Here is a 49787-nt window from a genome sequence, read left to right as displayed (position 1 = left end):
GGGGCGGGGGGGGGGGGGGGGGGGGGGGGGGGGGGGGGGGGCGGGGGGGGGGGGGGGGGGGGGGGCCTGCGGGGCCCGGGGGGGCGGGGGCCGCCCCGGGGGGGCGCCCGCCCCGCCTCGCCAGTGTGGATCAGAGGCCGCAGGCCGCGCCGCTGTTCGCCGCGATTTCTCGCGCGGCCTTTGCGCCCTCGACCTGCAGGATCGTCGGCAGCGACACGTTGTTCTTCGCGGCGGTGATCTCGGCGAGGATCGAGATCGCGATTTCCGGCGGCGTCCGGCTGCCGATGTAGATGCCGGCCGGCCCGTGCAGCCGGCCCAGTTCCGCTTCGTTCAGGTCGAACTCGCGCAGCCGCTCGCGCCGCGCCGCGTTGTTGCGCCGCGAGCCGAGCGCACCCACGTAGAACGCGGGTGTCTTCAGCGCCTCCATCAGCGCGAGATCGTCGAGCTTCGGATCGTGCGTGAGCGCGATCACGGCCGAACGCGCATCGAGTTTCATGTCGAGCACCGTATCGTCGGGCATCGTGCGCACGACGCGCGTGCCCGGCACGTCCCACGCATCCGTGTATTCCTCGCGCGGATCGCACACCGTCACCTGGTAGTCGAGCCCGACCGCGATCTGGCACAGATAGCGCGACAACTGGCCGGCGCCGATCACGAGCATCCGGTAGCGCGGCCCGTGGATCGTCACGAGCCGTTCGCCGTCGAACGCGAGCCCGTCGGCCGCCTGCGCGGGCGACAGCGACGCGCGGCCGGTCGCGAGCGTCATCGTGCGCGTGACGAGGCGGCCGGCCTCGACTTCAGCGCACAGCGCGGCAATCCCGCTGTCGCGCGTGAGCGGCTCCAGCACGAGCTGGATCGTGCCGCCGCACGGCAGCCCGAAGCGGTGCGCTTCCTCGGCCGTCACGCCGTACTTGAGCGCTTCCGGGCGCGCATCGGCCGCGATCCCGCTCGCGTGCACACGGGCGATCAGGTCGTCCTCGATGCAGCCGCCGGACACGGAGCCGACCACGAGCCCGTCCTCGCGCACCGCGAGCATCGCGCCTTCGGGGCGCGGCGACGAGCCCCACGTCTTCACGACCGTCACGAGCAGCACGCGGCGCCCTTCTTCGAGCCAGCGCGCGCTGGATTTCAGTACATCGAGATCGACGCTTTCCATCATCTTTTTCCTGTTGCCGGGCAGCCCGCCGGTCCGGGCCGTCGTTCGATGGCGGGATTATGAACCGCCCGGCGTGCGCGTGCAGGCAGCGTGCGATTCATGCGGGCAAATCCGGAGGATCGGGCAAGAGATCGCGACGATCGGACACGATCGCGCGCGGGAACGGCGCGGCGGCGCGTGTCCGGCGGCGGCTGATTCGGCGGGGAAGGGGCGTGCCGCACGAGGCCGGTTACGGCCCGGCGCGGTGTCGCACCGCTGCGCGCGGCGTGCGCGCGCAGCGGCGGAGGTCAGTGCGCGTCGTGGTGACCGTGCGCGAGCTTCGAGTGGTGACGCGAGTACAGGAAGTAGATCACGAGGCCGATCACGAGCCAGATGCCGAACGCGGCCCACGTGACGGGCTGCAGGTTCAGCATCAGGAACAGGCACGATGCGACCGCGAGGATCGGCACCACGGGCACGCCCGGGCAGCGGAACGCGCGCGGCAGGTCGGGGTGCGTGCGGCGCAGCACGAGCACCGCGATCGACACCATCGAGAACGCCGCGAGCGTGCCGATGTTGATCAGCTCGGCGAGCACGTTGAGCGGCACGAGCGCGGCGATCAGCCCGAAGAACAGGCCGACGAGCCAGGTCGTCAGGAACGGCGTCGCGTAGCGCGGATGCACGCGCGACAGCGTCGCCGGCAGCAGCCCGTCGCGCGACATCGCGAAGATCACGCGGGTCTGGCCGTAGCTCATCACGAGGATCACGGTCAGCATGCCGAGCACGGCGCCGAGATCGATGAAGCCCGCGACCCAGTTCTCGCCGGCGGCCTGCAGCGCGTACGAGATCGGGTGCGAGATGTTCGCGTACTGCGCCGACGGCACGATGCCGGTCGCGACCGCGGCGACCGTCACGTACAGCACCGCGCACACCGCGAGCGACGCGATGATGCCGATCGGCAGGTCGCGTTTCGGGTTCTTCACTTCCTCGGCCGCCGACGACACCGCGTCGAAGCCGATGAACGCGAAGAACATCACGGCAGCAGCGCCGAACACGCCGTTCCAGCCGTGCGGCATGAACGGCTTCCAGTTCGCGGGCGTCACGTGGAACAGGCCGACCGCGATCACGAGCAGCACGACCGACACCTTGATGAACACCATGATGTTGTTGATGCGGGTCGACTCGCGGATGCCGATCGACAGCAGCGTCGTGATCACGAGCATCACGAGGAACGCGGGCAGGTTGAACCACGTGACGACGCCCGGCACCGCGCCGGGTGCCGCCGTCAGCACGGTCGGCAGCGACAGCCCGAAGCCCTGCAGCAGCGACTGCAGGTAGCCCGACCAGCCGACCGACACGGCCGATGCCGCGAGGCCGTACTCGAGCATCAGGTCCCAGCCGATGATCCATGCGGCGAGTTCGCCGAGCGTCGCGTACGAATACGTGTAGATCGAGCCGGCGACGGGGATCGTCGACGCGAATTCCGCGTACGACAGCGCCGCGAGGCCGCATGCGATCGCGGCGATCACGAACGACAGCATCAGTGCCGGGCCGGCCTGCACGGCGCCGGTGCCGGTCAGCACGAAGATGCCGGTGCCGATGATCGCGCCGATGCCGAGGAAGGTGAGGTCGATCGCGCCGAGCGCTTTCTTGAGCCCGGCGGCGTGCGCGCCGGCGATCATGCGATCGACGTTTTTCTTGCGGAAGAGGGACATTGCGGATGAATTGCCAGCGCGCGCGAGCGCGGCGGCGCTGACTGAGTGAAAACCCGCAATTTTAGCCGATTTGGCGGACAAGGCCCGCTGCGGCGCAGCGGCGCGCCGCGGAATCGCCCGATAAAACAAGCGCTTGCGCTTGATGCGGGCGGCGGTTGAGAGCGACGCGGCGTGCGCCGCGCCGTTGAATCGTACGAATCCGATGTATCGGGCGAATCCGTTGAATCAGGCGCCGGCCGTGGGCGCCATGTCGACGAGCCGGTTGCTCATCACGTAGAACGTGAGCTCCGCGTTGTTCGACAGCCGCATCTTCTCGAGCAGCCGCGACCGGTACACGCTCACCGTCTTCACGGACAGCGACAGCGTGTTCGCGATGTCGGTGAGCCGCTTGCCCGACGCGAGCATGCAGAGCGTCTGGTATTCGCGGTCGGACAGCTTCTCGTGCGGCAGCGGCTCGTTCTCGAACGACACGTATTCGGCGAGCGCCTCGGCCATCGCGGGGCTCACGTACTTGCGGCCGGCCGCGACCTGCTGGATCGCGCCGATCATCTGCGCGGCGTTGACCGTCTTCGACAGGTAGCCGGCGGCGCCGGCCTTCAGCGCGCGTACCGCGTACTGATCCTCGCGGTACATCGAGAACATCAGCACCGGCGTGCGCGACAGCTTGCGCTTGAGGCGCTTGAGCACCTCGATGCCGTTCGTGTCCGGCAGCGAGATGTCGAGCAGGATCACGTCGAATTCCTGCCGGTCGACGGCCGCCATCGCGTCGCCGCCGGTCTCGGCCTCGGTGACGTCGCGCGCGATGCCGCGGTCGATCAGCAACTGGCGGACCCCTTGCCGGACGATCGCGTGATCGTCCACGAGCAGGATGTTCAGGCTCATGACGACCTCACGAACGCGACGCGCGGCGTGCCGCGACGGGCATCGCGAGCAGCGAATCCCACGCGAAGCGCGCGGTGACGCGCGTGCCGTGGCCGGTTTCCGGCGTGGCCGTGTCGAAGCTGCCGCCGAACGCTTCGCAGCGTGCGCGCATGCCGGCGAGGCCGTAGCCGGTGCGGCGGCGTCGGGCGAAACCGGTGCCATCGTCGGCGACGATCAGCGACAGATGCGTGCCGTCGGTGACGATCCGCACGTCGACCGACGTCGCCCGTGCGTGCTTCGCGACGTTCGACAGCGCTTCCTGCGCGACGCGGAACACCGCGAGCGCGCCGGCGCCGGCGATCTGCGTCAGGCGCGCGTCGGCCGCGCATACGAAGCTGGTGCGCAGGCCGGTGCGCGTCGCATGGCTGTCGACCCACGACGACAGCGCGCCGACCATGCCCGCGTCGAGCGCCGGCGTGTCGCGTTCGTCGATCAGCCGGCGATTCGCGTCGGTCGCGGCGTCGAGCGCCTGCTGGGCGAGCTCCAGCGCGCGCACGCAGCCGTCCGGCGCATCGGCCGGCAGCCACGTTTGAACGTTTGCCAGCGCGAAACGCGCGGCGGTGAGTTCGGCGCCGAGCCCGTCATGCAGCTCGCCGGCCAGATGGCGGCGCGCGGCTTCGTCGGCGGCAAGCAGCTGGGCGGACAGCGCCGCGATGCGCGTGGCGCACGCGTCGCGTATCGACGCGGCTTCGGCAATGGGCGGAGTAGCGGCGCAGCCCTGTACGAACTGCCGCGACGGGAACGGGGCGTGGGCGCCTGAGGGCGCGTTAAGCAACGTATCCATGACTCTCCCTGCTGTCAGAAAGCGGTTCAGACACCGGCTGGCTGCGTGGAACGACTGCCGTTTCGATCACGGTCGCCGTCAGGGAATCGCCCCATGCCAAGGTAACAAAAGTTACATTTTGTAACGATTGCATCCGACCCTCCAACCTCCGTCCGAACGGCAGCCACGCGCGCCGAATAATATCTCAAAAATTCCGAAAAGGTCATGTCGGGCGGACATTTCAGGGTAAATGTGAATAATCGGAATGAAGCTGTTGTAGGAAAAACACTGACACCCAAGCACCGGGCGATGACGTATCCAAATGTAACTATTTGAGATGAGATGGTCCCAGTTTGTTACGAATTCGCCAAGTGGGGACGAAAAAAAACCGGAGCTTTTGCTCCGGTTTTTTGATGCGGCACAAATTTCGGGGCGGATCAGTCCACGAATGCGCGCTCGATCACGTAGTGGCCCGGCGCGCTGTTCTTGCCTTCGACGAGGCCGGCCTGCTTCAGCAGGTCGGTCGTGTCCTTCAGCATCGCGGTGCTGCCGCACAGCATCACGCGGTCGTTTTCCGGCGAGAACGGCGGGACGTCGAGATCCGTGAACAGCTTGCCCGTCGCGATCAGGTCGGTGATCCGGCCTTCGTTGTCGAACGCTTCGCGCGTGACCGTCGGGTAGTAGACGAGCTTTTCCTTGATGATGTCGCCCAGGTACTCGTGGCCCGGCAGGTCGTGCTTGATGTAGTCCATGTACGCGAGCTCGCCCTTCAGGCGGCACGTGTGCGTGAGGATCACCTTGTCGAAGCGGTCGTAGATGTCCGGATCGCGGATGATCGACATGAACGGCGCGAGGCCCGTGCCCGTCGACAGCATCCACAGCGTCTTGCCCGGCAGCAGGTTGTCGGCGACCAGCGTGCCCGTCGGCTTCTTGCCGATCAGCACCGTGTCGCCCACCTTCAGGTGCTGCAGGCGCGACGTCAGCGGGCCGTTCTGCACCTTGATGCTGAAGAATTCGAGGTGCTCTTCGTAGTTCGGGCTGACGATCGAGTAGGCACGCGCGAGCGGCTTGCCGTCGACCTCGAGGCCGACCATCGTGAATTCGCCGTTGTTGAAGCGCAGGCTCGCCTCACGGGTGCAGGTGAAGCTGAAAAGCGTGTCGGTCCAGTGGTGGACGGATTGGACGGTGGCGGTGTCGTATTTGCTCATGGCTTTGAAAACGGACGCGCGTGGCGAACGCGTGTAACGGGCCCAAAAACGGGCAAAAAAACCGAGTGCGACGGCCCGATCGCGGATCGGCCGGCCGGCGCGTCGGACACGCGCCTTCTCGATGACAGACGATTGACGAACTGGTTATTTTACCCTGTTGGCGCTGATCGCGGGCTTGACCCGCGTGGCTGCGCGGATTTGGCGCAACGAATTCTTTCAACTCACTTTCGTCGATCGGCCGCGAATTTCGCGCCGAGGCCGACGAGCGCCACGCCGCGCGGCGCGTCGAGCGGGCGCCGCACGCGCCGGTAGCCGCGCTTGCGGCGGATGGCGATCGGGTCGTTATTGCGGATCGAGGCGCAGGCGCGCGATGTACGGCAGGTGGTCCGACAGCCACGCGGCCTCGCCGGACGGCGCGCGCCATTCGAGCGGCGTCAGGCCGCGCACGAACATCTTGTCGAGCGCGAGCGCCGGCGAGAACGCGGGGAACGTGCGGCCCGATTCGCCGAGCAGCGTCGCGACCTCGGACATCCCGATCTCGCCGAACAGCGCGACCGAATCGTTGCGCCAGTCGTTGAAGTCGCCGGCGAGCATCAGCGGGCCGTCGCCCGCGTTGCGCACGATCCAGTGCGCGATCCAGTGCATCTGGCGCAGCCGCGCGGCGCGCGTGAGCGCGAGGTGCGCGCACAGCAGCGTGACCGGGCGCGCACCCGCGAGCGTCGCGCGCGCGACGAGCAGCCCGCGCCGTTCGAAGCGGTGCGCGGAGATGTCCCAGCGGCCGCCGAGATCGAGCGGATGCGGCGACAGGATCGCGTTGCCGTGCCGCCACGACGGCTTGAACACGTTCGGCCCGAGCGCGATCTGCCAGTCGAGCGCATGCGCGATCTCGGTGGCCTGGCAGTGCCACACGTCGTCGACGGCGTCGTCCATCGGCGCGCCGAAGCCGGGTGCGAGCATGGGGCGCGGCATGCGGCGCGCCATCGCTTCCTGCAGGAAATACACGTCGGCGTGCGTCGACTGCATCCAGTTGCGCATCGCATTCCACGCGGTGAAGCCGAGCGGCGAGCGGCCCTTGTGCAGGTTCCAGCTGACCGCGGTGATTTCGTCGGGTGCGGCGTGCGGTTCGGCGAACGGCAGGGACAGGGCGTCGGCGGACATGATGCTCAGTCCTTCGCGACGTGCGCGCGCACGCGGTACACGAGGTGGGGATGCTGCTCGACGAGCGTCCAGTCGGTCCATGCGTCGCTGCCGACCGACAGGCCGGGGTGGCTTGCGACGATCTGCCGCGGCGACGCGGGTACGCACGGATCGCCGCGCGTCGCGTTTTCGTCGTCGAGCGTTTCCTGCACGTCGAGCGCGAGCGACACCGTGTTCGCGCCGGTGTCGACGGTGAGCGGCGCGACCGTCACCGAGCGCGAGCGCTCGGTCGGCACGACGCGCGCGGCATTGCCGCAGCCGACCGGCACGGCGGACGGATAACGGTGGGTATCGGTGCGGGTCTGACCCACGGTGGTGCGCTGCTGGAACGTGTCGATCGTCTGACCGTCGCGCACTACCTGGATCTCCCATGCGACGGAGGCTGGTGCGGGGCTCTGCGCATGGGCGGCGAGCGCGACGCTCGCGAGCAGGACGGCCAGGCCGTGTTTCAGCATGAAACGTCTCCGGAAACGCGGGATAGCGGGGAACGGACGCACATCTTACGCCCGATCGATTTCGATCGGGATGTGACAGGACGCGCCGCGACAGGTTCGCCGCGCAATACGGTCCTGTCCGAAAGGTAGGTGCGCGTCACGCGTTTTCAAGCGAAAAAGCGCGCGAATTCGGCGACGGGCGCGCGCTCGGTGACGAGGCGGTTCTCGATCGCGTCGGGGTCCGCGTGGCCGAGCGACATGCCGCAGACGAATTGTTCGTTGGCGGGAATGCCGAGATGTTCGGCGACGATCCGGTGAAACGGCACGAACGCGGCTTGCGGGCAGGTATCGAGCCCGCGTGCGCGCGCGGCCGTCATCACGCCTTGCAGGAACATCCCGCAATCGAGCCACGCGCCGTACGTCATCACGCGATCGAGCGTGAAGAACAACGCGACCGGCGCATCGAAGAAGCGGAAATTGCGCGCGTGCTGCGCGTGCATGCGCGCCTTCTCGTCGCGGCCGATGTTCAACAGCCCGTACAGGTCCCAGCCGACCTTGCGGCGCCGGTCGAGATACGGCGACACCCATTCGCGCGGGTAGTAGTCGTACTCGGCGACGTATTTCTCGTCGCGCGCGGGATCGTCGTGGGCCGCGGTCAGCGCGGCGGCGAGCGCATCGCGCGTGGCGCCCGTCGCGACGTACACGCGCCACGGCTGGATGTTGGTGCCCGACGGCGCGCGGCTCGCGGCTTCGAGGATCGCCTCGAGCGTGTCGCGCGGCACGGGCGTCGGCAGGAACGCACGGATCGCGCGGCGCGACGTCAGCGCCGCGTCGACGGCGCCGATCGCATCGGCATCGATGCGCGGGGAAGCGGTGGGGGCGGACATCGGCATACCTTCGGGACGGGGCGCGCCGCGCCGCGCCGCGCCGCGCGGGCGCCGTCGGCGAAGCCTTGAGGCGGGTGGGTGAACCGACGATCATACGCCGCGCCGCGCAGCCGTGCAGCGCGCGCCGGGTGTTAGCAGCAGACTCGTTCGGCTGCTTGCTTGCGCGCGGATACGGGCCCGCTACACTGAAATCGTAAGGGTCTGATGGTTGTGCGACAGCAAGCGGCAGCGAGGTTGGTATGACGACGGCGATGGTGAAACAGGAACTGGCGGTGGCGTCCTTCAGCACGGTGTACGACCTCGAGCAGGTCGAGACGGCGCTGAGCGACCTGAACGAGAGCGCGAGCGACGCATTGCGCGCCACCTACGAAAGGATGCTCAAGACGGGGAATCTGCGCTTTTGCGTGAAGCCGAACCGGATGCCGTCGTTCGACGCGCTCGGCGACGCGCTGCCCAATTTCACCGAACCGCTCGACGACGTGCGCAAGCAGGTCGCGCTGTGCCTCGAAACGGACGACCGGCTCGAGCTGATGCCGATCCTGCTGCTCGGGCCGCCCGGCATCGGCAAGACGCATTTCGCGAAGGCGCTCGCGCAACTGCTCGGCACCGCGTACCACTACGTGCCGATGAGTTCGCTGACGGCCGGCTGGATCCTGTCGGGCGCGTCGTCGCAATGGAAGAACGCGAAGCCCGGCAAGGTGTTCGATGCGCTCGTGAACGGCAGCTACGCGAACCCGGTGATCGCGGTCGACGAGATCGACAAGGCCGGCAGCGATGCGCAATACGATCCGCTCGGCGCGCTGTATGCGTTGCTCGAGCACGACACCGCGCGTGCGTTCGTCGACGAATTCGCGGAAGTGCCGATCGATGCGGGCAACGTGATCTGGGTCGCGACCGCGAACGAAGCGCAGGCGATTCCGGAGCCGCTGCTCAACCGGATGAACGTGTACGAGATCGCGCCGCCCGATGCGGCCGGTGCGCGCCGGATCGCGCAGACGATCTACGACGAGATCCGCACGTCGCACGCATGGGGGCGGCGCTTCCCCGACACGCTCGGCGACGACGCGCTCGACGTGCTGGCCGCGACGCCGCCGCGCACGATGCGCCGCGCGCTGCTGCATGCATTCGGCGCCGCGCGGCTCGACGGCCGCGATGCAATCGGCCCGCACGACATCCGTGCCGACGAGGGCGCCGCGAAGCGCAGGCCGATCGGCTTCTGAACCGGCGGCGCGCACGGCTGCGGCATGTGCGCGCCGAGTCGTGCGCGGTGTCGTCGCGACGCGGCATACATGCTTTCGGCAGGCTTGCGAACCGGGACGTACAATTCTCTTCTCTCCCCTCGACGCGTTAGCAGCGCGAAACGTCATGGAGCAGATGGATTGCGTAGTGATCGGCGCGGGCGTCGTCGGCCTTGCGATTGCACGCGAACTGGCCGCGCGCGGGCGGGAAACACTCGTGCTCGAGGCCGCCGACGCGATCGGCACGGGCACGAGCTCGCGCAACAGCGAAGTGATCCACGCGGGGCTCTACTATCCGCGCGGTTCGCTGAAGGCGATGTCGTGCGTGCGCGGCCGCGATCTGCTGTACGAATTCTGCGACACGCATCACGTGCCGTACCGGCGCGCGGGCAAGCTGCTGGTCGCGACGAGCGTCGCGCAGGTGAAGCAGTTGAAGGCGATCGCCGCGCGCGCCGCCGAAAACGGCGTGCTCGACCTGCTGCCGCTCACGCGCGCCGAGGCGCAGACACTCGAGCCCGCGCTCGAATGCGTGGAAGCGCTGTTCTCGCCGTCCACCGGCATCGTCGACAGCCACCAGCTGATGCTCGCGCTGCTCGGCGCCGCGGAACGCGACGGCGCCGTGTGCGCGCTGAAATCCCCGGTCGAGTCGATCGACGTGCTGCGCGGCGGGCGCTTCGTCGTGCGCACGGGCGGCGACACGCCCGCCGAGATCGAGGCCGCCTGCGTGATCAACAGCGCAGGCCTCGGTGCGCAGGCGCTCGCGCGCCGCACGCGCGGCCTCGACCCGCACTGGGTGCCGCCGCTCTATCTCGCGCGCGGCAATTATTTCAGCCTGTCGGGCCGTGCGCCGTTCTCGCATCTCGTGTACCCGATGCCCGACCGCGCGGGGCTCGGCGTGCACCTGACGTTCGACCTTGCCGGGCAGGCACGCTTCGGGCCGGACGTCGAATGGGTCGATGCGCTGCGCTACGAAGTCGATCCGGCGCGCGCCCCCGCGTTCTACACGTCGATTCGCGCGTTCTGGCCGGGCCTGCCCGACGGTGCGCTGCAGCCGGCATACGCGGGTATCCGGCCGAAGGTCGCGGGGCCCGGCGAGCCGCCGGCCGACTTCATCGTGCAGGGCGCCGCGCAGCACGGCGTGCGCGGGCTCGTGAACCTGTTCGGCATCGAGTCGCCGGGGCTCACCGCGTCGCTCGCGCTCGCGCAGCGTGTCGGCGACATGGCCGCATACGGTTGACGCAAGCGCGCACGCGTGGGCCGTGTGAAATCCCTTATCTCCGGCATTTCGGCGCGCACATTTATTCGCTTGAGCGTTATTCTGTCGAACGGCTGTCGCCAGAACAGCTTTCAAACCGATAACGTTGGAGCGAGTCCCCCATGAAAACATCCCGTCGGAGTTTCCTGATTACGAGCGTTGGCGTCGTGTCTGCGCTGGCGCTGTCGCGTGAAGCGCTGGCCGATGCGCCGATGCTGTCGGAAACCGATCCGACCGCGGTGGCGCTCGGCTACAAGGCCGATGCCACGAAGGTCGACAAGACGAAGTACCCGAAATACGCAGCGGGCCAGGATTGCGCGGCCTGCATGCTGTACCAGGGCAAGAAGGGCTCGGCTTCGGGCCCGTGCGGCGCGTTCCCCGGCAAGCAGGTGTCGGCGAAGGGCTGGTGCAGCGCCTTCTCGAAGATGGGTTGAGGTCCGTGCGGCATCGTGCGATGCCGCAATGTGGCGAAAACCGCAAAACGCCCGCCATCGAAAGACGGCGGGCGTTTTTATTGCTTGAAAACGGTTCCGTACAGGCGGCCTCGTTGCGTACACAAAGGGCAGGTCGATGCAGGCCCGAAGCGTTTTGCCAGGGACGAGGGGCGGTTCGACCGTCTCTTTGGCGTGTCTCGCATGACTTATGGAAGCTGCGTCAGGATTCGATCGTAAAGAGAAGGTGGGAGATTGATCGTCTTGAGGACATCGCCCTCCGGATAGGTCAATGAGTCCTTTGTCCAAGTCAGGCTGACGAGGACCCCCGACGTGTCCCGGTAGGTTCGCTCGGCAAGAAGCCGCATATTGTCTTTGCCATACAGCCTCAGAATGATCGTATCTCTGAAGTAGCAGTATTTCGCGACATAGCGACCGTCAGGAGAGTATTCGGTCACCCGATCCCGCGGGCTGCAGGCCGCACGCAATCGCGCGTCCTGCCAGTAACGCCATGCAATACCGAGCATGATCAGGGCAGCGAGGGTGACGACGATGCGTCGGATCGAGACGCAGAGCATTTGCCTGGCTCGCTGCGGTCGGCCGCCGTGACCCGACCAGATGAAGCGTAGCGCACGAATCATCGAGATCGATGCAATCGCGATAACGATGCTCGCCAACAACAGGACGAGCGTTCCGATACTTGCGGATTCTCCGGCGGTACTCACGAAAAAACGATCTCGATGGGTTGGGGGAGGGTTACGCAGCGGTAGTCAGAGAAGATAATGAAGTCGCCGCCGCGCCGATGCCGTTGCTGCCACTCGCGAAACGACTTGTTTCTGACCGGATAGTAGATGTTGTCTCGAGATCGCTTGCCTTCGACGACCACGGGATAGTCCAGCCAGGGAAGGCTGGCAATTCCGGCTGCGCCCGCTGCGGGGACGAGGACGACACGCTTGTGGTTCCAATGCCCGAGATATTGCGACTGATTGTCGCTCTTGTCGGAAAACGTATAGTTGTCGCGCACGTAAAGGTAAATCGATGTGACTGTTGCGCGACGTGCCTCCCGGTTGAATTCGGCATACGCGACTGCCGCATAGATATTGAACGACCCCAGTGCTCCCGTCAGGTCATCCGGGATTCCACTGTTGGTCAGGCGCTTCAGGATGAACTCGTCGAGTTTTTGATCGAACGTACTTTCAACGCCTGCGAACTGGAACTGGAAGCGGTTGTGCAATTCCACGAGGTTTCCATTACAAAGCGACAACGCATCGATCGTCGCGTCCGGGGTTCGGACACGAGACAGGCACTTGCGAAGCGCTTCGACGGCTCTGGGGGTGGTCAACCGCTGCCTTTGTTGAAGTGCCAAATATTGCACCTTTGCACGAGGGTAGTTGAGAATCCATTCGAGCTTGATGGACCTCATGTCGTACATGTCGGCTGGATAAGGCTGGCCGTCCTGATTGATGCATAGTGCCTCGTCCTTGTCGGTCGGTGAATAATTCAGCGCTCCGGCAAACCACCGTTCCATCAGCCGCGCGGATACCGGCATCGAGAGTTTCCGCATCGCGCCGGGGATCTCCTGGATATCCAGCGGTGCGATTGCTTGTTTCTTTTCGCGCTCTGCTGTCGGTGCGGGTTCGGAATGTTTCGGCGCGTCTGGCGTGTCAAGCCACTTTTTGAATCGCGCGAGCGCTTCTGCAACGGGCAGAAGATCGTCGAGCGATTTGTTCACGCGATCCTTGTGAGTCAGGCGCTTGACGGACCGCCGGGCGGGTTCGGGGGGCGCCGGCAAGGGCGGCGGTGCCTGGTCCATCGACAGCTTGGTTTCGCGAACGATTTCGCAGCCGTCGATGCCTTCGCATCGAGCCCATTTCCACAGCAGCCTATTTGCCATGTAGTAGGGAATCTTGTTGTTGCTCACGGCGGTGTCCGAGAAAGGTATGTTGCGACAGACCCACGTTCCGGCGCTCGGCCGGATGCCATGCGATCTGACGAGGCGGAACGGCATCGGGTGAAAGTTAATGGAAAGAAATAGGGCGGGAAATAAGACAAAGTCGAAAGTGCAACCGTCCCAACGCGAATGACGTGCAAGGCGAACGGGTGGCGTCGCTGGGCCCGTGTCCTCGGTGTAGCGCCTACACGGCATCGTGCGATGCCGCAATGTGGCGAAAACCGCAAAACGCCCGCCATCGAAAGACGGCGGGCGTTTTTATTGCTTGAAAACGGTTCCGTCGCTTTCTACACTCGCTGCAAACCAGCGCGCCGCGGCACACTGCGCCGCGCCACCCGACACGGCGAATTCACGAGGACGAGGCACGCATGGCGACGATTGCGAATTCAACGAAAACGATCCGGCCCGAGCGTGCGCTGAACCGGCGCGCGGTCGTGGCCGCCGTGATCGGCAACGCGCTCGAGTGGTACGACTTCACGGTATTCGGCTTCATGACGGTCGTGATCGCCGAGCTGTTCTTCCCGACCTCCAGCGAATACTCGTCGCTGCTGCTGACCACCGCGACGTTCGGCGTCGCGTTCTTCATGCGCCCGATCGGCGGCATCGTATTCGGGCTGTACGCGGACCGTGCCGGCCGCAAGGCCGCGCTGTCGCTCGTGATCCTGCTGATGACGTTCGGCATCTTCCTGCTCGCGATCGCGCCGCCCTATGCGGCGATCGGCATCGGCGGCCCGCTCCTGATCGTGCTCGGCCGCCTGCTGCAGGGCTTCTCCGCGGGCGGCGAATTCGGCAGCGCGACGGCGCTGCTGATCGAGGCCGCGCCGTTCTCGAAACGCGGTTTCTACGGCAGCTGGCAGATGGCGAGCCAGGCGGCCGCGCTGCTGATCGGCGCGCTCGTCGGCGCGGCCGTCACGCGCGGGCTGTCGCACGACGCGCTGCACAGCTGGGGCTGGCGCGTGCCGTTCGTCCTCGGGCTCGTGATCGGCCCGATCGGCTTCTATATCCGCCGCCATCTCGCCGATTCCGAAGCATTCCTGCATGCGCAGCAGAGCGCGCGCCGCGCGACGCTCGGCGAAGTGTTCACGCGCCATCCGCGCGAGGTGCTGTGCGGGCTCGGCTCGGTGATCGCGCTGACGGTGACGATCTACGTGCTGATCAGCTATCTGCCGACCTTCGCGGTGAAGCAACTGAAGCTGCCGTACTCGGAATCGTTCTACGCGGTGATCGTCGGCAACCTGCTGCTGATGGTGCTGTCGCCGGTCGCGGGCGCGTGGTCGGACCGCATCGGCCGCAAGGGGCTGTCGCTGTGGTCGCTCGCGCTGACGCTCGTGCTGATGTATCCGCTGTTCGCGTGGCTCGACGCGGCGCCGAGCATCGGGCGGCTGATCGCGGTGCAGGCCGTGCTGTCGGTGACGCTCGCAGGCTATTACGGGCCGTTCGGCGCAATGATCGCCGAGTTGTTCCCGGCCAACGTGCGCTCGACCGGGCTGTCGATCGCATACAACGTCGCGGTGATGCTGTTCGGCGGCTTCGGGCAGTTCATCGTCACGTGGCTGATCAAGGTGACCGGTACGCCGCTGGCGCCGACCTACTATGTGATGGCCGGGCTCGCGCTGTCGATCGTCGCGGTCGCGTTCGTGCCCGCGCGCAGCGCCGACCTCGACGCGCCGGCATGACGGCATGACAGGAAGAAGACTGTCATCGAATCATTTCGCAAAACGCAATGATGTGCGGCCGGACACGGAAAACCGCGCGCCGAACCTTCGCATTCGCGCCCGAATTGTTTAGTTGTCGAACGAAACGTGCGCGGGATGAACGGAACTGTCGCTCGCGCGCGTTTTCGCATTTTTTATCCGTGCAAGACATCGGCAAAAACCCGTGCGGGCGCGTCTAGAAGAGTTTTTTCTCCAGCTTGTTGCAAAATCGCTAGCTCAAGTAATATCCGCGTACGCCGGACCCTGGCGGGACCGGTTCCGATCTGGAGACCTGGAGGAAACATGGAATACAACCGTCTGTTGCACACCCTGCGTGTTACCGCCATTGCAGGCGTGGCAGCGGCATCGCTCGGCATCGCGGGTTCTGCATTCGCACAGATCCCGAACAAAACGCTCGTCTACTGCTCAGAAGGCAGCCCGGCGGGTTTCGATTCCGCGCAATTTACGACCGGCGTCGATTTCACCGCCGCCACGTTCACCGTCTACAACCGTCTCGTCGAATTCGAGCGCGGCGGCACCAAGGTCGAGCCGGGCCTCGCCGAGAAGTGGGACGTGTCGTCCGACGGCAAGGTGTACACGTTCCACCTGCGCCATGGCGTGAAGTTCCACACGACCGACTTCTTCAAGCCGACGCGCGAATTCAACGCGGACGACGTGCTGTTCACGTTCGAGCGCATGCTCGACCCGAACCAGCCGTTCCGCAAGGCGTATCCGGTGTCGTTCCCGTACTTCACCGACATGGGCCTCGACAAGCTGATCACGAAGGTCGAGAAGGTCGATCCGTACACCGTGAAGTTCACGCTGTCCGAGCCGAACGCGCCGTTTATCCAGAACATGGCGATGGAATTCGCGTCGATCCTGTCGGCCGAATACGGCGACCAGCTGATGAAGGCCGGCAAGGCCGCCGACATCAACCAGAAGCCGGTCGGCACGGGCCCGTTCGTCTTCCGCAGCTACACGAAGGACGCGACGATCCGATTCGACGGCAATCCTGATTACTGGAAGAAGGGCGAAGTGAAGCTGTCGAAGCTGATCTTCTCGATCACGCCGGATCCGGGCGTGCGCGTGCAGAAGATCAAGCGCAACGAATGCCAGGTGATGAGCTATCCGCGCCCGGCCGACATCGCGACGCTGAAGGCCGATTCGAACGTCGACATGCCGTCGCAGGCGGGCTTCAACCTCGGCTATCTCGCGTACAACGTCGAGCACAAGCCGGTCGACAAGCTCGAAGTGCGTCAGGCGCTCGACATGGCGATCAACAAGAAGGCGATCCTCGAATCCGTCTACCAGGGTGCGGGCCAGGCGGCCGGCGCGCCGATGCCGCCGACCCAATGGTCGTACGACAAGAACCTGAAGATGGCCGCGTACGACACCGCGAAGGCGAAGGCGCTGCTCGCGAAGGCCGGTTATGCGAACGGTTTCGAGATCACGCTGTGGGCGATGCCCGTGCAGCGCGCGTACAACCCGAACGCCCGCCTGATGGCCGAGATGATCCAGGCCGACTGGGCGAAGATCGGCGTGAAGGCGAAGATCGTCACGTACGAGTGGGGCGAGTACATCAAGCGCGCGCACGGCGGCGAGCAGGACACGATGCTGATCGGCTGGACGGGCGACAACGGCGATCCGGACAACTGGCTCGGCACGCTGCTCGGCTGCGAGGCGATCAAGGGCAACAACTTCTCGCACTGGTGCTACAAGCCGTTCGACGAGCTGGTCCAGAAGGGCCGCACGACGACGGGCCAGGACGCGCGCACGAAGCTCTACACGCAGGCTCAGCAGATCTTCGCGCAACAGCTGCCGTTCTCGCCGATCGCGAACTCGACGGTCTACCAGCCGGTGCGCAAGAACGTGGTCGACATGCGCATCGAGCCGCTCGGCTATGCGCGCTTCGACGGCGTCGGCGTGAAGTAATACGACCGGCGTAAGCTGTCGTCCTTGAGAAGACCGGCTTGAAATCATCCGGCGGCGGGAGGCCAAAAGCCCCCCGTCGCCGGTCGCACATTTCCCACAAGAAAATACGAGAAGCATCATGCTCCGATTCGTGTTGCGCCGCGTGGGCATGGTGATCCCGACCTTCATCGGCATCACCATCCTCGCGTTCGCGCTGATTCACCTGATACCGGGCGACCCCATCGAAGTGATGATGGGCGAGCGCGGCGTCGATCCCGCCATGCACGCGGAGGCGATGAAACGCCTCGGGCTCGACCAGCCGCTGCCCTTGCAGTACGTCCACTACATCGGCCGTGCACTGCACGGCGATCTCGGCACGTCGATCATCACCAACACCAGTGTCGCGGGCGAGTTCTTCGCGCGCTTCCCGGCGACCGTCGAGCTGTCGCTGTGCGCGCTCGTGTTCGCGCTCGCCATCGGCCTGCCGGCCGGCGTGATCGCCGCGCTGCGGCGCGGTTCGGTCATCGACCACGGCGTGATGGGCACCGCGCTCACCGGCTACTCGATGCCGATCTTCTGGTGGGGGCTGATCCTCATCATGGTGTTTTCGTCGTACCTCGGCTGGACGCCCGTGTCGGGGCGCATCGCCGTCGAATACGACTTTCCGCACCCGACGGGCTTCATGCTGATCGACGCGCTGCTCGCGCCGGACGAAGGCTCGTTCAAGTCGGCGGTCAGCCACCTGATCCTGCCCGCGATCGTGCTCGGCACGATCCCGCTCGCGGTGATCGCGCGGATGACGCGCTCGTCGATGCTCGAAGTGCTGCGCGAGGACTACATCCGCACCGCACGCGCGAAGGGGCTGTCGCCCGTGCGCGTGGTCGTCGTGCATGCGCTGCGCAACGCGCTGATCCCGGTCGTCACCGTGATCGGCCTGCAGATCGGCACGCTGCTCGCGGGCGCCGTGCTGACCGAGACGCTCTTTTCGTGGCCCGGTGTCGGCAAGTGGCTGATCGATGCGATCGGCCGCCGCGACTATCCGGTCGTCCAGGGCGGCATCCTGCTGATCGCGACGCTCGTGATCGTCGTGAACCTGGTCGTCGACCTGCTGTACGGCGTGCTGAATCCGCGCATCCGCCACACGAGGTAATTCCATGAGCAATCTGCAAAACACCCTGCCGAGCGAATCCGCGCCGGCCGGCGGCCGTGCGCTCGCGCTGCGCGAGTTCTGGGCCAACTTCTCGCGCAACCGCGGCGCCGTCGGCGCCGGCATCGTCGTGCTCGCGCTGATCCTGGTCGCGCTGCTCGCGCCGCTGATCGCGCCGCACAGCCCGGTCGAGCAATACCGCGACTACGTGAAGATCCCGCCCGCGTGGCTCGACGGCGGCAACTGGAAATTCATCCTCGGCACCGACGAAGCGGGCCGCGACATTCTTTCGCGGCTGATGTTCGGCGCGCGGATGTCGTTCTGGATCGGCTTCGTGTCGGTCGTGCTCGCGCTGATCCCCGGCATCGTGCTCGGGCTCGTCGCCGCGTTCTTCCAGAAGTGGGCCGACACGCCCGTGATGCGCATCATGGACGTGCTGCTCGCGCTGCCGTCGCTGCTGCTCGCGGTCGCGGTCGTCGCGATCATCGGCCCGGGCCTCACCAACACGATGTTCGCGATCGCGATCGTCGCGCTGCCGGCCTATGTGCGCCTCACGCGCGCGTCGGCGCTCGGCGAGCTGCAGAAGGAATACGTGACGGCGTCGCGCGTGGCCGGTGCAGGCACGCTGCGCCTGATGTTCTCGCAGGTGCTGCCGAACTGCACGGCGCCGCTGATCGTGCAGGCGACGCTGGGCTTCTCGTCGGCGATCCTCGACGCGGCCGCGCTCGGCTTCCTCGGCCTCGGCGTGCAGCCGCCGACCGCCGAGTGGGGCGCGATGCTCGCGTCCGCGCGCGACTACATCGACAACGCATGGTGGATCGTGACGATGCCCGGCCTGTCGATCCTGATTTCGGTGCTCGCGATCAACCTGCTCGGCGACGGGCTGCGCGACGCGCTCGATCCCAAACTGAAACGGATGGCATGAGATGAGCCAGAACCTACTGACCATCCGCAATCTCGCGGTGAACTTCAACGGGCTGCCCGCCGTCGACCGGATCAACATGTCGATCGCGCCGGGCGAGGTGGTGGGCGTCGTCGGCGAATCGGGCTCGGGCAAGAGCGTGACGATGATGGCACTGATGGGCCTGATCGACGCGCCGGGCAAGGTGACGGCCGACGAGGTCACGTTCAACGGCGTCGACCTGCTGAAGGCGTCGCCGAAGGCGCGCCGCAAGATCGTCGGCAAGGACATCGCGATGGTGTTCCAGGACGCGCTGACGAGCCTGAACCCGAGCTATACGGTCGGCTATCAGATCAAGGAGGTGCTGAAGCTGCACGAGGGGCTGCGCGGCGACGCGCTGCACCGGCGCGCGCTCGAACTGCTCGACCAGGTCGGCATTCCCGATGCGAAGAACCGCATCGCGTCGTTCCCGCACCAGATGTCGGGCGGGATGAACCAGCGCGTGATGATCGCGATGGCCGTCGCGTGCAACCCGAAGCTGCTGATCGCCGACGAGCCGACCACCGCGCTCGACGTGACGATCCAGGCGCAGATCATGGATCTGCTGGTGAAGCTGCAGAAGGAGCGCGGGATGGCGCTCGTGCTGATCTCGCACGACCTGGCCGTGGTGTCGGAGGTCGCGCAGCGCGTCGCGGTGATGTACGCGGGCGAGATCATCGAGACCAACAGCGTGCCCGAGATCTTCCGCACGCCGCATCATCCGTACACCGAAGCGCTGCTCGCGGCGATTCCCGAGCACAATAAGGGGGCGCGTCGCCTTGCCGCATTGCCCGGCATGGTGCCGGGCCGCGATGATCGCCCGTCCGGGTGCCTGTTCGCGCCGCGCTGCAAGTATGTCGTCGACGATTGCCGCAAGGCGCGGCCGGCGCTCGACACGCTGGTGTCCGGCAACGATGCGATGCGCGCGCGCTGCATCAAGCCGCTCCATGTTTCCAACCTCGACCTGACGGGAGGCGCACGATGAACGCAGTCCACGAAACGCGCGCCACGCCGCACGACGACGACGTCGTGCTGGTCGCCGACCAGCTCGCGAAACACTACACGGTCAAGCGCGGCATGTTCGGCCAGGGCACGGTGAAGGCGCTCAACGGCGTGTCGTTTTCGCTGAAGCGCGGCAAGACGCTCGCCGTCGTCGGCGAATCCGGTTGCGGGAAGTCGACGCTCGCGCGGCAGCTGACGATGATCGAGACGCCGACGTCGGGTCACCTGTCGATCGACGGCAAGGACGTCGCGGGCGCGGACCGCCACCGGGTCGCCGACCTGCGCCGCCGCGTGCAGATGGTGTTCCAGAACCCGTTCGCGTCGCTCAACCCGCGCAAGACCGTCGAGCAGACGCTCTCCGAGCCGCTCGAGATCAACGCGAACCTGACGGCCGCCGAGCGCGCGCAGCGCATCGCGCAGATCATGCGCACGGTCGGCCTGCGGCCCGAGCACGCGAAGCGTTATCCGCACATGTTCTCGGGCGGCCAGCGGCAGCGTGTCGCGATCGCGCGCGCGATGATCCTCGATCCGCGGATCGTCGTCGCCGACGAGCCGGTGTCCGCGCTCGACGTGTCGATCCAGGCGCAGATCCTGAACCTGTTCATGGATCTGCAGGAGCAGTTCAAGACGAGCTACGTGTTCATCTCGCACAACCTGTCGGTGGTCGAGCATGTCGCGGACGACGTGATGGTGATGTACTTCGGCAGCGTGGCCGAGCTCGGCGACAAGGAGACGATCTACGCGCGGCCGCGCCATCCGTACACGCGCGCGCTGATGTCGGCGACGCCGGCGATCTTCGAGGAAGACCGCCGCGTGCAGATCAAGCTGCAGGGCGAACTGCCGTCGCCGCTCAATCCGCCGTCGGGCTGCGCGTTCCACCAGCGCTGCCCGTATGCGGTCGAGCGCTGCCGCGTCGAGGAGCCGCAGCTGCGCGGGGTCGACGGACGGCGCGTGGCCTGCCATCGCGCCGAGGAGGTAGGGGAGGCGAATGCCTGAAGCGTTGGCGGCGCGCGTGTCCGGCGCGCGCCGTTCGGGGGCAAGCAGCGCGCGCGTGATGCGCGCGTACCGCTACGCGCGGCGCTGGAGCGTGCGCACCGTGACGGGCGCGGCGCTGGCCGGCGCGTGCGTGGCAGCCAGCCTTGCGGTTCCCGTCGAGGCCGCGCGCGCCGAAGGGCGCGCGCCGGCCACTTCGCCGATCCATCCGTCGCAAGTCCCGCCGCCCGGCATGAGCCTGCCGGGTTTCCACGCACCGGCCGTGTCGAACGGCACGGTCGCGAGCGGCGCGGTGCGCGTGCAGCCCGCGCGCATGCCGTTCTACGTCGCGACCAGGGGCAAGGTCACGCTCTACGTGCTCGGCACGCTGCATACGGGCGACCCGTCCGACTACCCGAGTGCGCAGCCGTTCCGGCCGCGCATCCTCGCGGCGCTCGCCGCGTCGCCGACACTCGCGCTCGAACTGTCGCCCGATGACCTGCTCGAATCGCAGGACGACGTGTCGAAGTACGGCGTGTGCCGCTACCCGTGCCTGCAGCGCCTGCTGCCCGAGCCGCTGTGGCAGCGGCTCGCGGCGCGCCTGCGCGGCAACCCGGCCGCGCTCGCCGAGATCCGCAAGATGCGGCCGTGGCTCGCGGCGCTCGTCGTCGAGACCTATGATTCGCTGTCGGCCGGCCTGCAGACCGAATACGGCACCGAGGCGCAACTGCAGAACGTGTTCCTGAAGAAGAAGGGCGGCCGCGTGATCGGGCTCGAGACGCTCGCCGAACAGATGCGCGCGTTCACCGGGCTGACGCTGGCCGAGCAGCGGGAGATGCTCGCGCAGGACATGGTGCAGACACCCGCGCAGAACGCGGACGACATCAAGGCGCTGCACCGGCTGTGGCGAATTGGCGACGCCGACGCGATCTCGGCGTGGGCCGTCGCGAAGAGCGAGCGGCTCGCGCGTTCGAAGGCGTTGTCGGCGTCGATCGACAACAAGATCCTGTACGAGCGCAACCGGCGCTTCGTTGCGCGGATGACGGCAATCGCCGCGCCGAACCGGCCGCTGTTCGTCGCGATCGGCGCGCTGCATCTGGGCGGCTCGCGCGGCGTGCTCGAATTGTTGCGCCAGCAAGGATACCGGGTCGACGCGAACTGATCGCGCCCGGCGGCCCGCACCGATCTTCCCCTGTTTGATTACCAACGCGCGCATGCCGCGAGGCGCCGGCACGGCTGCGGCAATCGATAAGGAAAACCCTTGAATCGTCGGAAAATAGCGTTTGAAACGATTGACATCCTGTTCTGCCAATATCTATTCTTCACCCCACAAGTTGAAAAAATGAAAAGAATAGATAAGTTCTACGGGGTAGCAGAAATAAAGCGCGGGGTTAGCGTTGCCGGCACGTGAAGCGCGTGCCGGCCGCGGAGTGTCTGCATGCACGGCGGGGCCAATCATCGTCGGACAACACATGCATGCGGGCCGACTTGCAGATAAGCAACGTTCCGTCGTCTGACCGGGGAATGCAGTGATCGGGCGGCGGCGGACGTTTTTTAATCCGGACTATTTTTCCGGTCACCGTCGAAAGACGGTTTCGGGGGGCGAATCGACAGACGGCGAAGTCCGCGGCGATTGCGCCAACGTAAAAGCGCCACGAGGGCGCTTTTTTCTTTTGTGCGACGGATGCGTGCAACGCACGTGTCACGCGACGGATACGCGTCACGCGCCTTCGTCGGCCTGCAGCGCACCGGGCGCCACGACATCGACACCCGCCGCCTCGAGCGCCGCGCGGATCCGCTTCGCGAACGCCAGCGCATGCGGCCCGTCGCCGTGCAGGCAGACGGTCTGCGCGTTCAGCGGCACCCATTCGCCGCTCAATGCACGCACGTGCCGGTTGCGCACCATGTCGAGCGTGCGCGCGAGCACCGCCTCTTCGTCGTCGATCAGCGCGCCGGGCTGGCTGCGCGGCACGAGCGAGCCGTCGGCGCGGTAGCCGCGATCGGCGAACACTTCCTCCACCGCGGCGAGCCCCGCCTGCCGCGCGGCCGCGACGAACACGCTGTTCGCGAGCCCGAACACCGCGAGCGACGGATCGAAATCGTGGATCGCGGACACCACCGCATCGGCGATCATCGGGTCGCGCGCGGCCTGGTTGTACAGCGCGCCGTGCGGCTTCACGTGCGCGATGCGCCCGCCTTCGGCCTGCGCGATCGCCGACAGCGCGCCGAGCTGATACAGCACGCCGGCGTAGATGTCGCCGGCCGGCAGCTGCATTTCCTTGCGGCCGAAATTCTCCGGATCGTGAAAGCTCGGGTGCGCGCCGATCGACACGCCTTTCTGCACGGACCAGCGCACGCAGTCGCGCATCGCATTGGCGCCGCCCGCGTGCCAGCCGCATGCGATGTTCGCCGACGTGACGAGGTCGAGCAGCGCCTCGTCCGATCCGCATCCTTCGCCGAGATCGGCATTCAGATCGATTTCCATGATGTTCCTCGTCCACTGATTGCGTGGCGCGTCTTCCGTACCGCTTCCGCCATTGTCACGCCGCGCGCGATTGGGCGCGGCGGCGCGCTTCCTCGCGCATGTCGATCGCGATGTCGATCTGCCGCAGATACGCGCGTTCCGCGGCGAGGGCGGCACGCGCCGCGTCGGGTGTCGTGCGCACGAAGCGGATCGGCAGGTTGAGCCGCGCCTGTGCGAGCTTCCACAGGTCGGCGCGGATCACCGTGCCGATCTTCGGATAGCCGCCGGTGGTCTGCGCGTCGTGCATCAGCACGATGGGCTGGCCGTTCGGCGGCACCTGGATCGTGCCGGGCAGCACCGCGTGCGACAGCAGCTCGACCGGCCGCTCGCGCACGAGCTCGGCGCCGGCGAGGCGATAGCCCATCCGGTTGCTGTTCGCGGTGACGAGCCATTCGTCGTCCCAGAACGCCTGCTGCGAATCGGCCGCGAACGACGCGTAGTCGGGGCCCGGCAGAACGCGCACCGGCATCGCCCACGGCGCATGCGCATGCGCATGCGCGGGGCGGTGGCGGCGCGGCGGCTCGTCGACGCGCGCGAACGCGCACCACGCGGGCGCCTTCACGCCGAATTCGGGCGCGTCGGCCGCGAGGCAGCCCGCGCCGGCCGGCGGCACGCCGACCGGGAGCCGATCGCCGTCGCGCAGCGTGCGGCCACCAAGGCCGCCGAAGCGCGACGCGAGATCGGTGCTGCGCGAGCCGAGCATCGGCAGCACGTCGATGCCGCCCGCGATGCACAGGTAGCCGCGCATCCCGCGTTTCGCGGCCGGCAGCACGAGCATCTGCCCGGCTGCGACCGGCAGGCTCCACCACGAATGCACGCTCCGGCCGTCGAGCGTCGCGCCGAACTCGGTGCCGGTGATCGCGATGCGGGTGGCGCGCGTGAAGCGGAATGCGGTCGGGCCGATCGTGATCTCGACGGCCGCCGCGTCGGGGCGGTTGCCGACGAGCCGGTTGCCGACCTCGAGTGCGAGGCCGTCGAGCGCGCCGCCCTGCGCGACACCGAGATGGCGCGCGCCGCGGCGCCCGAGATCCTGCACGGTCGACAGCGGGCCGGCCCGCACCACCTCGATGGTGCCCGGTGCGTTGCTCTGGGTCATCGTGCGTCGACTCCTGCGATGGTGAAGCGCACACGATCGCCGGGCAGCAGCAGCGTCGGCTGCGGCCGCGCCGGATCGAACAGCACGTGCGATGTGCGGCCGATCAACTGCCAGCCGCCGGGCGACGTGGCCGGGTAGATGCCCGTCTGTGCGCCGCCGATGCCGACCGAGCCGGCCGGCACCTCGAGGCGCGGCGCCGCGCGGCGCGGCGTGTGCAGCGATGCGTCGAGGCCGCCGAGATACGCGAAACCCGGCTGGAAGCCGATGAAGAACACGACGTATTCGCCGGCCGCGTGGCGCGCGACGACCTCGTCGGCCGACAGGCCCGTGTGTGCGGCGACGGCCGCCAGATCGGGGCCGGCGGCACCGCCGTACTCGACCGGGATCTCGACGTCGCGGCCGTCCGCGTGCTCGACGTCGGCCGTCTCCCAAGCGTCGCGCAGCGCCGGCGTGAGCGACTCGGCCGTCGCGGCGAGCGGGTCGAACACGATGGTCAGGTTGTTCATGCCCGGCACGACGTCGATCACGTCGGGCCACGCGCGCGCGGCCTCGGCAACGGCCCAGACGCGGCGCTGGCAATCGAGCGTGGCGGGCGGCGGCACCTCGCAGACGAGGGCGGCATCGCCGAGCGGATAAAAGCGGGGTTGCGTCATCGGACTGGCACGGTTCGGACGGCAATGTTAGCGCACATTGTCAACAAGATATCGATAACTTACCAATAAGCGTTTTCGCCTAGCCCGTATACCGGGGCTTCTGACGTACACTCGGCACACCCTGACATCCTGCTTGCGCCGCCTTTCCATGAAGCGTTCTCCGACCAAGATCGTGTCATCCGAACACCTCGTTTCCGATTCGAGCGCGGAGCTGTCGGAGCTCGAATACGGGCTCATCATGGCCGGCAACGCGTTCAACCGCTGGATGGTGCGCTGCATGTCGGCGGCCGGCGCGAAGGACATGACGGCGGTCGAGGTGTCGCTGCTGCATCACGTGAGCCATCGCGAACGCAAGAAGAAGCTCGCCGACATCTGCTTCGTGCTCAATATCGAGGATACGCACGTCGCGACCTATGCGCTGAAAAAACTGATCGCCCGCGGTTACGTGAAGAGCGAGAAGAACGGCAAGGAGGTGTTCTTCTTCGCGACCGACGCGGGCCGCGACCTGTGCCTGAAGTATCGCGAGGTGCGCGAGCACTGCCTGATCGAGACGCTGAAGGACAGCGGGCTCACCAACGAGCAGATCGGAGACGCGGCGCAGTTGCTGCGCCACGCATCGGGCCTGTACGACACGGCCGCACGTGCGGCGGCGTCGCTGTAAACGATTGCGGAAAGTGTTGCGCGCGGCGTTGCGCTGACGGGCGTGTCGTGGAGGCCCGACGCGTGGCGCCGCGCGCCGCGTCATCCGGCGGCCGGGTAGAGCGCGCCGTCGGTCACGATCCAGCGCAGCGCGAGATCGTGCGCTTCGGCCGGCAGCGCGTCGACGCGGCACGCTTCATACGCGATGCCGACCGTCACCGGCCGCGTGTCGCCCGGCCACGCGGCGAGCGTGCGATCGTAGTAGCCGCCGCCGTAGCCGAGCCGGTAGCGCTGCGGATCGAATCCCACGCAGGGAATCAGCAACAGGTCTGGCACGACGACGATTCCCGCCGCCGGTTCCGGAATCCGGTGATGGCCCTCGCGCATCGGCGTGTGTGCGTCCCACGCATGGAACGCGAGCGGCGTGTGCCGCTCGCCGATCACGGGCAGCGCGGCGCGCCGGCCGGCGCCTGCCGCGCACCACGCGAGCACCGCGTCGCGCGCATCGAATTCGCCCGGCAGCGGCCAGTAGAATCCGACCGTGCGCGGCGCGAGCCGGTCAAGCAGCGTGCGCAGCCGCGCGTCGAGCGCGGCGTTCGCGGCGGGCTGCGATGCGGCGTCGCGACGCGCGCCGGACAGCGTTTTGCGCAGTGCAACCTTCGGGTTCGGCACAGGGTTGCGTGCTATGCTTTCGCTCAATTCGTGCTCCATTCAAAACGATGTCGAACAGCCTTTTCCGAGTATATCGCGCGGTCGCGCTGACGCTTTCGGCGGCCGCGCTCGTCGCGGGTACGGCCGCGTGTGCCGCACCGGGCGACGACACGGTCGCCGGGGATGACCAGATCTTCGTGCAGCTTCGCGAAGCCGCACGCCGCAACGATGCCGCGAAAGCCGCGCAGCTTGCGTCGATGATCCCGAACTATCCGGCCCCGTCCTACGTCGAGTATTTCCAGATCAAGCCGCAGCTGTTCGATTCGACGGGCCGCGCGCGCGTCGACGCGCCGGACGCGCCCGTGCAGTCGTTCCTGCAGCGCTACGACGGCCAGGCGATCGCCGACCGCCTGCGCAACGACTACCTGCTCGTGCTCGGCGCGCGCCACGACTGGCGCAGCTTCGACGATCAATACAAGCGCTTCGTGCTCGACGACGACACGCAGGTCAGGTGCTACGCGCTCGAATCGCGCGCGGCGCGCGGCGAGAACGTCGCCGATGCGGCGCGCGCGCTGCTCGTCGAGCCGAAGAATTACGGCGACGCGTGCGTCGACCTGATCACCGCGCTCACGGTCAACCAGCAGTTCACGAGCGACGACGTATGGCAGCAGGCGCGCCTCGCGTACGAGCAGAACTACACGACGCTCGGCGGCAAGATCGTCGACGCGCTCGGCCCGCGCCCGGTCGCCTTCGACCAGGCGACGAGCGCGCCGCCGCTGTACCTCGCGCGCGGCGTCGGCCCCGACGCGACGTCGCACCAGCTCGCGCTGATCGCGCTCGGCCGCATGGCGCGCAACGATCCGGACGCGGCCGCCGGGATGCTGACGTCGGTCGCCGGCTCGCTCACGAAACAGGAACAGGCGATCGCATGGGGCGCGATCGGTTACCAGGGCGCGATCAAGCGCTCGCCGCTCGCGTCGGTCTGGTACGCGAAATCCGCGAACGCGCCGCTGTCGAACCCGGGCTACGAATGGCGCACGCGCGCCGCGCTGCTCGCCGGCAACTGGCCGATGGTGCGCTGGTCGATCGAGCAGATGCCGCCGTCGCTGCGCAGCGATCCGGCGTGGATCTACTGGCATGCGCGCGCGCTCAAGCAGAGCGGCGACACGCTGCAGGCGAACCAGGAATTCGAGCAGGTCGCGGGCCAGTTCAACTTCTACGGGCAGCTCGCCGGCGAAGAGCTCGGCCAGCGCACGACGGTCCCGCCGCGCACGAAGGTGAGCGACGCCGAGATCGATGCGATGAGCAAGATTCCGGGCTTCGCGCTCGCGCAGCGCTTCTACGCGCTGAACCTGCGCCTCGAAGGCAACCGCGAATGGAACTGGCCGCTGCGCGGGATGACCGATCGCCAGCTGCTCGCGGCCGCCGAGTACGGCAAGCGCGTCGAGCTGCTCGACCGCACGGTCAACACGGCCGACCGCACGAAGGCCGAGCACGACTTCACGCTGCGCTACCCGTCGCCGTACCGCAACGTCGTCGAGCGCTATGCGCAGTCGACGGGCCTCGACATCGAATGGGCGTACGGGCTGATCCGCCAGGAGTCTCGCTTCATCACGAGCGCGCGCTCGTCGGTGGGCGCGGGCGGCCTGATGCAGCTGATGCCGGCCACCGCCCAGCTCGTCGCGAAGAAGCTCGGCATGGGCACGATCACGCGCGCGCAGATGCACGACATCGATACCAACATCCAGCTCGGCACCTGGTATCTGGCGGACATCTACAACAACTTCGACAGCTCGCCGGTGCTGGCCACCGCCGGCTACAACGCGGGCCCGGGCCGGCCGCGCCAGTGGCGCCAGGTGTTGACGCAGCCGGTCGAAGGCGCGATCTTCGCAGAGACGATTCCGTTCAACGAGACGCGCGACTACGTGAAGAACGTGCTGTCGAACACCGTCTACTACGCGGCGCTCTTCGAGGGCAAGCCGCAGTCGTTGAAGAAACGTCTAGGCATGATCTCGCCCTGATCCGCAATCTTCACACTGCCGCGCGAGACGCGGCAGTGTTCTTAAGGGCCTGTTCACGCTAATAACGGACTTGCGAACGTGCGTTGCCGGCCGCGGTGCAAGAAGCAAGGAGCGCCGTTTGGCCGAGCCGGACAAGCGACGCGCGACGCCGCAATGCGGCAGGCAAGGCTCGTTCCGCTGACCGGGAAAAAGTCATGAATGGGGCTGGCCGCCAGAAGGGCCGATCGCTGCGTCATGCTCCTTGCGAATACGTCGAGTATTCGCTTCGTCGCAGTCCTTGCGCTCGACCCTTCTGGCGGCCAGCGCAAGTCCGTTATTAGCGTGAACAGGCCCTGGGAGTGTCGAACATGGATCGCCAGACCGTTGCGCTGCTGGGCGGCACCGGCTTCATAGGCAGCCGGCTCGTCAATGCGCTGATCGACGCCGGCAAGCAGGTACGGATCGGCACGCGGCGGCGCGACCACGCGCGCCATCTGCAGATGCTGCCGGTCGAGATCGTCGAGCTCGAAGCGCTCGACACGCGCACGCTCGCGCGCTTCGTCGCCGGCGCGCACGCGGCGATCAATCTGGTCGGCGTGCTGCACGGCGGCCGCGGCACGCCGTACGGGCCCGGTTTCGAGCGCGCGCACGTCGCGCTGCCGGCCGCGCTCGCGAGCGCGTGCACCGAGGTCGGCGTGCGGCGCCTGCTGCACATGAGCGCGCTCGGCGCCGATTCGCACGGCGCGAGCATGTACCAGCGCTCGAAGGGCGACGGCGAAGCGGCGCTGCATGCGATCGCGGCGACCGATTCGCTCGAGCTGACGATCTTCCGCCCGTCGGTCGTGTTCGGCCCCGGCGACTCATTCCTCAATACGTTCGCGAACCTGCAGCGCATGGTGCCCGTGCTGCCGCTCGCGATGCCCGACGCGCGCTTCCAGCCGGTGTTCGTCGGCGATGTCGTGCGCGCGTTCGTCAACACGCTCGATCTCGCGGCCGCGCACGGCAAGACCTACGAACTCGGCGGCCCGACCGTCTATACGCTCGAGCAACTGGTGCGCTATTGCGGCACGCTGGTCGGCCGGCAGGCACGCATCGTGCGGCTGCCCGACGCGCTTGCGCGGCTGCAGGCAAGCGTGTTCGAATGCCTGCCCGGCGAACCGGTACTCACGCGCGACAATCTCGCGTCGATGTCGGTGCCGAACGTGCTGTCGGGGCCGCTCGCGCCGGAACTCGGGATCACGCCCGCAAGTCTCGAAAGCATTGCGCCCGCGTATCTCGGCAACGCCGCGGCGCGGTCGCGGTTCGACTGGTTCCGCTCGCGCCGCTAGGCGCGGCCGGGGCGCCGTCGTTCAGCATCGTCCTTTCCACCTTCGCGTTTTCCGGAACACCGTCATGAAACTCGTCATTGGAGACAAGAACTACTCGTCGTGGTCGATGCGTCCGTGGCTGCTGCTCGTGCATTTCGGCATCCCGTTCGACGAGATCGCGGTCGAGCTGCGCCGCGACGACACGGCCGCGCGCATCCTCGAGTATTCGCCGTCCGGCAAGGTGCCGTGCCTGGTCGACGACCACGGCGTCGCGATCTGGGATTCGCTCGCGATCGCCGAGACGCTCGCCGAGCGCTATCCGCAGTTCCCGATGTGGCCGGCCGATCCGCTCGAACGCGCGCATGCGCGCTGCATCGCGGCCGAGATGCATTCGGGCTTCGCGGCGCTGCGCACGCAGATGGGCATGAACGTGCGCGCGTCGATGCCGGGGCGCGGCGCGACGCCCGACGCGCTCGCCGACGTCGCGCGCATCGACGCGCTGTGGAGCGCGTGCCTCGAAGCGTCGGGCGGGCCGTTCCTGTTCGGCGAGTTCGGGATCGCCGATGCGATGTACGCGCCCGTCGTGATGCGCTTCAACACGTACGAGCCGGGCCTGTCGCCGGACGCGGCCGGCTACGCGGCGCGCGTGACGGCGCTGCCGGCGGTGCAGCGGTGGATCGACGCCGCGCGCCGCGAGACCAACGTGATCGCCGAATACGAGCCGCAGCCATGAACATCTACGCAGTAGGCGGGGCGATCCGCGACGAATTGCTCGGCGTGCCCGTGCAGGACCGCGACTACGTGGTGGTGGGCGCGACGCCCGAGCAGATGGCCGCGCAGGGCTTCCGGCCGGTCGGCAAGGATTTTCCGGTGTTCCTGCATCCGCACACGCAGGAGGAATACGCGCTGGCGCGCACCGAGCGCAAGACGGCGGCCGGCTATCACGGCTTCCAGTTCCATTACGCGCCGGACGTGACGCTCGACGAGGATCTCGCGCGGCGCGACCTGACGATCAACGCGATGGCGCGCGAGGTGAGCCCGGAGGGCGCGCTGGTCGGGCCCGTGATCGACCCGTTCGACGGGCAGGCCGACCTGCGTGCGCGCGTGTTCCGGCACGTGAGCGACGCGTTCGTCGAGGATCCGGTGCGGATCCTGCGCATTGCGCGCTTCGCCGCGCGGTTCGCGGATTTCACGGTCGCCGACGAAACGCTCGCGCTGATGCGGCGGATGGTCGACGCGGGCGAGGCCGACGCGCTGGTGCCCGAGCGCGTGTGGCAGGAAATCGCGCGCGGGCTGATGGAGGCGAAGCCGTCGCGGATGTTCGCGGTGCTGCGCGACTGCGACGCGCTCGCGCGCGTCCTGCCCGAGGTCGATGCGCTGTGGGGCGTGCCGCAGCGCGCCGACTACCATCCGGAAGTCGATACGGGCGTGCACGTGATGATGGTCGTCGACTACGCGGCGAAGCAGGGCTATTCGCTGCCGGTGCGCTTCGCGGCGCTCACGCACGATCTCGGCAAGGCGACGACGCCGGCGGACGTGCTGCCGCGCCACGTCGGCCATGAGGGCCGCAGCGTCGACCTGCTCAAGCCGTTGTGCGAGCGGCTGCGCGTGCCGAACGATTGCCGCGATCTCGCGCTCGTGGTCGCACGCGAGCACGGCAACCTGCATCGCGTGATGGAGATGGGCGCGGCCGCGCTGGTGCGGCTGTTCGAGCGCAGCGACGCGCTGCGCAAGCCGGCGCGTTTCGCCGAGATGCTGCAGGCCTGCGAATCGGATGCGCGCGGGCGGCTCGGGCTCGACGCGCAGCCATATCCGCAGGCCGAGCGGCTGCGCGTGGCGCTCGCGGCCGCGCGCAGCGTCGATGCCGGCGCGATCGCGCGCGGCATCGGCAGCGAAGCGGAGAAGATCAAGGAGGCCGTGCATCGCGCGCGGATCCAGGCCGTCGCGCAGGCGCTCGCGATCGGCGAATAGGGCGGCAGGTGTGACGGCGGCGGGCGGCCGCCGGCCGTTACGGCTTCTGGCGCGCGGCTGCCTTGCGTGCCGGGGTCGCGGCCGCCGGGCGTTTGCCGGCGGATGCGCGCGGCTTGGCCGTGGCCTTCTTTTCCGCCGCGCCGGCCGGCCGTGCCGGATCGGCGTCGCGGCCGCGTTTCGGCGCCGGTTCGCGGCGGCTCGCGCGCGGCTCGCCCGACGCAATGCGCACGCGGGGCTCGGGCTGCCTGATTTCCATCGTCGCGGACACGAATTCGGCGCAACTGTCGTCGAACAGCGGCAGTGTGCCGACCACGATCAGTTCGGCGGGCCCGTCACCCACGTTGGCGACGCGATGCCGCTTGCGCGCGTCGAAGTGCAGCGAGTCGCCGGGCGCCAGCGGGTAATCCTTCTTGCCGACCGTGTAGCAGATGCGGCCGGTCAGCACGTAGACGAATTCGTCGCCGCCGTGCGACACCCATTCCGAGCGGTAGCCTTCCATCATCTGGACCTTGACCGCGTTGATCTGGCTGCCGTCGAACGTGGTGGACAGCCGTTCGTACCACTGCGACGCGCTGTCGACCGCGTACGGCTCGCGGCTGCCTTCGTGCGAATCGGGCTGCGCCTGGCGCGGCTGGTCGATCAGCGCGCCGAGCGGCACGCCCAGCGCCTTCGCGACATTGACGAGCGACGACAGCGAGATACCCGTGAGATGACGCTCGACCTGCGACAGGAACCCGACCGACAGCTTCGCTTCGGTCGCGACTTCCAGCAGCGTCTTCTTCGCTTCCCGGCGCAGGCGGCGAATGCGCTGGCCGATACGCATGAGGTCTGAATCCATGAATCTCTTTCGTGGCAACGAGTCGGGAGGCAAGGGCGAGCCCGTTATTAGCGCGAACAGGTCCTGGCGGAGAGGCGGTGCAGTCGCCGGGACATTGCCTTCCGCGCATCGCACGAAGCACGGCCGTCGGGACGACGATGCCGGCGCATTGTACCGCGCGGTGTCGGCGGGCGACGCCACGCCGCGCCCGCATGCGGAACCGTGCCGCCGATTTTAGTCCTACGAAAATTTTGGCTTGACCTCAATTTCAGCGTGCTCTAGATTCTGTCGCGCGCATCAAACAAAGTTAAGTGAGACAAAAATTTCCGCGGACCTGCCGCTGGCACTGCACAGCGGCCCGGCGACGTGCAGTGCCGCGCGTTGCCCGACCATCGGCGCCGTGTCGCGACATGCCTGCTTCAGGCATGCGCCCCGCCGCGTCACGCCGCCGGCCGCCGACAACAATGGATAACGTGGGCATCCGATGATCGATCGACTGAAATACAGCTTCTCCGGCCTTCCCCCGTACGACGCGTCCGTCGCCGACACGCAGGCCGGCCTGTCGCGCCTGCTCGACGCCGCGCGGCTCGACGCGGTGGTGGTCACGTCGCAGGACGAATACGTCACCGAGTACCTGCCGCGCAGCAATAACCCGCGCTATGCGTTGTCGGGCTTCGACGGCTCGGCCGGCTGCGGGATCTTCCTGAGCGCGGAGACCGCGCAGGTGCTCGGCGTGCCGCCGTTCGTGCTGTTTGTCGACGGCCGCTATCACCTGCAGGCCGAGCAGCAGTGCGATCCGGCGCGCGTGCGCATCGAGAAGCTCGGGATGAACCTGACGATCTGGCAGGCGATGGCCGACTGGCTGGTCGCGCATGCGAGCCGGCTCGCGCGGGTCGGCTACGACGGGCTGCGGATCAGCGTCGCGCAGCGCGACCGGCTGCTCGAGCAGACGCAGGCCGCAGTGCTCGACTGGACGAGCCTCGCCGATCGCGAGATCGACCGCGCGATCGCGCTGCCGGGCTGGGTCGTCGAGCGGCCGATCTTCGAGCTGCCGGAATCGATGACGGGCCTGAGCGTTGCGCAGAACCTCGACACGCTGAACCGCAAGCTCGCCGCGCATACCGGCGCGGCCGACGGCAAGGCCGCGTTCTTCACCTGCGCGTCGGACGATCTCGCGTATCTGCTGAACAGCCGCGGCTATCACATCCCGAATGCATCGTCGCATCTCGGCTTCCTGTTCTCGGTCGGCGGGGAGGTCGCGCTGTTCCTGCCGGAAGGCTGCGACCGCTGCGAAGTCGCGCTCGAGTCGTATCCGGCGCTGCACGTGATCCGGCGCGACGTCGCGGCGCTCGAGCGCTTTCTCGCGCAGTTCGCGGTCGATCACGTGTGCTACGGCTTCGAATCGGTGAACTGCGCGCTCGTCGACGCGGTCAGCCGCGTGTGGCCGCACGCGCGGCATGCCGACTTCAATCCGGTCGAGGCGATGCGGGCCGCGAAGACGCCGGCGGTGCTCGACCGGTTCCGCGACGCGTTCGCGCGCAGCTCCGCGGCGATCGCCGAGACGATGCGCTGGGCGAAGACCGGCGAGCCGGGCGCACGCCACACCGAATATGACCTGGCGCGCACGATCAACGACGCGTACGGCGCGCGCTCGGCGGTCGCGCTGACGTTTCCGTCGATCGCGGCGAACGGCGCGAACAGCGCGTTCGCGCATTACACGGCGGCGAGCGCCGACGTCGAGCTGACGGAAGGCGAACTCGTGCTGCTCGACAGCGGTGCGTACTACGAAGCCGGCTTCGCGACGGACTGCACGCGCGTCGTGCTGCGCCGCACGCGCGCGGACACGGTCGCGCAACCGTGGCAGCGCGAGATCTACACGGTCGCGCTGAAGGCCTGCATCAAGGGGCTCGTCACGCGCTTCCCGGCCTCGGCGACGGGCGGCGACGTCGATGCGCTCGTGCGGCAGGTGTGCCGCGATCACGGCCACGATTTCGGCCACGGCACCGGGCACGGCGTCGGGATTCACGTGCACGAAGGCGGCGTGCGTTTCGCGCCGGGCGCGAAATACGGGCTGGTGCCGAATGCGGTGATTTCGGTCGAGCCGGGCATCTACGTGCCGGGCAAGGGCGGCGTGCGGATCGAGAACATCGTGATCATCCGGCCGGACGAAGCGCAGCCGGATACGGTGACGTTCGAGAACATCGTGACGGTCGGCTACGACTGGGACCTGATCGATCTCGACCTGCTGGACGACGACGAGCGCGCGTACCTGCGCGACTACGAACGGCTGTGCGTGGAGCGTGGCACGCAGGTCACCGCGTGTCCGCTGTTGTAAGGAAAGGCAAGGCAGGCGCGCGGCCGTCGGGCGGCCGCGCGGCGCGACGTCAGCGCGTCAGCGCCGACACGCGCCCGTCGGGGCCGTAGACGCCGGCCGGTGCGGGCGCCGAGCGCAGCACCGCGAGCGCGCGCTCGTTGTAGTCCATCCGGATCCGGATCAGCATCCCGTTGTTCGCGTTGGCCTGGCGCGCGCGTTCGGCGGCCTGCTGCAGCAACTGCCAGCGGCCGGCGAGGCGTGCATCGCGCTCGGCGGCCTGATCCATCCCTTTCTTGCCCGACGCAAAGCCGAGCGCGGACAGCTGCGTGTCGCGCGTGCGTTCGAGCTGCGCGAGCCGGTCGATCAGCTCGCTCTTCTTCTCGACGATCCCGGGCAGCATGTCGAGCGGCTCCGCCGTCGTCAGCGCTTTTTCCTCGTAGGCGAGCAGGGACGCGAACGCCTCGACCGTCGCGTGTTCGTCGTTGACCGTGGCCAGCAGCTCTTCTCTCATCGCGTCATGCTCGTCGCGCCGGAGCGCGGGGTGCGGCGCGCCGGCAAACCGGGGGGACCGGCCGCGAGGCGGCCGGCTCAGCTGCCCTGCGGGCGCTGCTGTTGCAGCAGTTCGCGGGCGGTGTTCAATACGCCGTCGGCAATCTTGTTCGCGTCGATCGTCAGCGTGCCGTTGTTCAGCGCGTCCTTGATCGACTGGACCAGGCCCGTGTCGATATCGGCGTTGCCGGACGCGGATGCCGAGCGCAACTGGCCGGACAGACCCGACAGGTTCACGGTCGCGTCGCCGCCGGTCGATCCTGCGTCGGCCGCCTGCGAGGACGATTGGGCCGCGCCGGATTGTGCACGGGCCGCGCCGTTGCCGGTCGGCGCGAGGGGGCTCGGTTTCGGAGTGGAATCGATCTTCACGATGGGTTTCCTGTACGGTTTGACCCAGATAACGGCCGGGTCGGCCCGAACTTTAGCATCGTGAGCCCGAAATTCTCCGAATAAACAATTCTTTGCAATCTTGCGGCGGGATCCGTCCCTACAGCGGAATTTCCACGGTGCCGGCGTCCTTGACGATTGCCGTGACGATCTGGCCCGCCGCCATCCGCACCCGCACTGACTGGCCGGGCGCCGCATTCGCGAGCACGCTGCCCTCGGCCGAAATCGTGAAACCGGGGCCGGCCGCGACGACCCGCACCGTCTGGCCGGCCGACACCGACGCCGCGCTCTTCAGCATGTCCTGCCGCAGCGGCAGCCCGGCGGAGATGCGCGCGAGCGCGGTCGAGCCGACCGCCTGCGCCGGATCGGTGATCACCGCGAGCGGCAGCACCGTCAGGTCGCCGTCGCGCGCGACCAGGTCGGCCGCGCCCAGCGGCTCGCCGGGCGCGATCTGGCGCGCGGCGACGTAATAAGTGGCCTGCACGGCGACCTTCGCCTGCAGGTAGACGGTCCACGGCCGTTCGCCCGCGCAGCGCACGCCGACCGTCGTGCGGCCCCACAGGCGCGCGCCGGTCGGCAGGAACGGCTCGAGCGTCGTGCACGCGGCGAGCCCGCGCGGAAACGCGGTCGTGACCGTCGCCGTGGTCTTGCCGGGCAGGCCCGCGATCTGCTGCTGCAGGAACGCGAGGGCCGCGCGCCGGATCGAGTCGGGATCCTGCTGGCCGGGCGGCGTCGCGCTCTGGGCCGCGGGGGCCGCCTGGGCCGGGTTGGCGGAAGCCATCGGTGCACGCGGCGCCGGCGCGGCTGACGCGGTGCGCGCTGCTGCCATGCGCGCGGAGACTGCCTGGGGCGCCGGCCGCGCGGGATTCGACGCGGGATCGGCCGTTCCGGCGATGACCGTCGCGATGGCGTTCGGATCGGCGGCGCGCGGCGCGCCGTAGACGGTGTTCGCGCGAGCGGCTGCATAGACGGGGGCCGGCGCGGCTGCCGGTGCGGGGGCTGGCGGCGGGACGTTCGTCACGACCATCGCGCTCGCCGGTTGCGCCGCATAGCCGGCAGCGGCGGCACCGGCCGCACCACCCGCGCCTGCCGCCGCGCGTCCCGCGTCCGGCGCCATGCCTGCGCCCGAACCCGTCCCCGCATTCCCGCCGAACTGCCCGCCGCTCGCCGCATTGGCGTGCGCGAGCGCGGTTTCGGCCGTTTCGCCGCGTCCGGGAATCACGATCGTCCCGTCGTCCGCGTGCGCGGCCGGGGCGGCGATCCATAGCGCCGCGGCGAGCGCAAACGCACGCCGGACGTGCGTGAGCCGCCCGTTCCTGCCGCGAAGTGCGCTGCCAGTCATCGCCTTGCCCTCGATCCGTTGATCCGATTTGCATTCTAGGGAGCGGGGCCGCCGCGCAAACGATGAATAGAGGGGGGCTTTGCCGCGTTATTCGCCCGATTGCCGGTTGCGTGCGGCGCCTACCATCGCTGTCATGGAAAAAAGCCTCTCGGGTCGCCATCCGGCGCGAGGGGCGTGCAGCGCTTCATACGGAGAGACGCACACATGCTGGACAAACTCGATGCGGAATTCGCGTTCGGCCGACAGGCGCTCGACGTGCGCGCCTATCGGCAGGAACTGCTGTCGTCGAACATCGCGAACGCCGACACGCCCGGCTACCAGGCCCGCGACGTCGATTTCGCGTCGACGCTCGCGCGCTCGCTCAAGCAGACGAACGGCGGCCTCGCGCCGAGCAACACCGCGCAACTGCCGATGACGCAGCCAGCCGGCGTGACGAGCGGCATGTCGATGGTGTCGACGGCGGCGGGCCACATGGCCGGCACGGCGAAGCTGATCCCGACGGGCGGCCCGGCGGACGACTACGGCCGCGCGCAGTACCGGATGCCGCTGCAGCCGTCGCTCGACGGCAACACGGTCGATCTCGACGTCGAACGCGTGCAGTTCGCGAACAACGCGCTGCACTACGAAACCGGGATGACCGTGATGACCCAGCAGATCAAGGCCATGATCGCCGCGATCTCGACGAACTCGTAAGCGCGCCGCTTCCGAACCCGCGCACAAGCACAAGGAGCCTCCATGCCTTCGTTGATGAACATCTTCGGCGTCGCCGGTTCGGCGCTGTCCGCGCAATCGCAGCGCCTGAACGTCACCGCGTCGAACCTCGCGAACGCCGACAGCGCCACCGGCCCCGACGGCAAGCCGTACAAGGCCAAGCAGGTCGTGTTCGCGACCGACCCGATGGGCGGCGCGCGCACCGCGTCGGGCCAGGGCGTGGGCGGCGTGCGCGTGACGAAGGTGATGGACGACCCGTCGCCGATGAAGTCGACCTACGACCCGGCGAACCCGGCCGCCGACGCGAACGGCTACGTGCAGATGCCGAACGTCGACCCGGTGCAGGAGATGGTGAACATGATCTCGGCGTCGCGCTCGTACCAGGCCAACGTCGAGACGCTGAACACCGCGAAGACGCTGATGCTCAAGACGCTGACGATCGGCTCGTGAGCCGCGCGCCGACCGACCCCAATCCGACAGTTCCGACAGAAGGCCACCCAGGATGACATCCTCCAGCACGACGATCGGCGGCAACGGCACGAACGTGTCGACCCTGCCGACCGACACGATGAACACCAACAAAGTGTCGTCGACCAACGGCACGTCGGCGAGCGACCTGCAGGCGACGTTCCTGAAGCTGCTCGTCACGCAGTTGCAGAACCAGGATCCGACGAGCCCGGTCGACAGCTCGCAGATGACGTCGCAGCTCGCGCAGATCAACACGGTGAGCGGCATCGCGCAGCTGAACACGTCGCTCACGTCGCTGTCGACGCAGCTCACGGCCGGCCAGCAGACGCAGGCCGCGCTGCTGATCGGCTCGAACGTGCTCGCGCCGGGCAACGCGGTCGCGGTGAAGGGCGGCGCGGCGTCGCCGTTCGGCGTGTCGCTGGCGAGCTCGGTGTCGAACCTGACGATCACCGTGAAGAACTCGGCGGGCGCCGTCGTGAACACGATCAACGCGGGCGCGCAGTCGGCCGGCACCGTGCCGTTCAACTGGACGCCGACCGACGCGGCGGGCAATGCGCTGCCGGACGGCAAGTACACGATCAGCGCGTCGTATACCAACAGCGCCGGCACGCCGCAGGCGGCCACGACGCTCGCGGCCGCGCAGGTGCAGAGCGTGATCAAGCAGGCAGACGGCACGGCGGGGCTCGTGCTGTCGAACGGCACGACGGTGGGGCTCACCCAGGTCGCGTCGATTTTTCCGAACACGTCGTCGTCCGGCGGCACTACGTCCAACTGATTCAGCTTTCCCGAAACGGAGACCGAAATGGGTTATCAACAGGGTCTGAGCGGCCTCGCCGGCGCATCGAACGCGCTCGACGTGATCGGCAACAACATCGCGAACGCGAACACGGTCGGCTTCAAGTCGAGCACCGCGCAGTTTGCCGACATGTACGCGAACTCGGTCGCGACGTCGGTCAACACACAGATCGGCATCGGCACGTCGCTCGCATCGGTACAGCAGCAGTTCGGCCAGGGCACGATCAATACGACGAACTCGTCGCTCGACGTCGCGATCAACGGCAACGGCTTCTTCCAGATGTCGAACAACGGCGTGACGACGTACTCGCGCGACGGCACGTTCCAGCGCGACAAGAACGGCTATATCGTCGATTCGCAAGGCCGCAACCTGATGGGTTACGCGGCCGGCTCGGGCGGCGTGATCAACACCGCGCAGACCGTGCCGATGCAGGCGCCGACGTCCAACATCGCGCCGACCGCGACGACCAAGATCACCGGCCAGTTCAACCTGAACTCGCAGGACACGGTGCCGGCCAAGACGCCGTTCAGCGCGACCGACACCACGACCTACAACTACTCGACGTCGATCCAGGTGTATGACACGCTCGGCGGTTCGCAGGCGGTCAACATGTACTTCGTGAAGTCGGCGGCCGGCACGTGGGAAGCGTACGCGGGTGTCCAGGGCGGCGCCACGACCGATCTCGGCACGGTCACGTTCAATTCGTCGGGCGCGATCCAGAGCACGACGACGGGCACGCCGGCGGCGCCGACCACGTCGCTCGGCCAGTTCCAGTTCACGGTGCCGAACACCGACGGCTCGGTGACGCCGCAGAGCCTCACGCTCGACCTGACCGGCACGACGCAGTACGGCGGCAAGGACGGCGTGAACAACCTCGCGCAGGACGGCTACGCGAGCGGCACGCTGACGACCTTTTCGATCGGCGCCGACGGCAAGCTGACCGGCAACTACTCGAACGGCCAGACCTCCGTGCTCGGCCTGATCGCGCTCGCGAACTTCAACAACCCGAACGGGCTGGTCAACCTCGGCGGCAACCAGTATGCGGAGTCCTCCGCGTCGGGCGTGCCGCAGGTGTCCGCGCCGGGCAGCACGAACCACGGCACGCTGCAGGGCAGCGCGCTCGAGAACTCGAACGTCGACCTCACGTCGCAGCTCGTCAACCTGATCACCGCGCAGCGCAACTACCAGGCGAACGCGCAGACGATCAAGACGCAGCAGACCGTCGACCAGACGCTCATCAACCTGTAAGCGCGGATAACCGGCAGCCATGGACCGACTGATCTACACGGCGATGACGGGCGCGTCGCAGTCGCTCGACCAGCAGGCGATCGTCGCGAACAACCTCGCGAACGCATTCAGGCCGCTTCGGGTTGCGACGCGCAAAGCGCCGGGTCGAGGTCGAGCGCGGCCAGCGTCTGCGCGTCGATGTCGATCCAGCATGCCACCACCATGCGCCCGTCGATCGACACCGGTGCGCCGGCCCGGTGGGCATGCACGCCGATCCGGCGGAACAGCCGCTCGATGCTGCAGAACGTGACCCCGATCAACTGGCGCGCGCCGCGCCGTGCCGCGCACTCCACGGCGGCGGCGAGCATCGGCCGCACCGACCAGGCCAGGCTGCCGGCATCGGCCCCTTCCTCGGGGGTCGCCGCGAAGCGCGACAGCTCCCAGACGTGGGCGGAGCGCGGCGCCGGATGCTCGTCGGCCAGCAGGTGCGGGAACACTTCCTGCAACAGGTAGGGGCGGGTGGTCGGCAGCAGCCGCGCGCAACCGCATATCTCCCCATTCGCATCGCGTCCCAATACGTAGACGGTATCGTCGCGATCGTACTGATCGCGCTCGAATTTTTCGTCTTCGGACGGCAGCTGCCAGCCGAGCTGCTCGACGAACACGCGATAACGGTACGAACCCAGCTCGGCGGCGATATGGGCGGGAAGGCGGCCTGCCTCGTGAACGAAAGTTTGCATCGACGACGGGCTTTCGCGCGCAGCTCGCGACGTATCGCGCGGTGCCGATGAATTTCGGCGACGGCAGCAACATCGACCCGACGACGACGCGTACCTACGTGCTCGCGTCGACGCCCGGCGCAGATTACGCGCCGGGTCCGATCACGCGCACCGGCAATCCGCTCGACGTCGCCGTGCAGGGCGCCGGCTGGTTGTCGGTGCAGACGGCCGACGGCAGCGAGGCGTACACGCGCGCCGGCAACCTGCACGTCGACGAGAACGGCCAGCTCGTCAACGCGAGCAACCTGCCGGTGATCGGCAACGGCGGCCCGATCTCGGTGCCGCCGAACGCGGAAGTGACGATCGGCAAGGACGGCACCGTTTCCGCGCTGATGCCGGGCGACCCGCCGACGGCGGTCGCGATCGTCGACCAGATGAAGCTCGTCAACCCCGATCCGGCCACGCTCACGCGCGGCAACGACGGATTGTTCCGCACCGCCGACGGCAATCCGGCCGACGCCGCCCCGAACGTGGTCGTCACGCCGAATTCGCTCGAAGGCAGCAACGTCAACCCGGTGACCGCGATGGTCGCGATGATCGACAACGCGCGCGCGTTCCAGCTTCAGTCGAAGCTGATCCAGACGGCCGACCAGAACGAGCAGACGGCGAACCAGCTGCTCAACTTCAGCTGAGCGCCCGCGCCAGCCCACGCAGGAGACCTTACAAGTGAACCGTTCGCTCTACATCGCCGCCACCGGCATGAATGCGCAGCAGGCGCAGATGGACGTGATTTCGAACAACCTCGCGAACACCAGCACGAACGGCTTCAAGGCGTCGCGCGCGGTGTTCGAGGATCTGCTTTACCAGACGATCCGCCAGCCCGGCGCGAACTCGACGCAGCAGACCGAGCTGCCGTCGGGCCTGCAGCTCGGTACCGGCGTGCAGCAGGTCGCGACCGAGCGCCTGTACACGCAGGGCGGCCTCACGCAGACCGGCAACTCGAAGGACGTCGCGATCAACGGCGCGGGCTTCTTCCAGGTGCTGATGCCGGACGGCACGAACGCGTACACGCGCGACGGCTCGTTCCAGACCAACGCGCAGGGCCAGCTCGTCACGTCGAGCGGCTACCAGATCCTGCCGGCGATCACCGTGCCGCAGAACGCGCAGTCGCTGACGATCGGCAAGGACGGCGTCGTGTCGGTCACGCAGCCGGGCTCGGGCAACGCGGTGCAGATCGGCTCGCTGCAGATCGCGACCTTCATCAACCCGACCGGCCTCGAGGCGAAGGGCGAGAACCTGTTCGCGGAAACGACGTCGTCGGGCGCGCCCAACGTGTCGCAGCCGGGGCTGAACGGCGCGGGCGTGCTCAACCAGGGTTATGTCGAAGCGTCGAACGTGAACGTCGTGCAGGAACTCGTCAACATGATCCAGACGCAGCGTGCCTACGAGATCAACAGCAAGGCCGTGACGACGTCCGACCAGATGCTGCAGACCGTCACGCAGATGAAGACCTAACCGGAACACCCCGTCGTCGCCATGAAGCAGGTTCGCCTCCTCCCGTCAGCCACCGTCCGCGCCGCGTGCGCGGTCGCGGTGGCGGCGCTCGCCGGTTGCGCGCAGATCCCGCGCGATCCGATCATCCAGCAGCCGATGACGGCGCAGCCGCCAGCGCCGATGTCGATGCAGGCGCCCGGCTCGATCTACAACCCCGGCTACGCGGGGCGGCCGCTGTTCGAGGATCAGCGGCCGCGCAACACCGGCGACATCCTGACGATCGTGATCGCGGAAAACATCAACGCGACGAAATCGTCCGGCGCGAACACGAACCGGCAGGGCAACACCGGCTTCGACGTGCCGACGGCCGGCTTCCTCGGCGGGCTGTTCGCGAAGGCGAACCTGTCGGCGGCCGGCAACAACAAGTTCGCGGCGACGGGCGGCGCGAGCGCGGCGAACACGTTCAACGGCACGATCACGGTGACCGTCACCAACGTGCTGCCGAACGGCAACCTCGTCGTCAGCGGCGAGAAGCAGATGCTGATCAACCAGGGCAACGAATTCGTGCGCTTCTCGGGCATCGTCAACCCGAACACGATCTCGGGCGCGAACTCGGTCTACTCGACGCAGGTCGCCGACGCGCGGATCGAATACTCGGCGAAGGGCTACATCAACGAAGCCGAGACGATGGGCTGGCTGCAGCGCTTCTTCCTCAACATCGCACCGTGGTGATGACGATGCGCAAGCCCCTGTTCAACCGCCTGTCGTCCCGCGCACGAGCGTTCGCGCGGCTCGCCGTCGCGTTCGCGGCCGCGGCCTGCGTGTTCGGCGCGGCGCCCGCGCACGCGGAACGCCTGAAGGATCTCGCGCAGATCCAGGGCGTGCGCGACAACCCGCTGATCGGTTATGGCCTCGTCGTCGGCCTCGACGGCACGGGCGACCAGACGATGCAGACGCCGTTCACGACGCAGACGCTCGCGAACATGCTCGCGAACCTCGGCATCTCGATCAACAACGGGTCGGCCAACGGCGGTTCGTCGTCGCTGAACAACATGCAGTTGAAGAACGTCGCGGCCGTGATGGTGACCGCCACGCTGCCGCCGTTCGCGCGGCCCGGCGAGGCGCTCGACGTGACCGTATCGTCGCTCGGCAACGCCAAGAGCCTGCGCGGCGGCACGCTGCTGCTCACGCCGCTGAAAGGCGCGGACGGGCAGGTGTACGCGCTCGCGCAGGGCAACATGGCGGTCGGCGGCGCGGGTGCCAGCGCGAACGGCAGCCGCGTGCAGGTGAACCAGCTCGCGGCCGGCCGGATCGTCGGCGGCGCGATCGTCGAGCGCTCGGTGCCGAACGCGATCGCGCAGATGAACGGCGTGCTGCAATTGCAGCTGAACGACATGGACTACGGCACCGCGCAGCGGATCGTGTCCGCGGTCAATTCGAGCTTCGGCCCGGGCACCGCGACGGCGCTCGACGGCCGCACGATCCAGCTCGCGGCGCCGGCCGACTCGGCGCAGCAGGTCGCGTTCATGGCGCGGCTGCAGAACCTCGACGTGAGTCCGGACAAGGCGGCCGCAAAGGTGATCCTGAACGCGCGCACCGGCTCGATCGTGATGAACCAGATGGTCACGCTGCAGAGCTGCGCGGTCGCGCACGGCAACCTGTCGGTCGTCGTCAACACGCAGCCGGTCGTGTCGCAGCCGGGGCCGTTCTCGAACGGGCAGACGGTGGTGGCGCAGCAGTCGCAGATCCAGCTCAAGCAGGACAACGGCGCGCTGAAGATGGTGACGGCCGGCGCGAACCTCGCCGACGTCGTGAAGGCGCTGAACACGCTCGGCGCGACGCCGGCGGACCTGATGTCGATCCTGCAGGCGATGAAGGCGGCTGGCGCGTTGCGCGCCGACCTGGAGGTCATCTAAATGGCAGCGAATCTTCCGAACGCGAACGACCTCACGCAGCGCTTCGCGCTCGACGTGCAGGGTTTCGACGCGCTGCGCGCGCAGGCGAAGCAGTCGCCGCAGGCCGGCGCGAAGGCCGTCGCGGGCCAGTTCGACGCGATGTTCACGCAGATGATGCTCAAGAGCATGCGCGACGCGTCGCCCGACGGCGGGCTGTTCGATTCGCATACGTCGAAGATGTACACGTCGATGCTCGACCAGCAGCTCGCGCAGCAGATGTCGACGCGCGGGATCGGCGTCGCCGACGCGCTGATGAAGCAGCTGCTGCGCAATGCGGGGCAGGGCGCGGGCAGCGACACGGCGGCCGACGTCGGTACGGGCGGCTTGGGCTCGGGCGGTCCCGGCACGGCCGGCAACGAAGGCAGCCTCGCCGCGATGAACGCGATGGCGCGCGCGTACGCGAACGCGGCCGGGAACAACGGCGGGCTCGCCGGCGCGCGCGGCTACTCGGCCGGCAGTGCGCTGACGCCGCCGCTGAAGGGCGCGAGCGGCGCGCCGGACGCCGACGCGTTCGTCGACCGGCTCGCGGCCCCCGCACAGGCGGCCAGCGCGTCGACCGGTATTCCGGCGCGCTTCATCGTCGGCCAGGCCGCGCTCGAATCGGGCTGGGGCAAGCGCGAGATCCGCGCGGCCGACGGCTCGACCAGCTACAACGTGTTCGGCATCAAGGCGAACAAGGGCTGGACGGGCCGCACGGTGTCGGCGCTGACGACCGAATACGTGAACGGCACGCCGCGCCGTGTGGTCGCGAAATTCCGCGCTTACGACTCGTACGAGCACGCGATGACCGATTACGCGAACCTGCTGAAGAACAATCCGCGCTATTCGGGCGTGCTGAGCGCGAGCCGCAGCGTCGAAGGCTTCGCGCACGGGATGCAGAAGGCCGGTTACGCGACCGACCCGAACTACGCGAAGAAGCTGATCTCGATCATGCAGCAGATCGGCTGACGGGCCAGGGCCTGCGCCCGCCGATAACAGGCTCCGGCCCACCGTCAGTTACCCTCTCAGGACCGCGCCCGGCATACCGCCGCGCGCGGTTTCAACGTTTGCGCGAAAAAAAACGGGAAATCGATCTAAACTTTCGGTCAGCACTGCCGCTAAGTGTGAGAGACCTGCGACCGGGACTTGTTCTGACCCGGTTTTATTGCGCACCGGTTGTCCGGGCGCCCATGACAAGAAAGACCGGCTAGCCATGAATATCGAAACGTCGACGGACCCCAGCCTGGACGCAGGCCACTCCGGGCCCGACTATGCCCGCCGCAATCCGCTGGAAATCGGCGTGCAGCTGCGCAACCTCGTGAACCGCGGCGATTTCCTGACCGTCCAGTATCCGGGCGGCCAGCTCGTCACCCGCCTGCTCGAGGTCGACGTCGGCGCGCGGACGTTCACGTTCGACTGGGGCGCGCTGTCCGAGCAGAACGCCGGCATCCTCGGTGCGTCGCACTGCACGTTCGCGGCCTCGCCGGAGGGCGTGCGCGTCGAATTCACCACGGGCACGCCGCGCGAGACGCGCTACGAGGGGCTGCCCGCGTTCGTCGCCGATTTCCCCGAAGTGCTGATGTGCATCCAGCGCCGCGAATATTTCCGGGTAGACGCGCCGATCGTCGATCCGTTCCTGTGCCGCGGCAAGCTGCCGGACGGCGAGGGCTTCCTGTTCGAGGTGCACAACCTGTCGCTCGGCGGCGTGGGGCTGCGCACGGCCGACGAACGCGTCGAGGTGCTCGAGGTCGGCACGCTGCTGCCCGACGTCGAGCTCGAGCTGACCGGCCACGGCAAGCTGTCGCTCGACCTGCAGCTCGTGTCGCAGCGCTCGACGCAGATGCCGAACGGGTCGCGGCGCTACCAGCTCGGCTTCCGCTACATGTCGCTGCCGGGCAGCGCCGAGAACACGCTGCAGCGGCTGATCACGCAGCTCGAGATGAAGCGCCGCTCGCTCGTGCGGGCCTGACGCACACGCGGCCGCCGGCCCGCACGGGCCGCCCGCGCACCGGCGTCGGCCCCGCCGGCCGGACGCTCCGACCAGCGCTGCGCACCCGCGCGTCGCGCGTGCATTTTTTCCTCAATTTTTTCGATCCGCGGCCGTTATACCGGGAGTTACGCAACCCGGCGGCCGCAGCGCGGCCGGCTCATCAGGATCGCGCATGTCCAACTCACTCATGAACCTCGGCGTCAGCGGCCTGAATGCCGCGCTCTGGGGCCTCACGACGACCGGCCAGAACATCAGCAACGCCGCGACGCCGGGCTATTCGGTCGAACGCCCCGTCTATGCCGAGGCGAGCGGCCAGTACACGAGCAGCGGCTACATGCCGCAGGGCGTGAACACCGTCACCGTGCAGCGGCAATACAGCCAGTACCTCAGCGACCAGCTGAACGGCGCGCAGACGCAGGGCGGCGCGCTGTCGACGTGGTATTCGCTCGTCACGCAGTTGAACAACTACGTCGGCAGCCCGACGGCCGGCATCTCGACCGCGGTCACGAACTATTTCACCGGGCTGCAGAACGTCGCGAACAACGCGTCCGACTCGTCGGTGCGGCAGACCGCGATGAGCAATGCGCAGACGCTCGCGAACCAGATCACGGCGGCCGGCCAGCAGTACGACGCGCTGCGCCAGAGCGTGAACACGCAGCTCACGAGCACCGTCACGCAGATCAACGCGTACACCGCGCAGATCGCGCAGCTGAACCAGCAGATCGCGTCCGCGAGCAGCCAGGGCCAGCCGCCGAACCAGCTGATGGACCAGCGCGACCTCGCGGTGTCGAACCTGTCGAACCTCGCGGGCGTGCAGGTCGTGCGCAACAGCGACGGCTACAGCGTGTTTCTCGCCGGCGGCACGCCGCTCGTCGTCGCGGACAAGAGCTACCAGCTCGCGACCGTCACGTCGCCGTCCGATCCGAGCGAGCTGACCGTCGTGTCGCAGGGGATCGCCGGCGCGACCCCGCAGGGGCCGAACCAGTTCCTGTCCGACGCGTCGCTGTCGGGCGGCACGCTCGGCGGCCTGCTCGCGTTCCGCAGCCAGACGCTCGACCCCGCGCAGGCGCAGCTCGGCGCGATCGCGACCAGCTTCGCCGCGCAGGTCAACGCGCAGAACGCGCTCGGCCTCGACCTGTCGGGCAATGTCGGCGGCAACCTGTTCACGACCGGCTCGCCGATCATCTACGCGAACCAGGGCAACACCGGCAACGCGGCGCTGTCCGTGTCGTTCGCGAACGCGTCGCAGCCGACCACGGGCGACTACACGCTGTCGTACGACGGCACGAACTACACGCTGACCGACCGCGCGAGCGGCACGGCGGTCGGCTCGTCGGCGTCGATGCCGGCGTCGATCGGCGGGCTGAACTTCTCGTTCGCGTCGGGCTCGATGAGCGCCGGCGACAAGTTCACCGTGCAGCCGACGCGCGGCGCGCTGAACGGCTTCGGCCTCGCGACGTCGAACGGCTCGGCGATCGCGGCGGCGGCGCCGTACGTGCCGTCGGCCACGACGACGAACACGGGCACCGGGACGATCGGCGGGTTGTCGGTCACGAGCGCGGCGGCCGCGGCCAATGCGCACAAGTACACGATCACGATGGGCGGGACGTCGGCCGCGCCGACCTATACGGTCACGGACAACACGGCCGTGCCGCCGACGACCACCGGTGCGCAGCCGTACCAGGCCGGCTCGCCGATCACGCTGACGGCGGGCGTCACGGTGACGGTGTCGGGCACGCCGGCGGTGGGCGACACGTTCACGGTCGCGCCGAACACGGGCGGCACGAACGACGGCAGCAACGCGCTCGCGCTGTCGAAGCTCGTCAACTCGAAATCGTTCGGCAACGGCTCGACCACGCTGACGGGCGCATACGCGAACTACGTGAACAGCATCGGCAACACGACGAGCCAGCTGAAGTCGTCGAGCGCCGCGCAGACCGCGCTGGTCGGCCAGATCACGCAGGCGCAGCAGTCGGTGTCGGGCGTGAACCAGAACGAGGAAGCGGCCAACCTGATGCAGTACCAGCAGCTCTACCAGGCGAACGCGAAGGTGATCCAGACGGCGTCGACGCTGTTCCAGACCGTGCTCGGCCTGTTCAACTGATTTCGGGGACCGAAGCGATGCGGATTTCCACCACCCAGTTCTACCAGCAGAACGTCGCTCAGATGAGCGACCAGCAGGCGCAGCTGTCGCAGCTGTACCAGCAGATCTCGAGCGGCGTGAGCCTCGCGACGCCGGCCGACAACCCGCTCGGCGCGGCGCAGGCCGTGCAGTTGTCGATGACGTCGGCGACGCTGTCGCAGTACGCGTCGAACCAGAACACCGCGCTGTCGTCGCTGCAGAAGGAAGACCAGACGCTGATCAGCGTCAACAACCTGCTGAACAGCATTCATACGGTCGTGATCCAGGCCGGCGACGGTTCGCTGTCCGACAGCGACCGCTCGGCGCTGTCGACGCAGCTGCAGGGCTATCGCGACCAGCTGCTGACGCTCGCGAACTCGACGGACGGTTCGGGCAACTACCTGTTCTCGGGCTTCCAGTCGACCACCGCGCCGTTCTCGAACGCGTCGGGCGGCGGCGTGACCTACAGCGGCGACATGGGTTCGCGGCAGGTGCAGATTGCCGACACGCGTTCGATCTCGCAGGGCGACAACGGCGCGAACGTGTTCCTGTCGGTGCCGATGCTCGGCAGCCAGCCGGTGCCGCTCGCCGGCGCGGGCAACACGGGTACGGGCACGATCGGCGCGGTGTCGATCACGAGCCCGTCGGCCGCGACCAACGCGCACCAGTTCACGATCGCATTCGCCGGCACGGCGGCCGCGCCGACCTATACGGTGACCGACAACTCGGTCGTGCCGCCGACCACCACCGCCGCGCAGCCGTATTCGGCCGGCGCGGGGATTGCGCTCGGCAGCGGCCTGTCGGTGCCCGTGTCGGGTACGCCCGCGCCCGGCGACACGTTCACGGTCACGCCCGCGCCGAAGGCCGGCACCGACGTGTTCGCGGCGCTCGACACGATGATCGCCGCGCTGAAGGTGCCGATCAGCAGCAACACGACTGTCGCGGCCGCGCTCGCGAACGCGATGACCACCGGCACGACGAAGCTGAACAACATGATGACGAACGTCCTCACCGTGCAGGCGTCGGTCGGCGGCCGCGAGCAGGAAATCAAGGCGATGCAGACCGTGAACCAGACCAACACGCTGCAGGTCACCAGCAACCTCGCTGACCTGACGAGCACCAACATGGTGTCGACGATCAGCCAGTTCCTGCAGATGCAGAACGCGCTGACGGGCTCGCAGAAGGCGTACGCGCAGCTTCAGAACCTGTCGCTGTTCCAGTACATCAATCCGTGATGCACGGTGCGCCGGCGGCGATGCGAGCACACGCTTGCAC

General features: G+C 67.8%; 46 protein-coding genes and 3 pseudogenes. 29 read left to right on the top strand and 20 right to left on the bottom strand.

The window, feature by feature from the left end; genetic code table 11:
- Positions 1-130: 130 nt before the first annotated feature.
- From ACNQQL_RS30460 to ACNQQL_RS30420, 9 genes and pseudogenes are all read right to left on the bottom strand, one after another.
- Entirely contained in the window at positions 131-1156 is a 1026-nt protein-coding gene (locus ACNQQL_RS30460) for an XdhC family protein (RefSeq protein ID WP_034179299.1), read from the bottom strand.
- 287 nt (positions 1157-1443) lie between these two features.
- A complete protein-coding gene (locus ACNQQL_RS30455; protein ID WP_347067856.1) occupies positions 1444-2850 on the bottom strand; it encodes an amino acid permease in 1407 nt (468 codons plus the stop codon).
- 225 nt (positions 2851-3075) lie between these two features.
- Positions 3076-3732 (bottom strand): response regulator transcription factor RqpR, encoded by a 657-nt coding sequence (gene rqpR, locus ACNQQL_RS30450; RefSeq protein ID WP_072437568.1) that lies wholly within the window; start codon positions 3730-3732, stop codon positions 3076-3078.
- A gap of 7 nt (positions 3733-3739) precedes the next feature.
- Positions 3740-4555 carry a quorum system sensor histidine kinase RqpS gene (gene rqpS, locus ACNQQL_RS30445; protein WP_347067854.1) on the bottom strand — a complete coding sequence of 272 codons (816 nt, stop codon included), beginning with the start codon at positions 4553-4555 and terminating at the stop codon, positions 3740-3742.
- A gap of 416 nt (positions 4556-4971) precedes the next feature.
- Positions 4972-5742, bottom strand: coding sequence for a ferredoxin--NADP reductase (locus ACNQQL_RS30440; protein WP_034179295.1), 771 nt, complete (start codon positions 5740-5742; stop codon positions 4972-4974).
- 221 nt (positions 5743-5963) lie between these two features.
- Positions 5964-6068 (bottom strand): annotated as a pseudogene (locus ACNQQL_RS30435) (LysE family translocator); the annotation flags it as partial.
- A gap of 16 nt (positions 6069-6084) precedes the next feature.
- Positions 6085-6900 (bottom strand): endonuclease/exonuclease/phosphatase family protein, encoded by an 816-nt coding sequence (locus ACNQQL_RS30430; protein ID WP_072437566.1) that lies wholly within the window; start codon positions 6898-6900, stop codon positions 6085-6087.
- Positions 6901-6905: 5 nt separating this feature from the next.
- On the bottom strand, positions 6906-7394 hold the full coding sequence (locus ACNQQL_RS30425; protein WP_072437565.1) for a hypothetical protein: 489 nt from the start codon (positions 7392-7394) through the stop codon (positions 6906-6908).
- A 146-nt stretch (positions 7395-7540) separates the two neighbouring features.
- Entirely contained in the window at positions 7541-8260 is a 720-nt protein-coding gene (locus tag ACNQQL_RS30420; RefSeq protein ID WP_072437564.1) for a nitroreductase, read from the bottom strand.
- A gap of 239 nt (positions 8261-8499) precedes the next feature.
- Between ACNQQL_RS30420 and ACNQQL_RS30415 the strand changes: the two genes are divergently transcribed.
- The 3 genes from ACNQQL_RS30415 to ACNQQL_RS30405 all read left to right on the top strand — a co-directional run bounded on the left by ACNQQL_RS30415 (position 8500) and on the right by ACNQQL_RS30405 (position 11187).
- Positions 8500-9480, top strand: a complete 981-nt coding sequence (locus ACNQQL_RS30415; RefSeq protein ID WP_034179292.1) for an AAA family ATPase — start codon at positions 8500-8502, stop codon at positions 9478-9480.
- Positions 9481-9625: 145 nt separating this feature from the next.
- The gene (locus ACNQQL_RS30410) at positions 9626-10735 is read left to right on the top strand and encodes an NAD(P)/FAD-dependent oxidoreductase (protein WP_347067850.1); all 1110 of its coding nucleotides are present in this window, start codon (positions 9626-9628) and stop codon (positions 10733-10735) included.
- A 140-nt stretch (positions 10736-10875) separates the two neighbouring features.
- Positions 10876-11187, top strand: a complete 312-nt coding sequence (locus ACNQQL_RS30405; protein ID WP_048248305.1) for a high-potential iron-sulfur protein — start codon at positions 10876-10878, stop codon at positions 11185-11187.
- Positions 11188-11393: 206 nt separating this feature from the next.
- On the opposite strand, the gene ACNQQL_RS30400 is transcribed toward ACNQQL_RS30405, so the two are convergent.
- Positions 11394-11909 carry a hypothetical protein gene (locus ACNQQL_RS30400; RefSeq protein WP_347067848.1) on the bottom strand — a complete coding sequence of 172 codons (516 nt, stop codon included), beginning with the start codon at positions 11907-11909 and terminating at the stop codon, positions 11394-11396.
- Positions 11906-13105: a DUF6402 family protein gene (locus ACNQQL_RS30395; RefSeq protein WP_347067846.1), complete on the bottom strand. Its 1200-nt coding sequence runs from the start codon at positions 13103-13105 to the stop codon at positions 11906-11908. The genes ACNQQL_RS30400 and ACNQQL_RS30395 overlap by 4 nt, the downstream gene beginning before the upstream one ends.
- Before the next feature lie 398 nt (positions 13106-13503).
- Here ACNQQL_RS30395 and ACNQQL_RS30390 point away from each other — a divergent pair, with 398 nt between their 5' ends.
- The 7 genes from ACNQQL_RS30390 (at position 13504) to ACNQQL_RS30360 (ending at position 21963) form a co-directional block, all read left to right on the top strand.
- Positions 13504-14811, top strand: coding sequence for an MFS transporter (locus ACNQQL_RS30390; RefSeq protein WP_072437559.1), 1308 nt, complete (start codon positions 13504-13506; stop codon positions 14809-14811).
- 321 nt (positions 14812-15132) lie between these two features.
- Positions 15133-16761, top strand: a complete 1629-nt coding sequence (locus ACNQQL_RS30385) for an ABC transporter substrate-binding protein (protein ID WP_072437558.1) — start codon at positions 15133-15135, stop codon at positions 16759-16761.
- A gap of 118 nt (positions 16762-16879) precedes the next feature.
- Positions 16880-17890 carry an ABC transporter permease subunit gene (locus tag ACNQQL_RS30380; protein ID WP_072437557.1) on the top strand — a complete coding sequence of 337 codons (1011 nt, stop codon included), beginning with the start codon at positions 16880-16882 and terminating at the stop codon, positions 17888-17890.
- A 4-nt stretch (positions 17891-17894) separates the two neighbouring features.
- Positions 17895-18812 (top strand): ABC transporter permease subunit, encoded by a 918-nt coding sequence (locus ACNQQL_RS30375; RefSeq protein ID WP_072437556.1) that lies wholly within the window; start codon positions 17895-17897, stop codon positions 18810-18812.
- Position 18813: 1 nt separating this feature from the next.
- On the top strand, positions 18814-19812 hold the full coding sequence (locus ACNQQL_RS30370; RefSeq protein ID WP_072437555.1) for an ABC transporter ATP-binding protein: 999 nt from the start codon (positions 18814-18816) through the stop codon (positions 19810-19812).
- Positions 19809-20825: a peptide ABC transporter ATP-binding protein gene (locus ACNQQL_RS30365; protein ID WP_347067841.1), complete on the top strand. Its 1017-nt coding sequence runs from the start codon at positions 19809-19811 to the stop codon at positions 20823-20825. Before ACNQQL_RS30370 ends, ACNQQL_RS30365 begins: the two co-directional genes overlap by 4 nt.
- Positions 20818-21963 (top strand): TraB/GumN family protein, encoded by a 1146-nt coding sequence (locus tag ACNQQL_RS30360; RefSeq protein ID WP_034179284.1) that lies wholly within the window; start codon positions 20818-20820, stop codon positions 21961-21963. Before ACNQQL_RS30365 ends, ACNQQL_RS30360 begins: the two co-directional genes overlap by 8 nt.
- Before the next feature lie 558 nt (positions 21964-22521).
- On the opposite strand, the gene pxpA is transcribed toward ACNQQL_RS30360, so the two are convergent.
- From pxpA to pxpB, 3 genes are read right to left on the bottom strand one after another with little or no spacing between them, the layout of a single operon-like run.
- Positions 22522-23286 (bottom strand): 5-oxoprolinase subunit PxpA, encoded by a 765-nt coding sequence (gene pxpA / locus ACNQQL_RS30355; protein WP_034179283.1) that lies wholly within the window; start codon positions 23284-23286, stop codon positions 22522-22524.
- A 55-nt stretch (positions 23287-23341) separates the two neighbouring features.
- The gene (locus tag ACNQQL_RS30350) at positions 23342-24421 is read right to left on the bottom strand and encodes a biotin-dependent carboxyltransferase family protein (protein WP_347067838.1); all 1080 of its coding nucleotides are present in this window, start codon (positions 24419-24421) and stop codon (positions 23342-23344) included.
- A complete protein-coding gene (gene pxpB / locus ACNQQL_RS30345; protein ID WP_072437553.1) occupies positions 24418-25074 on the bottom strand; it encodes a 5-oxoprolinase subunit PxpB in 657 nt (218 codons plus the stop codon). The genes ACNQQL_RS30350 and pxpB overlap by 4 nt, the downstream gene beginning before the upstream one ends.
- Before the next feature lie 148 nt (positions 25075-25222).
- On the opposite strand from pxpB, the gene ACNQQL_RS30340 reads away from it, so the two are divergent.
- A complete protein-coding gene (locus ACNQQL_RS30340; RefSeq protein ID WP_034179280.1) occupies positions 25223-25735 on the top strand; it encodes a winged helix DNA-binding protein in 513 nt (170 codons plus the stop codon).
- An 80-nt stretch (positions 25736-25815) separates the two neighbouring features.
- On the opposite strand, the gene ACNQQL_RS30335 is transcribed toward ACNQQL_RS30340, so the two are convergent.
- Positions 25816-26424: a 5-formyltetrahydrofolate cyclo-ligase gene (locus tag ACNQQL_RS30335; protein ID WP_347067835.1), complete on the bottom strand. Its 609-nt coding sequence runs from the start codon at positions 26422-26424 to the stop codon at positions 25816-25818.
- Between the two features lie 8 nt (positions 26425-26432).
- Between ACNQQL_RS30335 and ACNQQL_RS30330 the strand changes: the two genes are divergently transcribed.
- The 4 genes from ACNQQL_RS30330 to ACNQQL_RS30315 all read left to right on the top strand — a co-directional run bounded on the left by ACNQQL_RS30330 (position 26433) and on the right by ACNQQL_RS30315 (position 31642).
- Entirely contained in the window at positions 26433-28385 is a 1953-nt protein-coding gene (locus ACNQQL_RS30330; RefSeq protein ID WP_347067833.1) for a lytic transglycosylase domain-containing protein, read from the top strand.
- Between the two features lie 347 nt (positions 28386-28732).
- Positions 28733-29692 (top strand): complex I NDUFA9 subunit family protein, encoded by a 960-nt coding sequence (locus tag ACNQQL_RS30325; RefSeq protein WP_347067831.1) that lies wholly within the window; start codon positions 28733-28735, stop codon positions 29690-29692.
- A gap of 64 nt (positions 29693-29756) precedes the next feature.
- Entirely contained in the window at positions 29757-30404 is a 648-nt protein-coding gene (locus ACNQQL_RS30320; protein WP_034179276.1) for a glutathione S-transferase family protein, read from the top strand.
- A complete protein-coding gene (locus tag ACNQQL_RS30315; RefSeq protein WP_347067829.1) occupies positions 30401-31642 on the top strand; it encodes a multifunctional CCA addition/repair protein in 1242 nt (413 codons plus the stop codon). Before ACNQQL_RS30320 ends, ACNQQL_RS30315 begins: the two co-directional genes overlap by 4 nt.
- Before the next feature lie 37 nt (positions 31643-31679).
- Here ACNQQL_RS30315 and ACNQQL_RS30310 read toward each other — a convergent pair whose 3' ends face one another.
- Positions 31680-32480 carry an XRE family transcriptional regulator gene (locus ACNQQL_RS30310; protein ID WP_347067827.1) on the bottom strand — a complete coding sequence of 267 codons (801 nt, stop codon included), beginning with the start codon at positions 32478-32480 and terminating at the stop codon, positions 31680-31682.
- A gap of 463 nt (positions 32481-32943) precedes the next feature.
- On the opposite strand from ACNQQL_RS30310, the gene ACNQQL_RS30305 reads away from it, so the two are divergent.
- Entirely contained in the window at positions 32944-34794 is a 1851-nt protein-coding gene (locus ACNQQL_RS30305; RefSeq protein ID WP_347067825.1) for a M24 family metallopeptidase, read from the top strand.
- A gap of 49 nt (positions 34795-34843) precedes the next feature.
- On the opposite strand, the gene ACNQQL_RS30300 is transcribed toward ACNQQL_RS30305, so the two are convergent.
- The 3 genes from ACNQQL_RS30300 to flgA all read right to left on the bottom strand — a co-directional run bounded on the left by ACNQQL_RS30300 (position 34844) and on the right by flgA (position 37051).
- Positions 34844-35284, bottom strand: coding sequence for a flagella synthesis protein FlgN (locus ACNQQL_RS30300; RefSeq protein WP_072437544.1), 441 nt, complete (start codon positions 35282-35284; stop codon positions 34844-34846).
- Positions 35285-35361: 77 nt separating this feature from the next.
- On the bottom strand, positions 35362-35691 hold the full coding sequence (flgM, locus tag ACNQQL_RS30295) for a flagellar biosynthesis anti-sigma factor FlgM (RefSeq protein WP_204424935.1): 330 nt from the start codon (positions 35689-35691) through the stop codon (positions 35362-35364).
- Between the two features lie 118 nt (positions 35692-35809).
- The gene (gene flgA / locus ACNQQL_RS30290; protein ID WP_347067822.1) at positions 35810-37051 is read right to left on the bottom strand and encodes a flagellar basal body P-ring formation chaperone FlgA; all 1242 of its coding nucleotides are present in this window, start codon (positions 37049-37051) and stop codon (positions 35810-35812) included.
- A 204-nt stretch (positions 37052-37255) separates the two neighbouring features.
- Between flgA and flgB the strand changes: the two genes are divergently transcribed.
- The 5 genes and pseudogenes from flgB to ACNQQL_RS30265 form a co-directional block, all read left to right on the top strand.
- Entirely contained in the window at positions 37256-37744 is a 489-nt protein-coding gene (flgB, locus tag ACNQQL_RS30285; RefSeq protein WP_347067820.1) for a flagellar basal body rod protein FlgB, read from the top strand.
- Positions 37745-37786: 42 nt separating this feature from the next.
- Complete coding sequence (flgC, locus tag ACNQQL_RS30280; protein ID WP_006485701.1) at positions 37787-38212, top strand: flagellar basal body rod protein FlgC; 426 nt, start codon at positions 37787-37789, stop codon at positions 38210-38212.
- 52 nt (positions 38213-38264) lie between these two features.
- The gene (gene flgD / locus ACNQQL_RS30275) at positions 38265-39005 is read left to right on the top strand and encodes a flagellar hook assembly protein FlgD (RefSeq protein WP_072437541.1); all 741 of its coding nucleotides are present in this window, start codon (positions 38265-38267) and stop codon (positions 39003-39005) included.
- A gap of 27 nt (positions 39006-39032) precedes the next feature.
- Entirely contained in the window at positions 39033-40274 is a 1242-nt protein-coding gene (gene flgE, locus ACNQQL_RS30270) for a flagellar hook protein FlgE (RefSeq protein ID WP_347067818.1), read from the top strand.
- Between the two features lie 19 nt (positions 40275-40293).
- Positions 40294-40380, top strand: a pseudogene (locus ACNQQL_RS30265) (flagellar basal body protein); the annotation flags it as partial.
- A gap of 1 nt (position 40381) precedes the next feature.
- On the opposite strand, the gene ACNQQL_RS30260 reads toward ACNQQL_RS30265, so the two are convergent.
- Positions 40382-40993: an acyl-homoserine-lactone synthase gene (locus ACNQQL_RS30260; RefSeq protein WP_015877501.1), complete on the bottom strand. Its 612-nt coding sequence runs from the start codon at positions 40991-40993 to the stop codon at positions 40382-40384.
- Between ACNQQL_RS30260 and ACNQQL_RS30255 the strand changes: the two are divergent.
- From ACNQQL_RS30255 to flgL, 8 genes and pseudogenes are all read left to right on the top strand, one after another.
- Positions 40990-41664, top strand: a pseudogene (locus ACNQQL_RS30255) (flagellar basal body rod protein FlgF); the annotation flags it as partial. The gene ACNQQL_RS30260 and the pseudogene ACNQQL_RS30255 overlap by 4 nt on opposite strands.
- A 34-nt stretch (positions 41665-41698) precedes the next feature.
- Complete coding sequence (gene flgG, locus ACNQQL_RS30250; RefSeq protein WP_072437538.1) at positions 41699-42487, top strand: flagellar basal-body rod protein FlgG; 789 nt, start codon at positions 41699-41701, stop codon at positions 42485-42487.
- A 21-nt stretch (positions 42488-42508) separates the two neighbouring features.
- Entirely contained in the window at positions 42509-43198 is a 690-nt protein-coding gene (flgH, locus tag ACNQQL_RS30245) for a flagellar basal body L-ring protein FlgH (RefSeq protein ID WP_072437537.1), read from the top strand.
- A gap of 5 nt (positions 43199-43203) precedes the next feature.
- Positions 43204-44382, top strand: coding sequence for a flagellar basal body P-ring protein FlgI (locus ACNQQL_RS30240; protein WP_072437669.1), 1179 nt, complete (start codon positions 43204-43206; stop codon positions 44380-44382).
- A complete protein-coding gene (gene flgJ / locus ACNQQL_RS30235) occupies positions 44383-45369 on the top strand; it encodes a flagellar assembly peptidoglycan hydrolase FlgJ (RefSeq protein ID WP_347067814.1) in 987 nt (328 codons plus the stop codon).
- A gap of 244 nt (positions 45370-45613) precedes the next feature.
- Positions 45614-46369 (top strand): flagellar brake protein, encoded by a 756-nt coding sequence (locus tag ACNQQL_RS30230; RefSeq protein WP_072437535.1) that lies wholly within the window; start codon positions 45614-45616, stop codon positions 46367-46369.
- 193 nt (positions 46370-46562) lie between these two features.
- On the top strand, positions 46563-48494 hold the full coding sequence (flgK, locus tag ACNQQL_RS30225; RefSeq protein WP_347067812.1) for a flagellar hook-associated protein FlgK: 1932 nt from the start codon (positions 46563-46565) through the stop codon (positions 48492-48494).
- A 17-nt stretch (positions 48495-48511) separates the two neighbouring features.
- The gene (flgL, locus tag ACNQQL_RS30220) at positions 48512-49747 is read left to right on the top strand and encodes a flagellar hook-associated protein FlgL (protein ID WP_204424898.1); all 1236 of its coding nucleotides are present in this window, start codon (positions 48512-48514) and stop codon (positions 49745-49747) included.
- Positions 49748-49787 lie beyond the last annotated feature (40 nt).

This window comes from Burkholderia sp. LFS061, assembly GCF_047978125.1.
Lineage (GTDB): Bacteria > Pseudomonadota > Gammaproteobacteria > Burkholderiales > Burkholderiaceae > Burkholderia > Burkholderia pyrrocinia_C.
The sequence above is the reverse complement of the archived record's forward strand: the minus strand, read 5'-3'. Positions and strand labels throughout refer to the sequence as shown.

Bases quoted from the DNA above. Each gene is read 5' to 3' on its own strand.
- ACNQQL_RS30460 (WP_034179299.1), bottom strand. From the start codon at position 1,156: ATGGAAAGCGTCGATCTCGATGTACTGAAATCCAGCGCGCGCTGGCTC.
- ACNQQL_RS30455 (WP_347067856.1), bottom strand. From the start codon at position 2,850: ATGTCCCTCTTCCGCAAGAAAAACGTCGATCGCATGATCGCCGGCGCG.
- rqpR (WP_072437568.1), bottom strand. From the start codon at position 3,732: ATGAGCCTGAACATCCTGCTCGTGGACGATCACGCGATCGTCCGGCAA.
- rqpS (WP_347067854.1), bottom strand. From the start codon at position 4,555: ATGGATACGTTGCTTAACGCGCCCTCAGGCGCCCACGCCCCGTTCCCG.
- ACNQQL_RS30440 (WP_034179295.1), bottom strand. From the start codon at position 5,742: ATGAGCAAATACGACACCGCCACCGTCCAATCCGTCCACCACTGGACC.
- ACNQQL_RS30430 (WP_072437566.1), bottom strand. From the start codon at position 6,900: ATGTCCGCCGACGCCCTGTCCCTGCCGTTCGCCGAACCGCACGCCGCA.
- ACNQQL_RS30425 (WP_072437565.1), bottom strand. From the start codon at position 7,394: ATGCTGAAACACGGCCTGGCCGTCCTGCTCGCGAGCGTCGCGCTCGCC.
- ACNQQL_RS30420 (WP_072437564.1), bottom strand. From the start codon at position 8,260: ATGTCCGCCCCCACCGCTTCCCCGCGCATCGATGCCGATGCGATCGGC.
- ACNQQL_RS30415 (WP_034179292.1), top strand. From the start codon at position 8,500: ATGACGACGGCGATGGTGAAACAGGAACTGGCGGTGGCGTCCTTCAGC.
- ACNQQL_RS30410 (WP_347067850.1), top strand. From the start codon at position 9,626: ATGGAGCAGATGGATTGCGTAGTGATCGGCGCGGGCGTCGTCGGCCTT.
- ACNQQL_RS30405 (WP_048248305.1), top strand. From the start codon at position 10,876: ATGAAAACATCCCGTCGGAGTTTCCTGATTACGAGCGTTGGCGTCGTG.
- ACNQQL_RS30390 (WP_072437559.1), top strand. From the start codon at position 13,504: ATGGCGACGATTGCGAATTCAACGAAAACGATCCGGCCCGAGCGTGCG.
- ACNQQL_RS30385 (WP_072437558.1), top strand. From the start codon at position 15,133: ATGGAATACAACCGTCTGTTGCACACCCTGCGTGTTACCGCCATTGCA.
- ACNQQL_RS30380 (WP_072437557.1), top strand. From the start codon at position 16,880: ATGCTCCGATTCGTGTTGCGCCGCGTGGGCATGGTGATCCCGACCTTC.
- ACNQQL_RS30375 (WP_072437556.1), top strand. From the start codon at position 17,895: ATGAGCAATCTGCAAAACACCCTGCCGAGCGAATCCGCGCCGGCCGGC.
- ACNQQL_RS30370 (WP_072437555.1), top strand. From the start codon at position 18,814: ATGAGCCAGAACCTACTGACCATCCGCAATCTCGCGGTGAACTTCAAC.
- ACNQQL_RS30365 (WP_347067841.1), top strand. From the start codon at position 19,809: ATGAACGCAGTCCACGAAACGCGCGCCACGCCGCACGACGACGACGTC.
- ACNQQL_RS30360 (WP_034179284.1), top strand. From the start codon at position 20,818: ATGCCTGAAGCGTTGGCGGCGCGCGTGTCCGGCGCGCGCCGTTCGGGG.
- pxpA (WP_034179283.1), bottom strand. From the start codon at position 23,286: ATGGAAATCGATCTGAATGCCGATCTCGGCGAAGGATGCGGATCGGAC.
- ACNQQL_RS30350 (WP_347067838.1), bottom strand. From the start codon at position 24,421: ATGACCCAGAGCAACGCACCGGGCACCATCGAGGTGGTGCGGGCCGGC.
- pxpB (WP_072437553.1), bottom strand. From the start codon at position 25,074: ATGACGCAACCCCGCTTTTATCCGCTCGGCGATGCCGCCCTCGTCTGC.
- ACNQQL_RS30340 (WP_034179280.1), top strand. From the start codon at position 25,223: ATGAAGCGTTCTCCGACCAAGATCGTGTCATCCGAACACCTCGTTTCC.
- ACNQQL_RS30335 (WP_347067835.1), bottom strand. From the start codon at position 26,424: ATGGAGCACGAATTGAGCGAAAGCATAGCACGCAACCCTGTGCCGAAC.
- ACNQQL_RS30330 (WP_347067833.1), top strand. From the start codon at position 26,433: ATGTCGAACAGCCTTTTCCGAGTATATCGCGCGGTCGCGCTGACGCTT.
- ACNQQL_RS30325 (WP_347067831.1), top strand. From the start codon at position 28,733: ATGGATCGCCAGACCGTTGCGCTGCTGGGCGGCACCGGCTTCATAGGC.
- ACNQQL_RS30320 (WP_034179276.1), top strand. From the start codon at position 29,757: ATGAAACTCGTCATTGGAGACAAGAACTACTCGTCGTGGTCGATGCGT.
- ACNQQL_RS30315 (WP_347067829.1), top strand. From the start codon at position 30,401: ATGAACATCTACGCAGTAGGCGGGGCGATCCGCGACGAATTGCTCGGC.
- ACNQQL_RS30310 (WP_347067827.1), bottom strand. From the start codon at position 32,480: ATGGATTCAGACCTCATGCGTATCGGCCAGCGCATTCGCCGCCTGCGC.
- ACNQQL_RS30305 (WP_347067825.1), top strand. From the start codon at position 32,944: ATGATCGATCGACTGAAATACAGCTTCTCCGGCCTTCCCCCGTACGAC.
- ACNQQL_RS30300 (WP_072437544.1), bottom strand. From the start codon at position 35,284: ATGAGAGAAGAGCTGCTGGCCACGGTCAACGACGAACACGCGACGGTC.
- flgA (WP_347067822.1), bottom strand. From the start codon at position 37,051: ATGACTGGCAGCGCACTTCGCGGCAGGAACGGGCGGCTCACGCACGTC.
- flgB (WP_347067820.1), top strand. From the start codon at position 37,256: ATGCTGGACAAACTCGATGCGGAATTCGCGTTCGGCCGACAGGCGCTC.
- flgC (WP_006485701.1), top strand. From the start codon at position 37,787: ATGCCTTCGTTGATGAACATCTTCGGCGTCGCCGGTTCGGCGCTGTCC.
- flgD (WP_072437541.1), top strand. From the start codon at position 38,265: ATGACATCCTCCAGCACGACGATCGGCGGCAACGGCACGAACGTGTCG.
- flgE (WP_347067818.1), top strand. From the start codon at position 39,033: ATGGGTTATCAACAGGGTCTGAGCGGCCTCGCCGGCGCATCGAACGCG.
- ACNQQL_RS30260 (WP_015877501.1), bottom strand. From the start codon at position 40,993: ATGCAAACTTTCGTTCACGAGGCAGGCCGCCTTCCCGCCCATATCGCC.
- flgH (WP_072437537.1), top strand. From the start codon at position 42,509: ATGAAGCAGGTTCGCCTCCTCCCGTCAGCCACCGTCCGCGCCGCGTGC.
- ACNQQL_RS30240 (WP_072437669.1), top strand. From the start codon at position 43,204: ATGCGCAAGCCCCTGTTCAACCGCCTGTCGTCCCGCGCACGAGCGTTC.
- flgJ (WP_347067814.1), top strand. From the start codon at position 44,383: ATGGCAGCGAATCTTCCGAACGCGAACGACCTCACGCAGCGCTTCGCG.
- ACNQQL_RS30230 (WP_072437535.1), top strand. From the start codon at position 45,614: ATGAATATCGAAACGTCGACGGACCCCAGCCTGGACGCAGGCCACTCC.
- flgK (WP_347067812.1), top strand. From the start codon at position 46,563: ATGTCCAACTCACTCATGAACCTCGGCGTCAGCGGCCTGAATGCCGCG.
- flgL (WP_204424898.1), top strand. From the start codon at position 48,512: ATGCGGATTTCCACCACCCAGTTCTACCAGCAGAACGTCGCTCAGATG.